We start from the raw sequence: 55,628 nt of genomic DNA, 5'->3' as shown, positions 1-55,628 counted from the left end.
GAGCGCGGCCCGAACGCCGGAATCGGCAGCACCCAGATCTCGAAGCCTTCATGCTCGGTGTGGTCCCACATGGCGAGTCTCCTGTCGACATGACGCCGACTATCGTCGCACGGCACCCCGCTCGCCTGCAAACCGCCCCTTTCCGCGACTTTGGCTAAACTATGCGGGCGTAGCAAAATCCCCCGACTCCCTAGCGATACCCAAAATCATGACGCCGGCCTCACTCACGCAGGAACCGCAGTCCGTCTCCAGCGCCGTCACGCGCAACGCCTTCTTCATCGTTGCCACCGTCAACGACGACGCCGCGAGCCGCGCCACCGTGCGCGCCTGGTGCGCCGATGTCGCCAATCTCGTGCGCGCCGTGGGCAAGCGCGTGCCGGCCGGCAATCTCTCGTGCGTGGTGGGCTTTTCGTCCGACGCGTGGGACAAGCTGTTCGGCGAGCCGCGCCCGGCCGCGCTGCACCCGTTCCGCGAATTCGGCGCGGGCGAGCGCAAAGCCGTCGCCACGCCCGGCGACATTTTGCTGCACATCCGCGCCGACGAAACCGACCTGTGCTTCGAACTCGCCACGCAGCTCATGAACCGCCTCGAAGGCGCGGTCAAGACCGTGGACGAAGTGCACGGCTTTCGCAACTTCGACATGCGCGCGATGATCGGCTTCGTGGACGGCACCGAGAATCCCACGGGCAACGAAGCGGTTCACTTCACCGTGATCGGCGAGGCCGAAGACCCCGAATTCTGCGGCGGCAGCTACGTGCTCGTGCAGAAGTACCTGCACGACATGAAAGGCTGGAACGCGCTTTCCGTGGAGGCGCAGGAGCACATCATCGGCCGCACCAAGCTCCAGGACATCGAACTGGAAGACGGCGTGAAACCGAGCTGGTCGCACAGCTCGCTCACGACGCTCGAAGACGACGCCGGCAACGAGATCAAGATCCTGCGCGACAACATGCCGTTCGGCCGGCCCGGTTCGGCCGAATTCGGGACCTACTTCATCGGCTACGCACGCACGCCCGCGCCGATCGAACAGATGCTCGAAAACATGTTCGTCGGCTCGCCGCCTGGCAACTACGACCGTCTGCTCGACTTCAGCCGCGCCGTCACCGGCGGCCTGTTCTTCGTGCCCTCGCAACCGCTGCTCGAAGCGCTCGCCGACGTCGAGCCGGGCACCGCGTCCACGATCGAAGTCGACGCCGCCACCCCATCAGAAACAGACACCGAGCCTGCCGCCGCGTCCTCCGCGGACGGCTCGCTCGCCATCGGATCCCTCAAAGGAGCACCCCGGTATGAATAACCTCCATCGCGAGCTGGCGCCCATTTCCACGGCCGCGTGGTCGCAAATCGAAGAAGAAGTCGCGCGCACCTTCAAGCGCTCGCTCGCGGGCCGCCGCGTCGTGGACGTCGAGGGCCCCGGCGGCGCGGCGCTCGCGGCCATCGGCACGGGCCACCAGAACGGCATCGAGGCGCCGCTGGAAGGCATCCGCGCGCGCCAGCGCGAAGTGAAGGCGCTCGTCGAGTTGCGCGTGCCGTTCGAGCTGTCGCGCGAAGCCATCGACGACGTCGAGCGCGGCGCCGAAGACTCCGACTGGCAGCCGGCCAAAGACGCGGCCACGCGCCTGGCGTTCGCGGAAGACCGCGCGATTTTCGACGGCTATACGGCCGCGCAGATCACGGGCATTCGCGAAGGCACGTCGAACCCCGTGCTGCCGCTGCCGGCCGACATCGCCGAATATCCGGAGATCATCGCCAAGGCGCTCGAACAGTTGCGCCTGCAAGGCGTGGACGGCCCCTATGCGGTCCTGCTCGGCTCCGACGCATACACGGCCGTGAGCGAAGCGAGCGATCAGGGCTACCCGATCCTTGAGCACATTCGCCGTCTCGTGAATGGCGAGATCATCTGGGCGCCGGCCATCGAAGGCGGTGCGATCGTGAGCACGCGCGGCGGCGACTTCGCGTTCCATATCGGTCAGGACGTGTCGATCGGCTATTCCTCGCACGACGAACTGAGCGTGCGCCTTTATCTGCAAGAGAGCTTCACGTTCATGCTGCTCACGGCCGAGGCCTCGGTGGCGGTGAAGCCCGAGTAAGTTCGCGTTGATGCGCGGGCAATGAAAAATGGGCGCTTCTTTCGAAGCGCCCCTTTTCTTTCATACCTTGCGTTCAGACATTACTGATAGAAGTTCACCGTCACGACCGCCGAGCGGCCCGGCGCCCAGGTCGCGTAGATCGGGTACGCAGACTGGTAGTACTCCTTGTCGAAGATGTTGTTCACGTTGAGCTGAACATCCACTTTCTTCGACACGCGCCACGTCGCCGAAGCATCGAAGCGCGCGTAGCCCGGCGTCCACTTGCGCGAAGTCGCCGCCACCGATGCGTAGGTCAGGCTCGACACCGTTGCGCCCGCACCCAGCGTCAGCTTCGGCAACACGTCGTAGCTCGTCCACAGCGTGAAGTTGTGCTTGGGCACCATCACCATCGGCAGGCCGGAGAGCGTGGGGCTCGCCGGGCCGGCATTGGTCGTGATGGCGTCGAGATACGAATAGCCGCCGAACACGGACCACTTGCTCGTCACGTTGCCCGCGAAACCGAATTCGAAGCCGCGCACGCGCTGCGAGCCCGCGTTGATCGTGCCGCCCAGGCCGTCGCTCACGCGCGCGTTGGTCTTGTCGGTCTGGAACAACGCCGTGGTGAGCGAGAGGCGCTGGTCGAGCACGTCCCACTTCGCGCCCACTTCGATGTTGCGCGCGCGCTCGGGGGCGAGATCCTGGTTGGTCACCGTGATCTGGTCGGTGCCGCCGCCCAGACCCGAGTTCGAGCCCGGCGGGTTCGCCGAGGTGCCGTACGACGCATAGAGGCTCACGTTCGGGATCGGCTTGAACACGAGGCCGAACTGGTAGCTGAAGAGGTTCGAGATGTTCGACAGATCGGCCACGCCCGCTTGCTGCGCGCTCACGTCATAGCGGTCGAAGCGCAGGCCCGCGTTGAAGATCCAGCGCTCGGAAAGCTGCACGCTGTCGAACAGATAGGCCGAGGCGATGTTCGTTTGCGTGTGCGTGGCGGGCCCCGGGAAGCTCTTGTCGCCGTTGAGCACGATGCTGCCCGTCCACGGGTTGTTCGGGTTCCAGCCGCCGTAGAGCGACGTGCAGTTGTACGCCACCGTGCACGGGCCGCCCGAGCGGATGTTGTTGCCCGCCGAATCGCTCACGAGATAGCCCTCGTAGCGGTCCTGCTCGTGGCTGAATTCCACGCCTGCCGTAAGCGTGTGGCGCATGCCGTAGAGATCGAACTTGCCGTTCGCCTCGGTCTGGTTCGCCACGCTGTTGGTCGCGTACTTACCGCTCTTGGCCTGGAGGCTGAGGATGTTCGAGGTCGCGCTCGTCAACTGCGGATTGGTCGCCACGTAGTCGAGCGTCGAGCGCCCGAACATCGTCGTGTTCTTGATCTTCCACGCGTCGTTGATGCGGTGCTCCACCTTCACTTCGCCGGTGTCGGTCTGGCCGTAGCGATAGTCGCGCGTGTTCAGGCCGAAGAACTGGCCGCGGCTCGTCGAAACCGGCGTGCCGCCCGTCGAGCGGAACGGCACGCTGAAGTCGGGCATGTCGTAGCTGTTCAGGTGGTAGTAGCTCACCGTGACCGTGGTCGGCGTGTTCAGGCCGAACGCGATCGAGGGCGCCACGCCCCAGCGCTTGCTGTACACGTCGGTGCGGCCGGCCTGGTCGGCGTCGTGGCCCATGGCGTTCAGGCGGAACGCCGTGGTGTCGTTGAGCTTCTGGTTCCAGTCGATGGTGGCGCGCTTGTAGCTGTCGGTGCCGAGACCCACGCTGCCGTTGATGAAGTTGTCGGCCTGCGGCGCCTTGGTCGTGATGTCGATGCTGCCGCCCACCGACCCGCGCCCGGCGTACACCGAGTCGGGGCCCTTGATGACGCTGATGTTCTCCACGTCGAAGGTTTCGCGGTTCTGCACGCCCGAGTCGCGCATGCCGTCCACGAAGATCGAGTTGCGCGACTCGAAACCGCGAATCACGGGGCGGTCCGCCGAGGGATTCGCCGCCGCGTCGCCGCCCAGGAAGGTAATGCCGGGCACCGTGCGCAGCGCGTCCTGGAACGTCGTGACGTTCTTTTCCTTGAGCACTTCCTCCGGGATCACCGTGACCGAGCGCGGCGTGTCGATGAGGGGCGCGGTGAACTTGTACGAGCTGAGCGCCTTCGTCTGCATCTCGGACGGCGCCGAAATGACCTTCACGGCAGGCAACGTGCTTTCCGCGGCCGTGGCGGCCGTGGCGGCGGCGTCAGGGGCGGCGGCCGATGCAGCCACAGGTGCGGCGGGCGCGGTCTGCGCGTGCGCGAGGGTCGAGGCGAAGAAACCGGAGCAATAGAGGGCTGCGACGGAGGCGATTGCGCGCATCCGCGTCGGAAATTGGGCGGGCATGGGTTGCGAGTTGGTCGGTGACGGGCGTTCTATCGTTGCGGCGAGCGTCACGCGCCCCGTACGCTACAAAGAATCCGGCGATTTATCGTATTTACGAATGCACATCATTCTCATTCGCCATAGCGATTGTAATGAAAGGTTATATTTGTGTAAACATTCAATACGCAAATCGTGAGCGCCGTGTGGCGCGAGGCGGGCTTTTGACGGGGCTGACTGACGGGGCTGACTGACGGGGCTTTTGACAGGACTGACTGACAGGACTGACTGCGCGGGATGACAGCCGGTATGATGGCGGGCTCGCTGCGGACGACGCCTCGTTCGCGCGCCCGTATCCATTCACGACGACTGAGGAAGACCGCCATGACGGCAGCATCGCAATTCGACCAGGTTTCCGTAATCAAACGCGCCAACGTCTACTTCGACGGCAAGTGCGTCTCGCACACCGTGCTGTTCGCCGACGGCACCCGCAAGACGCTCGGCGTGATCCTGCCGGGCACGCTGAATTTCGGCACCGACGCGCCCGAGCTGATGGAAGTGCAGGCCGGCCAGTGCCGCATCCGCCTTGCGGGCAGCGACGAATGGAAGACCTACAGCGCCGGCGAGTCGTTCTCGGTGCCGGGCAACAGCCGCTTCGACATCGACGTGGTCGAGACGCTCGACTACGTTTGCAGCTACCTGTAAGCCTCGCAGCGTCGCTGGAAAACGCCCGCCGCGTGGCTCGCGGCGGGCGTTTTCGTTTTCGTTTTCATTTTTGCGTTCGTTCCGGTTCGCGCGGCGCGCACGCCCGATGACGCGCTGGACGCGCCGCCCGAACGCCCTCGCTACAATGGGCGCCAGCCCTTCGCCCCATCATTTCCAGGCTTTCCGTCACGCCGTGTCGTCCCTCACGCCCCCCCTCACTCCACGCCCGCGCGCCAGCGCCGAGCGTCCGCCGGCGCGCAGCCCGCTCGTCACGCTCGCGGTCGTGACCGTGCTCACCGGCATCGGCGCGGGTCTGGGCGGCATGCTGCTCGCGCTGCTGCTGCACGCCATCCAGCACGTCGCGTATGGCTACGGCGCGGGGCACATCATCGGCAAGGAAAGTTTCCTGCAAGGCGTGACGGATACCGCACCGTGGCGGCGCGTGGCGGTGCTGGTGGTGTGCGGGTTGATCGGCGGCGGCGGCTGGTGGGCGCTCTATCGCTACGCCCGTCCGCTCGTGAGCATCAGTGCGGCGATCAAGCCGGGCGGCCCGCGCATTCCTCTCTTTTCGACCACCGTGCACGCGCTGCTACAGATCGTGACCGTGGCGATGGGTTCGCCGCTCGGGCGCGAAGTCGCCCCGCGCGAGATCGGCGCCGCGATCGCGAGCTGGCTCTCGCGGCGCACGGGCCTCACGGCCGCCGAACGCCGCGTGATGATCGCGTGCGGCGCGGGCGCGGGGCTCGCGGCGGTCTACAACGTGCCGCTGGGCGGCGCGATGTTCGTGCTCGAAGTGCTGCTCGGCACCTTCGGCTGGTCGGTGGCGGTGCCGGCGATCGCCACCTCGGCCATCGCGGCCGTGGTCGCGTGGATCGGCCTCGGCGACGAGCAGCAATACCACGTGCCCGCCTACGCCATCAACGCGCAGCTCGTGGTGTGGTCGGTGCTGTGCGGGCCGATCTTCGGCGCGGCGGCGCACGGCTTCTCGCGCGTGACGAGCCGCGCGCGCGACGCCTCGCCCAAGGACTGGCGGCTGCCGCTCTACGCCGTGATCAATTTCGCGGGTATCGGCGTGCTGGCCATCTGGTTTCCGCAGTTGCTCGGCAACGGCAAGGGCCCGGCGGGCCTGAGCTTCGACAACGATCTCGGCATCGGGCTCGCGGCCGTACTGCTCGTGCTGCGCGTGCTCATCACGACGACCACGCTGCGCGCGGGCGCGAAGGGCGGTCTGCTCACGCCGGGGCTCGCGAACGGCGCGCTGCTCGCCATCGTGATCGCGGGCCTCGCGAACCACGTGTGGCCCGGCCTTTCGGCGGGCACGTTCGCGATCATCGGCGCGGGTGCGTTTCTCGCCGCCTCGATGCAGATGCCCATCACCGCGACCGTGCTGATTCTGGAGTTCACGCACGTCAACCACGATCTCGCGATTCCGTTGCTGCTCGCCGTGGCCGGGTCGGTCTCCACGCTGCGCCTGCTGGCGCGCGCGCAGCGTCCTTCGCGCGGCGTGCCCGCCGCACCGGGCGAGCGCGAGCGGCGGCTCGCCGCGCTGCGCGAACCGACCGCGCGCGAAGCCTCGGACTGAAACGCCAACGGACGATCAGGCGCCGAGATCCGCCAGCGGATGCGCCTCGGCGCGCCACGGCGACGCAAGGAAATGCTGCACGCGCTCGGCCCGCACCTCGGGCAGCGTTGCGGGCGCCCAACGCGGCTTGCGGTCCTTGTCGACGAGATGCGCGCGCACGCCTTCGCAGAAGTCGCCCTCTTCGATCGAGCGGCCCACGATGCCAAGCTCCATGCGGAAGCACTCGGCAAGCGTCATCTGGCGGCCACGCAGCAGCGCTTCGCGCGTGACTTCGAGCATCGTCGGCGAATAGTGCGTGAGTGCTTCAAGCGTGGCTTCGAGCCAGGCGCGCTCGCTTTCCGTGTGCTCGCGTTCGAGGTCCGCATGCAGCGAAGCCACGATCTGCCCGACATTCGCGCGGCGCTCGAAGTGGCGCGCGATGAGCGGCGTGAATCCGGCAAGCTTGCCTTCATCCGCCTCGTGGCACGGCGCGACGAACACCTCGCGCAGCGCTGCCAGCACATGGCCCGCTTCATCCTTCCATTGCGCGGCCGCGAGGCGCGCTTCGTAACCGTCGAGCCATTCGCCGGGCACGCAGGCGTCGGCGAGATGGCAGTGAACCGCGTCGGCGCCGGTGAGCATCGCGCCGGTCAGGCCCACGTAAAGCGCCATCTCCGGCGGCATCTTCGAGAGGAAGTGCGTAGCGCCCACGTCGGGCAGCAGGCCGATACGCGTTTCCGGCATCGCGATCTTCGTGCGCGTGGTCGCGACGCGCAGCGCCGCCGCCTGGCCAAGCCCCATGCCGCCGCCCATCGTCACGCCGTCGAGCAGCGCGACGAGCGGCTTGGCGAACGTGTGGAGCGCGTAGTCGAGCCGATATTCATCGACGAAGAATTGCTGCCAGCCGTGCGCACCGTCGCGCTCGTTCGCGCGCGCGAGTTGATAAAGCGCGCGCACGTCGCCGCCCGCGCAAAAGCCCTTCGGGCCCGCGCCTTCCAGCACGAGTGCGACAATGGAGTCGTCCGAGCGCACGCGCTCCAGCAGCACGGCCAGCTCGCGCACCATGGCGTGCGAAAGCGCATTGAGCGCCGCAGGGCGATTGAGCGTGACGATCGCCACGCGGTTGACCACGCGAAACAGCACTTCCTGCGCGGTTTCCTGCGCAGTTGCGTGTTCACGCTGGGCGCAAGCGGGTGTTGCATTCATTGCTTAGTTCTCCATTTCAATGTGCCAGCGCGGCTTGCGTTTCTCCAGGAACGCGTTGACGCCCTCGCGCTGGTTCGGCGAATCGAACAAATCGACGAAGCTTTCGCGCTCGACCGCGAGCGCCGCGCCACGCGGCACGCCGTTGCGCGCCTGATGGATCAGCGACTTGCTGGCGCTCACCGCCTGCGGGCTCAGGGAGGCCACGCGCCCCGCCATGGCGAGCGCGGCCTCGCGTGCGCCGCCCGTCGCGACGACTTCCTCCACGAGACCGATGCGCAGCGCCGTTTGCGCATTGACGCGCTCGCCGGTGAGAATGATGCGCTTGGCCCAGCCTTCGCCCACGAGCCACGGCAAGGTTTGCGTGCCGCAGCCGCAAGGCAGCAGCCCCACGGCGGGCTCGGGCAGCGCGAGCTGCGCGTGTTCCTCGGCAATGCGGATATCGCAGGCGAGCGCGCACTCCAGGCCGCCGCCCATCGCATAGCCGTTGATGGCGGCGATCACCACGGGCCGCGCCTGCTGCACGGCTTCGAAGGCCGCGCCGAACGCGCTCGCCGCCGTGCGCGCGACCTCGCGCTCACCGCCCGCGAACGCATTGAGGTCGGCGCCCGCGCTGAAAAACTTCGGCCCGCTGCCGGTGATAACGACGGCGCGCACCTGCGGCTCGCGGTTGAACGCCTCGATCACCTGCTGAAGCTGGCGCAGGCCGTCGATCGTAAAGGCGTTGGCAGGCGGGCGCGAAAGCGTGAGCAGGACCACCGCGCCATCATGCGCGTATTCGAATTCGATCATTTCGGACTCCGTGTGGATATCAGCGCAGTTCGGGGAAATCCTCTTCCCAGTACTCGTCGGGCTGGCGCGCGGGCTCGGCGCTGCGCTCCATTTCGCGGCGGCGCAGCTCGACGCGGCGGATCTTGCCCGAGATGGTTTTCGGCAGATCGCTGAATTGCAGGCGGCGAATGCGCTTGTACGGCGCGAGCTTTTCGCGCGAGAAGCGGAACACCTCGCGCGCAAGATCGGGACCGGCCTCGTAGCCCTGGCGCACGATCACGAACGCTTTCGGCACCGAGAGACGCAGCTCGTCCGGGCTCGGCACGACGGCCGCCTCGGCAATCGCCTCGTGCTCGATCAGCACGCTTTCCAGTTCGAACGGACTCAGGCGGTAGTCCGACGACTTGAACACGTCGTCGGCGCGGCCCACGTACACGTAGTAGCCGTCGTCGCGGCGCAGCGCCACGTCGGAGGTGTGGTAGTAGCCGTTGCGCATGGCGTGCTCGGTCGCCTTCGCGTTGTTCGCGTAGCCGGTCATCAGGCCAAGCGGGCGCTCCGACGCATTCGGCCCGAGCGGCAGCGCGATTTCGCCTTCGCTCACGGGCTGGTCATCGGGGTCGACGAGCGCCACGCGGTAGCCCGGCAGCGGACGACCCATCGCGCCCGCCACCACGGGCTGTCCCGGCGAGTTGCCGATCTGGCAGGTCGTTTCCGTTTGCCCGTAACCGTCGCGGATCGTGATGTCCCAGGCGTTGCGCACGCGCTCGATGATCTCGGGATTGAGCGGCTCGCCCGCACCGACGATCTCGCGCAGCTTCACCGCATGCGAGGCGAGCGGCTCCTGCACGAGCATGCGCCACACCGTGGGCGGCGCGCACAGCGTGGTCACGCCGCACTGCACGAGCGCGGCGAGTGTGTCTTTCGGCACGAAGCGCGCGTAGTTGTAGACGAACACGCAGGCCTGCGCATTCCACGGCGCGAAAAAGCAGCTCCACGCGTGCTTGGCCCAGCCCGGCGAGCTGATGTTCCAGTGGATGTCGCCCGGCATGAGGCCGATCCAGTACATCGTCGAAAGGTGGCCTACCGGGTAGCTTTGGTGCGTGTGCTCGACGAGCTTGGGTTTGGAGGTCGTGCCCGAGGTGAAATAGAGCAACATCGGGTCGGTGGCGCGCGTGGGGCCGTCGGGCGTGAAGGCGGGGTTCGTTTCGTAGGCGCGGGAGAGATCGATCCAGCCTGCCTGTGGGCCGCCCACCGCGATGCGCTTCACGTCGGCATCGAGCGCGTCGAACTTGCCGAGTTCGGCGGCGTCGACCACGACGTAGCGCGCACCGCCCGTTTCCACGCGCTCCCGCACGTCGTCGGGCGAAAGCTGCGTCGTGGCGGGCAGCACCACCGCGCCGAGCTTCATCGCCGCGAGCATTACGTCCCACAGTTCGACGCGATTGGGCAGCATGAGCAGCAGACGGTCGCCGCGCGCGACGCCCTGCTCGCGCAGGAAGTTCGCCATGCGCGAGGAACGCTCGGACATCTGCGCGAACGAATAGCGCGTGCCGCCGTTCGCGAGATCGTCGACGATCCAGAGCGCCGGATTGTCGTTGCCGCGCGCCATCACGTCGAAGTAATCGAGCGCCCAATTGAAGGTGTCGAGCTTCGGCCAGGTGAATTCATCGTAGGCGCGCGCGTAGTCGGTGCGGTGACGCAGCAGCAGATCGCGTGCGTCGATGAAGGCCTGCGCGGAAGGGGTGAACCCGGTCATCGTCGTCTCCATAGATTGTATTTATCTGGTCATCCTCACGGCTTCTCAAAGCTGCCGCGCGATCACCATCCGCTGCACTTCGCTCGTGCCTTCGTAAATCTGCGTGATGCGCGCGTCGCGGTAGTGACGCTCCACCGGGTAATCGTTCAGGAAGCCATAGCCGCCATGAATCTGGATGGCGCGCGAGCACACTTCCTCGGCCATTTCCGAAGCATAGAGCTTCGCCTGCGACGCCTCGGAAAGACACGGCTTGCCGAGCGAGCGCAGCCGCGCGGCGTGATGCACGAGATGGCGCGCCGCATTGATGCGCGTGTGCATGTCGGCCAGCATGTTCGCCACGCTCTGATGCTTGATGATGGGCTCGCCGAACTGCACGCGTTCGTGCGCGTAGGCGCGCGCCGCTTCGAATGCCGCGCGCGCGATGCCGAGCGCCTGCGCCGCGATGCCGATGCGCCCGCCTTCCAGGTTCGCGAGCGCGATCTTCAGTCCCTCGCCGCGCTGGCCGAGCAGGTTCGCTTCGGGAATCGCGCAATCGACGAGCGAGATCGGGCAGGTGTCCGAAGCGCGAATGCCCATCTTCTTCTCGTGCGGGCCGACGTTGAACCCCGGCGTGTCGGTCGGCACGATAAAGGCCGAGATGCCGCGCTTGCCCGCGTCGGGATCGGTCACCGCGAACACGATGGCCACGCTCGCGCGCGCGCCGTTGGTCACGAACTGCTTGCTGCCGTTGAGCACCCACTTGCCGTCGCGCAGTTCGGCGCGCGTGCGCAGGTTGTTCGCCTCGGAGCCCGCCTGCGGCTCGGTCAGGCAAAACGCGCCGATCATCTCGCCGCTTGCGAGCTTGCCGAGCCAGCGGTCCTTTTGCGCGTCGGTGCCGAATTGCAGGATCGGTCCGCAGCCCACCGAGTTGTGCACGCTCACGAGCGTGGCGCACGAAGCGCAGCCCGCCGCGATCTCCTCCATGGCGAGCGCGTAGGCCACGTAGTCGGTGTACGAGCCGCCCTGCTCCGGCGGCACGATCATGCCGAGAAAGCCCAGCTCGCCCAGTTGCTTGACGACCTCGTCAGGCAGCTTGCCGTCGCGGTCCCATTGCGCCGCGTTCGGCGCAAGCTGCTCGCTCGCGAAGTCGCGCGCGGCGTCGCGAATCATGCGCTGGTCGTCGGTGTAGAACTCGTCCATATGTGTCCCCTTCCTGTGTCTCTTGCGCTTGCCATCCACTGTGGCGCGGTGCGGCCCCGGCTGCAAGGCTTGCGAAAAGTTTAGGCATGGCGGCAGCCGCATTCGATGCCCGCCACGCTCAATCTCACTGATCGGATTTACCATACTGGCTTCGACAACCCCACGGGAAGCGGATCTGTGCAGGCTGAGAAAACCGAAACACTGAGCGAAAAAGGCACGATCTCGATGAGCCTCGTCAACGAGACGCTGGCGCTCGCGCGCGCGGGCGGCCTCGACGCCGCGTCGCTCGCCGAGGCCGCCGGCATCGCGCCGGCCACGCTGCTCGCGCCGCGCGCCCGCGTGAGCGCGGCGCAATACGGCCACCTGTGGTCGGGCATCGCGCGCGCGCTCGACGACGAGTTTTTCGGCCAGGACTCGCACGCGATGAAAAGCGGCAGCTTCATCGCCATGACGCACTCGGCGCTCGGCGCGCACACGGGCCGCCAGGCGTTGCAGCGCGCGGTCCATTTCATGCGCCTCGTGCTCGACGACCTGGCGGCCGAAATCGACGTCGACGCCACGCGCGTGCGCGTGACGCTCGTGCACCGCGCGGGCAAGCCCACGCCGACGATGTTCGCCTACGCCACCTGGTTCATCCTCGTCTACGGGCTCGTGTGCTGGCTCGTGGGGCGGCGCATTCCGCTATTCGCCGCGCGTTTTCGCTGCCCGCCGCCGAGCGCCGCACACGAGTACCAGTTGATGTTCTGCGACGACATGGCTTTCGACCAGCCGGCCACCTGGTTCGAGCTCGCGCCCGCGTTTCTCGACCTGCCCGTGATCCAGACCGCCGGCTCGGCGCGCACCTTTTTGCGCAACGCGCCGGGCAACTTCGTGGTGAAGTACCGCAATCCGGGCGCATTTGCGGCGCGCGTGCGCCGCACGCTGCGCGCGCTGCCCGCCACGGCGTGGCCCGACGCCGACGCCATCGCGCAACGCCTGAACGTGGCCCCCGCCACGCTGCGGCGGCGGCTGCGCCAGGAGGGCCATAGCTGCCAGTCGATCAAGGACGGGTTGCGGTGCGACCTGGCGATCGAAGCGCTGCGGGACCCGGCGCTTTCAGTCGCGGACGTCGCGGCGGCCGTCGGCTTCGCGGAGCCGAGCGCATTTCACCGGGCGTTTCGCAAATGGACCGGCCAGCGCCCGACCGACTATCGCGCGGCGCACCTGCGCGCTCGCACGCACTAAAGCAGGTTTCGATCCGCCTTTCAGTTATTGAGATAGCGCCTATAATTTTTAGGGATATCGCTTAGACGAAAGGCCTTGCCATGACCCCCCTTCCGCGTGTAGCGCTCGGCATGCTTGCCGGGGCATGCTGTTTCGCGTCGGCTGCGGCGCTGGCCCAACCGTACGATCCCTCGCAGCCTCTGACTCGAGCCCAGGTCCGTGCGGATCTGGTCGAATGGCGTCAGGCCGGCTATGACCCGCTCGACTGGATCGACTACCCCGAAAACGCCCAGCGCGCGGGCGCCATCGTGGCGCAGCGGCGTGCGCAGCACGCCGGAACGCTGGCTCCCGCCGGTCAAACGACCCAGTAATCCCGGTGATCGCTTGATCGCTGCACGGCTGTAACCCGCGACGCCGGGAATCGCAACGCCCGGCGCGTGTTTGCAGTTGTGCGCATTGTTTCCCGCCACGAGCGCGCCCAGTGCGCTCGTCTCCCGCTTGTCGCCGCAGCGCGCGCTGTTGTACCCGTTCCACGTTCATGACGGCATTTCTGCGCTGGTCGGACAATTGTTTACAATCGCGCCCGTAGCCACACGCTACGGCATGCGCGCACGCCGCGTCGCGGGCCTGCCAACGCCGGCTGCACACAAGAACCACACAAACAAGCAACGAACAACCCGCTCGACTCTCAAGGGCCCGATCTTCATGGACGCCATCTCACGCTATTTCGGTTTCGAAGAAGCAGGCACCAACCTGCGCACCGAACTGCTCGCCGGTTTCACCACTTTCCTCACGATGGCTTACATCATCTTCGTGAATCCGGCCATTCTCGGCGACGCCGGCATGCCGAAGGAAAGTGTGTTCGTCGCCACCTGCCTCGTCGCGGCGCTCGCCTCAATCATCATGGGCCTGTACGCGAACTACCCCATCGCGCTCGCGCCCGGCATGGGCCTGAACGCGTATTTCGCCTATACGGTCGTGAAGGGCATGGGCTTCACATGGCAGGCCGCGCTCGGCGCCGTGTTCATCTCCGGGTGCCTGTTCTTCATCGTCACGCTGCTGCGCGTGCGCGAAGCCATCGTCAACGGCATTCCGCATTCGATCCGGGTGTCGATCACAGCGGGTATCGGCCTCTTTCTCGCGATCATCTCGCTCAAGACGTCGGGCGTCGTGGTCGGCAGCCCGGCCACGCTCGTCGAGCTTGGCAATCTGCACGATCCGCATACGATCCTCGCGATCATCGGCTTCTTCGCGATCGTCACGCTCGACGTGCTCAAGGTGCGCGGCGCGATCCTGATCGGCATCGTGGGCGTCACGGTGCTGTCGTTCTTCTTCGGCGGCAACCAGTTCCACGGCATCTTCTCCCCGCCGCCTTCGATCGTGCCGACGTTCGCGCAACTCGACATCAAGGCGGCGCTCTCCACGGGCGTGCTCAACGTGGTGCTCGTGTTCTTCCTCGTGGAGCTGTTCGACGCAACCGGCACGCTGATGGGCGTGGCCAACCGCGCGGGGCTGCTCGTGCACGGCAAGATGCACCGCCTGAACCGCGCGCTGCTCGCCGACAGCACGGCGATTCTCGCGGGCTCGGTGCTCGGCACCTCGTCGACCACGGCGTATATCGAAAGCGCCTCGGGCGTGCAGGCGGGCGGCCGCACCGGCATGACCGCGCTCACCGTGGCCGTGCTGTTCCTCGCGTGCCTGTTCGTCGCGCCGCTCGCGGGCGTGGTGCCGGGCTACGCCACGGCGCCCGCGCTGCTCTACGTGTCATGCCTGATGCTGCGCGAACTCGCCGACCTGCCCTGGGACGACGCCACCGAAGTCGTGCCGGCCGCCCTCACGGCGCTCGCCATGCCGTTCACCTACTCGATCGCCAATGGCGTGGCGTTCGGCTTCATCTCGTACGCGGGCCTGAAGCTGCTCACGGGCCGCGTGCGCGACGTGAAGCTGATCGTGTGGATCATCGCGGCCGTGTTCCTGTTCCGGTATTTCTATCTCGGCAACGCGTGACGGATTGAGGCGGGTTGATCCGATGGAGCGCCAATCGAGCGCTCCGTCGGGCGACGTCGCCTCGCATACGGCGCCGGCTAATGCACGCTGAATAACGTCTGCGGGCGCTTCATGGTAATTGCGGTCATTGCGGCGTCCCGACTACGGCGACAAATCAAACTTCACGGCCGTCTATCTGCACCGCCGCGGGCGTCATCCTTATCATAAGGAAACACTCTCCAGTCGCCCCGCACCAAGGAGTCGCCCCGTGGCAACCTATCCCGCCGCATCAGAACGCTATACGAAGCCCGCGATCTTCTTTCACTGGGCCATTTTCGTGCTCATCGCGCTCGCCTATCTCGCCATCGAGGTGCGCGGCCCCAAGGGCAGCGACAGCCGCGTGTTCTGGAGCAACGTCCACTTCTGGGCCGGCACGCTCGTGCTCACGCTCGCGGTGCCGCGGCTCTTGTGGCGACTCTGGCGCGGCGCGCCCGCGGACATCGACTCGAACCCGCTGCTCTCGTTTCTCTCGCGCCTCGTCCATCTCGCGCTTTATCTGTTTATCTTTGTCCAGCCGCTGCTCGGCATTCTGATGATCAACACAGGCGGCCATCCGGTCACGCTCGCGGGGATCGATCTCCAGATCACGCTCGTCGGCCCGGACCCGGCCGCGCGCAAGTTCATCAAGGAGGCGCACGAGCTGACTGGCAACCTGTTCTACTGGGTAATCGGGCTGCATGCGCTCGCCGCGATCGGGCACCATCTCGTGCTGCGCGACAACACGCTGCGCCGCATGATCTGAGCGCGGCGCGGACACAAACGAAAACCGCGCCCAGGGGCGCGGCTCGCTGCACTGCCATTGAAGGGGAAAGCGCCCGCGCGTCGCGAGCGCTCGAACGCTTACGACACGCTGGCGTGCGCCTGCACGAAGCGCACGTAGCCGCTACGCAGCACGAGACATTGCGCCCGCGTTTCGGAGAGCAGGCGGCGCGCGCAGGCTTCGATGCGGTCGCGATGATGGTCGAACGCGTTCAGCACGTCTTCGGCGCGAGGCGAGGCGGCGCCGAAGTGATCTTCGAGTGCCGCCGCCGTGATCGTACATTCCACCCTCTCGCCATCGATCAACGCCGGAAACACCAACGTCAGTTCGCGGCCCGAGTACTCGGGCGCCTCATTCGGAAACATGATCTGCATGGGAGCCGCCTTAGGTTGAGGGTGAACAGGCCGCGCTGCACGGGTCCAGTCTGCCCCGACATGGTGCGGGGGGACGCTCCGGCAAGGCGTGCGCGGAACAACATCAACCGCTGCGTGCAACGCGTTTGCCGCAGTTGATTTGATTCACTTTAGACGACTTCCTGCGGCCCGCAAGTTCCACGTTGTCACACGCGTGAAATAGCGATAGGGGGTCTTTTTCGCGGGTGCAGCATGCGCGCTTGCGGTTGCGCGCGCAAACAGACGTCTCCCCGGCCCCGCGCCTGCGCGCCGCGCCGGATGACGCATCGCAACACACGCGCCGCGACGGCGCTTCAGGATTCGCGATGCCGGTGCTGTTCGAAGTCCTCGAGGTCTTTGGGGTGCAGGGTCAGCATCACCACGAACGCGACGATCCCGAGGGCCACGGTCGCCAGTCCGGAAAGCACGACGTTGTTCTCGTCGAAGATCAATCCATCGATGGCATAGGCCAGGCCAAAGAGCGCAACGAACGTGGCGAGCACCGCCAGCACGATCCTCAATTCGCCATGCACCATGACGTACTCCGTAACGGAGCGGGCGGCGCACGGGCCGGGTCCGCCAGCCGGACCCGGCCACCACCGCCGGGGGGCGCGACGCACGTGCGCCCTCATCTTCATCCTGGCACCCGCGCGGAGAAACTCAAGGCGCAGATGCGGCTTCGTGCGGGAAATCGTCAACCGCGCGTTCCTGCATCAAACCCGGCTTCAACCCGGCTTCAACCCGGATTGGCAGCCTCCGCGTATCCTGTACCATGAACCGCGCCGGAGGCGACGCACGCGTTGCCGCCGTGTTGCGCCGCAGCGAGGCTGCCCGGCAGGGCGGTAATAGGCCCGCAGTTCGCCCATAACGACTGGAGACACGAGTGACCCGACGCACCGTCACGCCGCACGACGCGGCCCGCGCGGACTCGATCGCGCAGGCTCACGCGCGCTCGCGCGCACTCGGGCTGCGCGCCACCGAGGCACCGGAATTCGATGCGCTCGCCGCCACGGATCTGCGCGATCTCATCGACTCGAATCGCGCGCTCTGTCATCAGGCGCGCCCCGTGATGGACGCGCTGCACGCGCAGATCGTCGACACGCAGAGCATGGTGCTGCTCACCGACCGCAATGGCGTGATCCTGCACAGCCTCGGCGACACCGACTTCGTCGAGAAAGCGCAGCGCGTGGCGCTGCGCCCGGGCGTCTCGTGGGCCGAGCAGCATCGCGGCACGAACGCGATCGGCACGGCGCTCGTGGACGCCCAGCCGACCACGGTGCACGCCGGCGAGCACTTTCTGCGCGCCAATCACATCCTCACCTGCTCGTGCGCGCCGATCGCCGATCCCTACGGCCGCACGCTCGGCGCGCTCGACGTGAGCGGCGAGTCGCGCGGCTTTCACAAGCACACGCTGGCACTCGTGCGCATGTCGGCGCAGATGATCGAGAACCATCTGTTCGGCACCGAATTCGCCGAGGCCATCCGGCTCCAGTTTCATGCGCGCGCGGAGTTCATCGGTACGTTGTACGAAGGATTGGCCGCCTTCGCGGCCGACGGCACGCTGCTCTGCGCGAACCGCAGCGCGTTGTTCCAGTTCGGCGCGCCGCTCGCGCAACTCCAGCAGCGCGAGTTCGCCGCGCTGTTCGGCCAGCCGTTTGCGGCGTTCATGCAGCAGCTCATGCGCGCGCCCGGCGAGGCGCTCACGCTCACGCTGCCAAGCGGCGTGCGGGTGATCGCGCGCGCCTCGCCCGGCGCGGCGGCGCTCGCGCGCACCACGCCTTCCGAAGCCTCCCGCGCGCCGGCCGCTCCGGCTGCGCCACGAGCGAGCGCCGCCGCCGATGCGCAAGCGCCGCTCACGCTCGCCGAACTCGACACCGGCGACGCGCGCCTCGCCAGCGCCCTGCAACGTGTGGCGCGCGTGCGCGGCCGCGACATTCCCGTGCTCGTGCTCGGCCGCACCGGCACCGGCAAGGAATGGCTCGCGCGGGCGCTGCATCACGATTCGCCGCGCCGTGACGGGCCGTTCGTCGCGCTCAATTGCGCGGCGCTGCCCGATACGCTGATCGAAGCCGAACTCTTCGGCTACGAGGATGGCGCGTTCACGGGCGCGAGGCGTCGCGGCAGCGCGGGCAAGATCGTGCAGGCGCATGGCGGCACGCTCTTTCTCGACGAGATCGGCGACATGCCGCTCGCGCAGCAGGTGCGCCTCATCCGCGTGCTCCAGGAGCGCGCCGTCGTGCCGCTCGGCGGCACGCGCGCGGTGCCGGTGGACCTGCGCATCGTCTGCGCGACGCACCGCGACCTGCGCGCGATGATCGCCGAAGGCACGTTCCGCGAGGACCTCTACTACCGCATCAACGGCCTCGTCGTCACGCTGCCCGCGCTGGCCGAACGCACCGATCTCGGCGCGCTCGTCGCTCGCATGCTCGAGATCGTGCGGCGCGAGGCGCCGGGCGCGCCCACGCGCCTCACGCCGGCCGTGGAGGCATGCTTGGCGCGTTGCCGCTGGCCCGGCAATCTGCGCCAGCTTGCGAGCGTGCTGCGCACGGCGGCGATCATGGCCGAGGGCGAGGACGCCATCGACATCGAGCATCTGCCCGAAGACCTCATGCACGACTGTGATCCCGCAGGCGAACCGGACGCCGCGCTCGCTGCGAGCCGACCGGCAAGCGCCCCGGCGGAGGGGCCTTGCGAGGATCGGGAACGCGAACCGGCGCGCCTCGCCGAATGGCAATCGCGCCTCATCGAAGACACGCTCGCGCGCCATAGCGGCAACGTTTCGGCGGCGGCGCGCGAGCTGGGTCTCGCGCGCAACACGGTCTACCGGCACCTGCGCCAGCGCCGCTGAGCGCGCCTGGCGGCGCGGGGCCAGGGTAAGCTTCGAGGATTGCCTCAAGCCCATGCGCGCCATGGCCTCCGCCCAGGAAATCAAACGCTTCCGGCGCAATCTCGCCGACGAACTCGACAGCGCCGCTGTCTACGACACGCTATCGGCCGTCGAAAAGGACGAAGAACGCCGCCGCATCTTCGCCGAACTCGCCGCCTCCGAGCGCGAGCACGCGCTCGTGTGGCGCGACAAGCTCGCGGCCAACGGCGTCGAGGCGCGGCCGCACCACCGCAGCGCGAAAACGCGCCTGCTGCAAACGCTCACGCGTACCTTCGGGCCTTCGCTCGTGCTGCCCACCGTCGCCGCCGCCGAATACGCCGACCGCGACCGCTACGCGCGCGAGCCCGGCGCGGAAACGCTCTCCGCGCAGGAGCAGCAGCATGCGGCCATCGTGCAGGCCATCGTCGCGAAGAAGCGCGAGGCCGACACGCGGCGCGGCGAGCAGATCGCCGCGGCCGAGTCGTGGCACAAGAGCGCGACCTCGGGCAACGACCTGCGAGCGGCCGTGCTCGGCGCGAACGACGGGCTCGTCTCGAACTTCTGCCTCATCATGGGCGTGGCGGGCGCGGGCAGCGCCAATCGCACGATCCTGCTCACCGGGCTGGCCGGCCTCGTGGCGGGCGCGTGTTCGATGGCGCTCGGCGAGTGGCTTTCGGTCACCAACGCGCGCGAACTCGCGCGCACGCAGCTCGCGAAAGAAGCCGACGAGCTCGAACACACGCCTGACGCCGAACGCCACGAACTCGCGCTCATCTACCAGGCCAAGGGCATCGACGCCGAGGAAGCGCGCCGCATCGCCGCGCAGATCATGCGCGACAAGAACGAGGCGCTCGACACGCTCGCGCGCGAGGAACTCGGCATCGACCCGAAGGAGCTGGGCGGCAATCCGTGGTCGGCCGCCGCGGTGTCGTTCTGCCTGTTCTCGCTCGGCGCGGCGTTTCCCACGGCGGCGTTCCTGTGGGCGACCGGCGTGTCGGCGATCGTGCAGTCGGTCGCCTTGAGCGCGTTCGGGCTCGCACTCGTCGGCGTGTTCACGTCGCTCTTCAACGGGCGCAGTGCGACGTTTTCGGCGCTCCGGCAAATCGTTATCGGTCTTGTCGCCGCCGCGTTCACGGCGGGCGCGGGGCGGCTGCTCGGAGTATCGATTTCATGAGCGAGCGCTTGGAGGAACACAGCGGGGAGCCGCGCGTGCCGCGCGTTCGGGTCGAGCCGCTCGGGCGCAGCTTCGAAGCGCCGCCCGAGCTGACCTTGCTCGAAGCGGCGGCCTTCGAAGGCATCCGTTTGCCGCGCATGTGCCGCAACGGCACCTGCCGCGCCTGCCTGTGCCGCGTGGTGAGCGGCGAAGTGAGCTTTACGATCGAATGGCCGGGATTGAGCCGCGAGGAAAAAGCCGAGGGCTATGTGCTGACCTGCGTGGCCGTCGCGCGCACGGATCTCCTGCTCGACGTGCCGAACGCGGAAGACATGTAAAACGGCCCGCGACTGTGACGTCGCGGGCCGTTCTGCGTTTTACGACCTCAGAGGCTTACTGGCCGCCGAAGTACACCGATTGCGGGCCGGTGCGAGCCGCTTCGGACACATAGCGGCCACCGGCCGCCGACGACGTGCTGTTCACGCCGCCGAACGAGCTGTCGCCCTGGGTCACGGGCGCAGCCACTTGCGCGCCGCCGGCAGCCTGGTTGCGGCTCGTTTGCTGGAATTCGACGAGTTGCTCGCGCACCTGCGCGCGGGTCAGGCCCTGGTCGGCCTGGGCGAACGCGGCCAGCGGGGCGGCCAGAGCAACGGTAAGGGCAACAGCCTTGAGAAGCGACTTCATGGTGACAACCTCCGGAATTATTCAATTTGAATGCGCAATGACGGTGCACATCCTTTTGTGCTCGGCCCGCTCGCTGCGACTCGCCGCAACGGCTGGCTGTGAGTGGATTCTAGGCAAGCGGCCCAGCCGGATACAGGCTGATTCGAGCGAATTGGAATTACAGATTTCGCAATAATCCATTGTCGATTTAGGGCCGGACTGCGCGGTGGCGTCCTGGCTCACTCCCGGTACATGCCGCAATACTTCAGACGAATCTCATTCGATTGTTGTCGCAAAGAGAACACTGAATTCGCGATCTAAGTATTTACCCTGACCCCGGAACCACATAAATTGTCGACATGGGCCACGCCAAAGCGATGGCTCCTTACAAAAGATACCGGAGGTCAATGTCATGAAGTCGATTCTCAAGGCAGCCGTGCTGGCCGCCATCATCGCCGTACCGGCCGTTTCGTTCGCGCAGGTTCAAACCCAGCAACAACCCGTGACGCGCGCCCAGGTTCGCGCCGAGCTCGCCCAACTGCGCGCCGCCGGCTACGATCCGAACGACTGGATGCACTACCCGGAAAACATTCAGGCTGCCGAAGCGAAGGTCGAAGCACAGCGCGGCGCCACGGGCTACGGCCCGTCGACGAGCGGCACTTCGCAGTCGAGCCAGTAAGTTTCGCGCCTCACCCCGGCATCGACGCCGGGTTCCCGCGCACAGCATCAGGCCCGCCCTCGTATGAGAGGCGGGCCTGATCCGTTTTCAGGCTTCGAATTTGTGATGTGGCTCGCGCCGCCCAGGCGGCGCGAGCGGGCCGCTCACATCAGCGGCCGCCGCGACCTCCGCCGCCGTGGCCTCCGCCGCCACCACCACCATGCCCGCCGCCGCCATGGCCCCCGCCGGGTCCACCGCCATGTCCGCCGCCAGGCGGGCCCCACGGGCCGCCGTGACCGCCGCCATGACCTCCACCGTACCCGCCGCCGTGGCCGCCAGGACCGCCAGGACCGCCGGGTCCGCCCGGGCCGCCGTGCCAGCCGCCTCCGCCTCCGCCTCCATGCCAGCCGCCGCCGTGGTAATCGCGGCCGCCGCCTCCGCCCCAGATGCCGATGTTCACCGCCCCATAGGCCGGCGCGTAGGCGGGATCGTAGCCGCCGTAATAACCGGTGGAGTACGGCTGACCATAACCGCCATAGCCGTAGTCGTAGCCGGGGGCGACCGCACACCCGGCAAGGAGCGCGAAGGCGCCCGCCGCGAGAATGATCCTGAACATTGCAAACTCTCCTTTCTATATGTAAGAAAGAAGAATTGGCGTTAAGTTCTTATTGAATTGTGAGCCGGGGTTACGTCTGTAACCGTAAAACACACACTTCGGCACGTCCGCGCGCTTTAGCCGCGGCGGCCCATGGCCTCTTCGATTTTGCGGTCGGTTTTGTACTGGCTCAGCGAATAGACGGCCCAGATCGCGGCCGGAATCCAGCCGATCAGCGTGACTTGCAGAATCAGGCAGACGATGCCCGCAATGGGCCGCCCGATGGTGAAGAACAGCAGCCAGGGCAGGATGATCGCAATCAGTAAACGCATCTTCGGCAAGACCTCTAAAGCGTGGAAAAAACGGTGGAGAGGGATTCAGTTGACGGGCGCGAAACGCGGCACGAGCGCGCCTTCGTGCTCCACGAGTTCGAAGAACACCGTTGAAGGCCGGGTCCAGATCGTGCCGTTCGCCGCGCGATACACAATCATCGTGACCGAGGGGTCCGACTCGAGCGTCGCCTCGCACACCAGTTCGTAAATGCCACCCTTGTAGTGCCGATAGCGCACCATCGCGTTCCCCTCTTCGAGTGCGCAAGCATGCCTTGCGCGACTGCGTCAGTGTAACAAGGGATAGGCGCGATGTGACCCGCTCAGCCGTGGAGCGCGTTTTACATGGCGTCGTGCCTCACTTCGCGCGCCGTGGCTTCGCGCGCGGTTTCGTCTCAGGCGGCGCTTCGCCGCAAATCAGCGCAATGCCCGCCACCGCCATCGCGCGCAGCGAAGCCCGCGAATCGCCGGCGCGCGCGCGCAGCGCCATGCTGTGCAACAACGCGGAGCTCAGACGCGCCAGCATCGCCGCGTTCGCATGCGCAGGCAGTTCGCCCTGCGCGACAGCCAGGCGCAAGCGCCGCTCGAACGCCTTGTCGAACGTGCGCAGCCCCGTGGCGAGACGCTCCCGCACGGCCTCGTCGTTCACGGCCTCCACCGCCGCCGTGCCGATGAGCAGGCAGCCGCGCGCCGTGTCGCCGGGCGGCAGATACCAGCCGAGCGCGCCGTCGAACACGCGCAGCAACGCGTCGCGCAGCGGCAGCGCGCCGTCGAGCGCGGCGTCCATCGCGTTGCGCCCCGCCTCCACGTAACGCTCCACGGTTTGCAGATACAGCGCGTGCTTGTCGCCGAACGCGCCATACAGGCTTGGCCGGTTCATGCCGGTCGCCTCGCTCAGGTCGTCGAGCGACGTGCCCGTATAACCGTTGCGCCAGAACGTGTCGCGCGCGCGGGCCAGCGCCTCTTGCGGATCGTAGGCGCGCGGGCGCCCACGCGGGCGGCTATCCTTTTTTGTACTGGATTGCATAGAAATATTGGAACGCTGATTTTTGTTCACTATAGTACAAAAATCAGAAAACCCGGACACGGAGGATGACAATGGATGGCTCGCTCGATCTTTATTTCGCGCCGCTGGCGTGCTCGCTCGCCACGCGCATCGCGCTCTACGAGGCGAACGCAAAGGCTCGCTACATCCAGGTCGATACGCTCACGAAGCAGTTGGCCGACGGCGGCGACTTCTTCGCGGTGAACGCGCTCGGCCAGGTCCCCGTGCTGCGCGAGGGCGATGGATGGACGCTCACGGAAAACACCGCCGTGCTGCCGTATGTGGCCGACCGCTTTCCCGAGGCGCATCTCGCGCCGCCGCCCGGCACGCGCGAGCGCGCGCGCCTGCACCAATGGCTCGGCTTCATCGGCACCGAGTTGCACAAGGCGGTGTTCGTGCCGCTGCTCGGCAAGGAAACCGACGAGGCCGTCAAAGCGTACGCACGCGCCAAGGTCGCGCGCCGCTTCGATCTGCTCGCGCGGCACCTCGAAAGGCACGCGTATCTGCTCGACGCGTACAGCGTGGCGGACGCGTATCTCGTGACCGTGCTGAACTGGGCGCCGTATGTGGGCATCGATGTCTCGCAATGGCCGACGCTCGCCACCTATGCGCAGCGCGTGCGCGAGCGGCCCGCGGTCGCAAGGGCCATTGCCGACGAATACGAAATCTTCAGGCGCACGCCGCACTGATCCGCTTGGCTCGTATTTTTGCTCGCGTGGCAGGCGCTTTTTTGTCGTGCGATAACCGCATGATCGCCACATTCGCCGGAGCCACGCAATGGCCACGCTCGAAGCCTTGCGCATCGTCCTCGACGACCCGCAAACGCCCGAAATCATCCGCAATCACGTCATCGATTCGTTGCAGTACGCGCTGCGCAATCACGGCCAGGTGTTCGCGTCGAAAGAAATAGAATGGCTCGCCACGTGGGACGACGCGCGCATTCCGCTCGCGGCCTCGAAGGAATTGCGCCGGCGCGTCGAGCGAAGCTAAAGCCCCGGTTCAGCCGTTCGCGAGATCCGCGAACACCGCCTTGAGATCGCGGCCCGCGCGAGCGCGCGCCTGCCGCACCACCCGCTCCTCCAGTTCGGCGAGATGCGCGCGCATCGTGGCGAGCGCCGCCGGCAGGTCGCCCGCCTCCAGTGCATCGATGATCTGCGCGTGCTCGTCAGGCGCGCACATCGAAGCCTTCGACGGATCGAACAACGCCTTGTAGAGCTCCGTTTTCGCAACCAGTTGCGCGAGCGCCTCCACGAGCGCGGCGCCGCCCGCCTGCTCGGTGAGCAGCAAATGGAACCGTCCCGCGAGGCGCACCGCCTCGTCCACGCGTCCTTCGCGCAACGCCTTCTTCTCGCTGCGCACGTGAGCCGCGAACTTGCGCCGCATCGTGGCGTCGAGCGCGCCGCACAGGCTCACCATCACCCCCGCCTCCGCCACCTGGCGCGCGCGATACACCGCGCGTATGTCGTCCTCCGAGGGCGACGGCACGAACGCGCCGCGATTGGGCTCTAGCACGAGCTTGCCCTCGAAGCCTAGCCGCGCCAGCACCTTGCGCAGCGCACCGCGCGTGCAGCCGAACGCCGCCGCCAGTTCGCGCTCGACGAGCTGCTGGCCCGGCGCGAGCTTGCCCTCCAGCAGCGCGGTGGAAATCGATGCATAGACATGCGCTTCGACGTCGGACGGTTCGTCGGTGTCGCGAGGCGGGGCGAGACGGGAGGATTGAGCCATGAGAAGGCGCGCTAGCTGGGTCAGGCTCGCATTGTAGCGAGCCGCCCGGCGAGACGAAATAAAGGCGCGCACATACCCGGCCCCTCATGTCCGCCATAGCGGCATTAGCCAGATTGTTGACAATTATTTTGTATAATGGTCAACCATACGAGCATGAAAAGGTTGACCGAATTGAGCCCCAATACCTCGACTCCCCGCCCTCCGAACCCCGCCAGCGAGACGGCCGGCGAGCTCGCGTGGTACGCGGCCATCGTCGCGATCGGCCTGAATCTGCGGCCGCTGCTCACGTCGATCAGCCCGCTCATGACGACCATTCGCGACGCCACCGGCCTCAGCTTCTATGGCGCATCGCTCCTCACCAGCCTGCCCGTCGTCGCGATGGGTCTCGGCGCGTTCGGCACTGGCATGCTCGTGCGCCGCCTTGGCGAGACGCGCGGCGTGGCGCTCGGCCTTGCTGCAATCGCCGTTGCCTGCGCGGCCCGCCTGTTCGCTACGAGCGGCGGCGCGCTCATGCTCACGGCCACCGCGGCGGGCGCAGGCGTCGCGGCCATCCAGGCGCTGCTGCCCGCAGTCATGAAGCAACGCTTCGCCGCGCGCGTGCCGCTCGCGATGGGACTGTTCTCGGCATCGATCATGGGCGGCGGCGGCCTTGGCGCGAGCCTGAGCCCGTGGGTCGCGCGCATCGGCGGCTCGTGGCATGCGGGGCTCGCCGTGTGGGCGTTGCCCGCGCTCGGCGCGCTCGCGGTGTGGGGCGCCTTGAACGGGGGATTCAACGGCGCGCGGCGCGCCACGCCGGCAGAAGCCGCCTTACCGACCGCGCCGAACGCACCCGCCAGCCAGCGCCCAGCCGTGCCGGTCTGGCGCAAGCGCCGGGCGTGGACGCTCGGCTTGCATTTCGGACTCGTCAACGGCGGCTATACGAGCCTTGTTGCGTGGCTACCCGCCTACTACCAGCAGCACGGCGCGAGCGTCGCGGCAAGCGGCTCGCTGCTCGCCGCGATGACCGTGTTCCAGGCCGCCGCCGCCCTGCTCCTGCCGCTCGCGGCGGCGGCGTTCACCGACCGGCGGCCGTGGCTCGTGCTGGGTCTTTGCGCGCAGCTCGCGGGCGTGGTCGGTCTCGCCGCCTGGCCCGAAGCCGCGCCGCTCCTGTGGGTCGCGGCGGCGGGCGCGGGACTTGGCGGCACGTTTTCGGTCTCGCTCGTCACGGCGCTCGACCATTCGGCGGACCATCGCGTGGCCGCGCGCCTTGTCGCCTTTGTGCAGGGGCTGGGCTTCGTGATCGCTGCGATCGCGCCCATCGTGGCCGGGCGCGTGCGCGACCTCACCGGCGGCTTCACCGGCGCGTGGGTCATGCTCGCCGTCTCGATCAGCGCGATGATCGCGCTCACGCTCGCGTTCTCGCCGCGCAGCTACGGGCGCTGGCTTGGCGCACACGGCCCGGGCCCGCACGCGAAGGCCGTGGAAGGCCGCGTCGCGCTCGATGCATAAGGGCCCGACGTAGGGCAACCCTGGGCGGCGCGCCCGCGCAACAGATCACCCGCCGCAGGTCGTGAAACGTTTGCATAAGCGCCTGTATGAATGTACAGTGCGTGCAGCCGGCCATCCGTGCCGCCCGGTCGCCGCACCGGGCTACGCCGCCGTTCAGGCGTGCCAGCCGGCCTCGCGCCCCGCAGCATGGCGCGGTCCGGGCCTGTACATCGAAACGGAGAACACGACGTGCGATTCTTCATCACGGGGACCTTGCTGTGCGTCCTCGCGTCCACCGCGCTCGCCGGGGAACACTACATCGAGATCTGGAATCCGCCCGAGGCCCGCAGTCCGGGCGCCCACGCGAACACCACCGCAAAGAAGGCGCAGCCGCATCGCGGCACGAAGCACAAGCTCGCGTCCGCCGACCGGCTCACACCGCGCAAGATCGCCGAACCCGCCATGCGCGCGCCCGCGCCCACGCTGCCGGTCACGCCCGGCGCGCCGGTGCGCACGGCGCCCGGCAACGACCGCACACCCGCCATCCCGCCGCAAATCGGCCCGGACGGCAATATCCTCACGGTGAGCTACCGCGCGCCGCTCAAGCGCACGCAAACGCCGCTGCGCGCCCAGTAAGCGCCGCTCGGGCCACACGCAAGGCACACGCAAGCCACGCCCAAGTCGCACACAAGCCAGTTCGAGCGGCGCCCTTCGCCGCCTCGCCTGCGCTTCCCGTCTCCGGAAAAAAAATAGCCCCGTCACCGGAGTGTGCGGGGCCGAATCCCATGTCAAGGAGATGTCATGGAGGAGACAGGTTCATCTTAGCCACGGCCCGTCGGGGGGCCAACCAATGGTTACGCATATGCATATCGGCCCGCGCCGCGCCACGTAACAAGGCGTCCCCGGTATATGGTTAGAACAAAAAGTCGTTTCGCGGCGCGCGGCGCGCTCTCTAAGATGGCGGTTCCAGGCTTCGTTTATCGAGGACGCGCGAGGCGCGTTCCACCGCAATTCCGGGAGCACCTCTTGAGCATTTCCGACTCGCAACGCCGCCCGCTCGTGGTCGGCATCGGCGGCACCACGCGCGCCGCCTCGTCGACCGAACGCGCGCTCAGTTTCGCGCTGCGCGGCGCCGAAGAAGCGGGCGCACGCACGCAGCTGTTCGGCGGCACGTTCCTGCACACGCTGCCGCACTACGCCCCCGAAGATCCCACGCGCACCGACGCACAGCTCGAACTGATCGAAGCCGTGCGCGCCGCCGACGCCATGATCATCGCAACGCCCGGCTATCACGGCGGCGTTTCCGGCCTCGTGAAGAACGCGCTAGATACGCTCGAAGAACTCCGCGCCGACGATCGCCCGTATCTGGACGGCCGTGCCGTGGGCTGCATCGTCACGGCCTACGGCTGGCAGGCCGCAGGTTCGGTGCTGACCTCGCTGCGCTCGATCGTGCATGCCTTGCGCGGCTGGCCCACGCCGTTCGGCGCGGGCATCAACACGCTCGAAACGCGCTTCGAGAGCGCGCATCAGTGCTCCGACGCCAAGGTCGCCGAGCAGCTCGCCACAGTGGGCCGGCAGGCGGCGCAATTCGCGCTCGCGTTCGGCGGCCAGCATGCGGCGCCGCTTGCGAACACCGGGCACGGCGCGCATGCGGCCAACGCGCCGCGCAGCGAAAAGCGCCTGAGCCTCGCGGTCTGATCCTCGCTGCGCCGGTCAGTACCGGCGCACCGCGTACTCGCCGGAAACCCGGCAGGCCGCCACCCCACCCCGCATGCGCGCTGCCGCCCGCGCGCGGGCGCGAACGTTCCCTAACCCACATTGCAGGCGTTGCACGGCGCGCACCGCGTGCGCCATCCCACAGACGCCCGCCGTGCGCCAGTCCACATTGGAGCCGCATCCGGAGTTCGCCTCGACGCCCATCGTCGAGAGGCGGCCGGAGACGTCGGAATGCAGCAGGAAGCGCGGCCATGCACACACCATTACGCTACAAAGGCTACGTCGTAGCCCCCAGCGCGCAGCAGCTCCCCAACGGGCTGTTCGCAGCCAATCTCATCATCGGCACACAGCCGGGCGCCCAGCATTCGTTCGACGCCCTCGACTACTTTTTCGATGAAAGACATGCACTCGCCTACGCGTGCCGATGGGCACGCATGTGGATCGACGACCAGCGCCGCTGCGCGTGACGCCGCCTGCTTCCTTACGAATGTGACAGAATAGGAGTCATACCCTCCTTCATTTTGATGCTCCATGTCCGAAACCCTGACGCATCCGGACGAAGGCGCGGCCTTCGTCTCTGACCAGGACGCAGCGCTGCGGCGCTGGACTCACGACACGGCAGGGCCCATCACGATCGGATCGGATGAACACCGCAGGATGTTCTGCCGGATGCTGCTCGACACCCACGATCCCTACCGCCCCGCCGTGCTCGACTGGCCGAGGCTCGAACCCGACGCGCTCAGGCGTCTCACGTCCCTGCCGATCTGGGACATCGCGGTGCAGACCGAAGGCCGCGCGTCGATCCGCGTGCAGACCTACGCGCAAACCGTGAACCATCCGCTGCTGCGCGAAGCGATCGAAATGGACGCCGCCGAGGAAGCGCGCCACAAGGTCGTGCTCTCGCACCTCGTGCGCGCCTACGGCATCGAACTTGCGCCTGAACCCGCATACCCGCCGCCCAAAAAGGCCGAGTGGGCGTGGATGTTCACGGGCTACAGCGAGTGCATCGACAGCTTCTTCGCGTTCGGCCTCTTTCGCTCGGCACAGCGCTCGGGCTTCTTTCCGGCGGACCTCGTCGAAACCTTCGAGCCCGTGATCCAGGAAGAGGCGCGCCACATCCTCTTCTTCGTGAACTGGGTGGCCTGGTATCGCAAGACCATGCCGTGGTGGCGCAGGCCGTGGCACTCGGTGCGCGTGGCCGGCATCTGGTTCATGCTGGTGTGGGAGCGCCTTGCGATCGCGCGCGGCATCGACGCCAACGGCGTCGCGCACGACTCGAACTTCCTGCCCGCGAACCGCGAGGTGCTGGGCGACGCGCTCAAGCCGCACGAGATGATCGAGCTGTGCCTGAAGGAAAACGACGAGCGCATGAGCGGCTACGATCCGCGCCTGCTGCGCCCAACGCTGGTGCCCGCGCTCGCGCGCTTCGCGCTACGCTTCATCAAGAAATAGTCCGCTCTCCGTACGATTTTCACGACCGGGCGGACGCACCAGGAGGACGTTTGCATGAGCTTGACCGCATGGACTGTCGACCGGCAACTCGAACTGAGCGCAAGCCAGGCTGTCGAGGCGATCCGCTCGGGGCAGCTCAAGGCCGCCGACTATGTCGCCACGCTGATCGCCCGCGCCCAGGCGCTCGCGAATCTCAACGCGCTCACCGTGCTCGACGTGGAAGGCGCGCTCGCGGCCGCGCAGCGCATCGACGCGCTCGGGCCCAACGAGCGCGCGCATCTGCCGCTCGCGGGCCTGCCCGTGGTCGTGAAGGACAACATCAATACGCGCGCGCTGCAAACCTCGGCGGGCACGCCCGCGCTCGAAGGCTTCCTGCCCGCGCGCCATGCGCCTTCGGTGCAGCGGCTCGTCGACGCCGGCGCGATCCTGCTCGGCAAGGCCAACATGCACGAACTCGCGTTCGGCATCACGAGCACGAATCTCGCGCCGCACGCGGGCCCGGTGCGCAACCCGTACGACCCCGAGCGCATTCCCGGCGGCTCCTCGGGCGGCACGGCGGCGGCCATCGCCGCGCGCATCGCGCCCGCGGGACTCGGCACCGACACGGGCGGCTCCACGCGCATTCCCGCCGCGCTGTGCGGCATCGTCGGCTTGCGCCCGAGCGTGGGCGACGGCGCCACGCAGCGCCGCTATCACGACCCGCTGGCCGTCGTGCCGATCAGCCATACGCGCGACACCGTCGGCCCGATGGCGCGCACCGTCGCGGACGTGGCGATGCTCGACGCGGTGATCACGGGACACGGGCCGCTCGCGCAGGCGGCCGTGACCAACCTGCGCATCGGCCTGCCCGCGCCGCTTTGGGAAGGGCTCGAAACCGCGCTCGAAGACGTGGCGCGCGAGGCGCTCGCGAAGCTCGAAGCGGCCGGTGTCTGCATCGTGCCCGTCGAGATGGGCGAGCTGCTCGCGCTCAACGACCGGGTGAGCTACGCAATCGCGCTGCATGAGCCGATCGATGACCTCGCGGCGTGGCTCGCTGCGAACCACGCGCCCGCGCGCAGCGTGGCCGAGGTCGCGGCGCGCATCGCAAGCCCCGACGTGCGCGCGGCCTACGACGCCGTGCTCGCCGACGCGCGCGGCGGCGACTACCAGAGCGCGATGACGGTGTGGCGCCCGCGCCTTCAGCAGCTCTACGCGCAAACCTTCTCGGCAAACGGGCTCGACGCGCTGCTCTTTCCCACCACGCGGCTCGCCGCCGCGCCGCTCGACGAGTTGAACGGGTCGTCGCGCGTCTCGATCGACGGCGGGTCGCCGATCGACGAGATGGAGGCCTACCTGCGCAACACCGACCCGGCCAGCAACGCCGGTATTCCGGGCCTCGCGCTGCCCGCGGGCCTCACCGCCGCGCGCCTGCCCGTCGGGCTCGAACTCGACGGGCCGCTTGGCAGCGACCGCAGGCTGCTCGCCATCGGACTGGCCTTCGAGCAAATCCTCGGCAGCTTGCCGGGGCCGACGATCTGAGCCGGTTGCGCAACGTGAGCGCCTCGACGCGCGGCCGCTCAAATACGCTCCGAATGGTCGACCGGCTCGACACCTATTGATACGCATTACTTATCAACAGGACTTTCGAGACCGGCCGATCGTGCCGCATGTTTCCGTAGCGCCTGGATCGAGCGACGTTTGCATCACAGGCTTCTCCGCGACAAATGCGCGCACTTGCGACCGCATCCCCGCATGGACGGCCGCTTTGCGCCCCGCGCCATCTCGCCGATGGCGCATTTGTCGCCACACGCGCCGTGCTGCCGCTACAATGAGAACAGTTCTCATTTGTTGTAAGCAGGCAAGTCCCCATGCGTCTGACCGATCTGTCCAAAGGAGCGACCGCCCTCGTGGAGCGCGTCGAGGATATCCATGCGCCCGACCCGATCGCGCAGCGCCTGCGCGATCTCGGCTTCGTGCCCGGCGAGCCCGTGCGCGTGGTGGCGCGCGCCCCCTGGGGCGCCGACCCGCTGCTCGTGCAGATCGGCTCGACCCGCTTCGCCCTGCGCCGCGCGGAAGCGCAGCGCGTGAGCGTGACGCTGCCCGCAAGCGAGGAGTCCGCCCGATGAGCCAGGCCCCCGTTACACCGCTGCGCGTTGCACTCGTCGGCAATCCCAATTGCGGCAAGACTGCCCTCTTCAATCTGCTGACCGGCGCGCGCCAGAAGGTGGCCAACTATGCGGGCGTGACCGTCGAGCGCAAGGAAGGCCGTTTCGCCACGCCCTCGGGCCGCAAGGTGCAACTGCTCGATCTGCCGGGCGCCTACAGTCTCGCATCGACGAGCCCCGACGAACGCGTCACGCATGACGTGCTGCTCGGCCGCTATCCGGGCGAAGCCGCGCCGGACCTGATCGTCTGCGTGGCCGACGCGACGAATCTGCGCCTGCACCTGCGCTTCGTGCTCGAAGTGCAGCGCATGGGCCGCCCGATCGTGCTCGCGCTCAACATGATGGACGCCGCGAAGCGCCGCGGCATCGAAGTGAACGTGGCCGAACTCGCGCGGCGGCTCGGCATGCCCGTGGTCGAAACCGTGGCCGTGCGGCGCAACGGCGCGCAGGCGCTGATCGAACTGATCGACCGCACGGGCGCGCCAGCGCCGCACACGGCCGCCACGCCCGCCACGCCCGCTGCCGCCGGCGACGATCTGCACGCCACCGTGCGCGAAATCCTCGCGGGCGCGGTGACGATGCCGCGCGCCACCGACGTGCGCGACGACGCCATCGATCGCTTCGCGCTGCATCCCGTGCTCGGCCCGCTGATTCTCGCGTTCGTGATGTTTCTCGTGTTCCAGGCGGTGTACTCGCTCGGCAAGCCGCTCACCGACGCCATCGGCGACGGCTTCTCCTGGCTCGGCGCGCTGGCGGGCGCGGCGCTGCCCGACGGGCCGCTGCGCAGCCTCGTGACCGACGCGCTGTTCGGCGGCGTGGGCACGGTGCTGGGCTTTTTGCCCGAAATTCTGGTGCTGTTCTTCTTCATCCTCGTGCTGGAGGAGTCGGGCTATCTGCCGCGCGCGGCCTTTCTGCTCGACCGCATGATGGTGGCCGTGGGCCTCACGGGGCGCTCGTTCATTCCGCTGCTCTCCAGCTTCGCGTGCGCGATTCCCGGCGTGATGGGCACGCGCAGCATCTCCGACCCGCGCGACCGGCTCGCCACAATTCTCGTCGCGCCGCTCATGACCTGCTCGGCGCGGTTGCCGGTTTATGCGCTGCTGATCGGCGCGTTCATTCCGCACCGCCTGATCTTCGGCGTGTTCAACCTGCAAGGGCTCGTGCTGTTCGCGCTCTATGCGGCGGGCATCGCGGGCGCGATGATGGTGGGCTGGGTCATGAAGAAACTGCGCCGCGACCGCCGCGAGCACGCCCTGCTCATGGAACTGCCCTCATACCGGCTGCCGCGCGCACGCGACGTCGCCATCGGCCTGTGGGAGCGCGGCGCGATCTTCCTCAAACGCCTCACGGGCATCATCCTCGCGCTCACGGTGCTGATGTGGTTCATCTCCACGTTCCCCTCGCCGCCCGAAGGCGCGACGCTGCCCGCCATCGACTACTCGATCGCCGGCTATCTGGGCCGTGCGCTGCAATGGCCGTTCGCGCCGCTCGGCTTCAACTGGCAGATGAGCCTTTCGCTGATCCCCGCGTTCGCCGCGCGCGAAACGGCGGTGGCCGCGCTCGCCACCGTCTACGCGGTGGCCGGCGGCGACGGCGATATCGTCACGCTGGGCCAGACGCTCGCGCATAACTTCTCGCTGGCGAGCGCACTCTCGCTGATGGTGTGGTTCGCGTTCGCGCCGCAATGCATGTCCACGCTCGCCGTGATCCGCCGCGAAACGCGCTCGTGGCGCGCGGTCGTGGTCTCGTTCGGCTACATGTTCGTCGTGGCTTACGCGGCGTCCTTCGTCACCTATCAGATCGCGAGGCACTTCGTATGAGCGCCGGACTCGTTGCGCAATATGCGGTAATCGCGCTGCTCGTTGCCGCGAGCCTACTCTACACGGCACGCAAGCTCGCGCCCAAAACGGCCACGCGCGCGCAGGCCGCGCTCGCCGCCGCGCTGCTGCGCCCGCAACGCGGCGCGCTCGCGCAGCGGCTCGGACGCTTCGTGCAGCCCAAAGGCGCGACCGGCGATTGCGGCGACGGTTGTGGCACGTGCGGAACCTGCGGACCGTCGCCGACCTCCGACGAAGCTTCCGGCGCGCAACCCGTCACGTTTCATCCGCGACGCAAGTAACGCGCGGGCATCGGGCGCACGAGACTGTCACGCGCCTTGCGCTACACTGCGGCGAGCGCCGTGCCCCGGCGCACCCGACAGCACACACGAACGAACCCGAACCCCTCGCACCGATGCACACCTTGCGTCTTTCTCCTCTCATGCGGTTGTCCCGGCTCACCGTAGCCGCCGCGGCGCTCGTTGCGCTCGCCACCACCGGCGCCTGCGTGCGCCTCTCCGCAGTCGACTCCGGCGGCCTGTGGAAAGTCGTGGGCGGTCAGTGCGTGCCCAACATGCGCGACAAGGGCCAGCCCGGCCCCTGCACCACCGTCGACTTCCAGAAGCGCTATGCCGTGCTCAAGGACATTGCGGGCCGCGCGCAATATCTCGTGATTCCGACCGACCGCGTGGCGGGCATCGAGAGCCCCGATATTCTCTACGGCGGCGCGCCCGAATACTGGGTCGGCGCGTGGGCGGCAGGACGCCATGTGGAGGCGAAGCTCGGCGTGCCGCTCGCGGGCAACCAGCTCGGCCTCGAAATCAACTCCTCGCAGCAACGCACGCAAAATCAGCTACACATTCACGTCGATTGCATGCGCACCGATATCACCCAGGCGCTCGCGCCGTACGGCACGATCGCGCCGGGCATCTGGCGCTGGACCACGCTCGACGGCTCACGCTACCGCGTGACGCGCGTGACGAGCCTCTCCGAGCGCAACAATCCGTTTCGCGTGGTCCAGCGCGATCTGGACCCGAAGCAGAGCATGGCCGTGCAGACGATACTCGTGACGGGCGCAGGCCCCGACGCGCAGCGCGACGGCTGGCTCATCGTCAACAGCGGCCTGGACGTGGAAGGCGGCACGGGCACGGCGGAAGGCCTGCTCGACCATTCGTGCAGCCTCGCGAAAGCAACAAGTGCATCGCAGTAAGGACCCACGCGAGACTCAAGCCTCGCCGCCCTCGCGCGCCACGCTCACGAGCCAGCGGCGTATCACCTGCTCCTCTTCAGGCGTGAAGCCTTCGGCCATACGCGCTTCGAGCTTCTTCACGCGCGCGCGGCACTGCTTGAGGAGCGCCTGGCCCTCCTGCGTGACGTCGATCTGCTGAATGCGTCCGTGCACCGCGTGCGGCCGCCGCTCGATCGCGCCGCCGCGTTCGAGATTCGCGACGATCACGCTCACGGTTTGCGGCGTGAGCGCCGCGAGCCGCGCGAGATCAGCGCCCGAGATGCCGGGGTATGCCGCCAGCAGGGTCAGCACCACGAATTGCGGCGGCGTGATGCCGAGGTCGGCAAGCGCGCGCTCCATGCGCAGGCGGTGCGCCGCGCCCGCCTGACGCAGCAGATAGCCGAAGTAACCGGCCTCGCCGCGCTTGCCTTCGCCAACGTCAGGGATGACCGGCGCGCGATCATCCCCACTGCCGGTCGTGTCTTGCTTCGCCGTCTTGCGCATATTGTCAGAGTTCGAATATGATGTTCGTGCTCTGATATTACCGCCCAAACCTCGCGAGGTCCAGCCATGTCCAGCACTTCCCCCCGCATTGCCTATGAAACGTTCGTGCGCGACGCAGCGCCCGTCGTCGCCGCGCTCTCCGCCATGAGCCAGGCCGTCGACGCCTCCGGGCTCGAAAAGCCGCTTACCGAACTGCTGAAAATTCGCGCGTCGCAAATCAACGGCTGTGCGTTCTGCATCCAGTATCACCTCAACATCGCACGCGACAAGGCCGTGCCGCGCACGAAGCTCGATCTCGTGGCCGCGTGGCACGAGGCGCCGGCGTTCTTCAGCGAGCGCGAACGCGCGGCGCTGGCTTACACGGAAGCGCTGAGTGCGAAGCTCCACGAAGGCGTGAGCGATGCCCTCTATCAACAGGTGGCGCAGCAATTCCCCGGCGAACAGATGGCGTTCCTTACCGCCGCCGTGGCGAACATCAATGCGTGGAACCGTATTGCAGTGGCGCTGCGTTTCGCGCCGCCGGTGCGCGACGAGGCAAGTTGAGGAAAGGAAAGAAAAGCAATGGAAAGGATTCGGACCATTTTCTCTCCGATTCTTGCCTGAACCCTTTCCGCCAATTACAAAGCCACCACCCGGTGCGGGAGACGGCATAGGATTGCGCCGACTGAGGGGTCCGACCAGCCGCCTCGGTCGGAAATCGACCATATCGCACATTCACCGGGGGGTTTTTACATGTCGATAAGCGCGTTATCCAATTCGAATTCACTTTATTCCACCTGGGCGGCTTACCAGGCGAACAGCCAGAATTCGGGCAGCAACCTGATGTCCACGCCGCTGGCGTCGGATTCCTCATCGAACCAGGACAGCGTCAACCCGCTGGCCGCCGCTATTGCCTCTGCGCTCTCGTCGCTCGGCCTGAGCACGGACAGCAGCACGAGCACCGCAACGAGCACCACCGGCACGGACTCTACAGCGAGCAGCAGCGATTCGACGTCGAGCACGTCATCCACGTCGAGCGATACGCTGGCCGCCGCGCTTCAGCAATTCCTCGGTGCGCTGTTCCAGGCGGCCGCGCAGCAAAGCGGTTTCGCGGCAACGGGCACGACCGACAGCAGCGATAGCGGCACGGTGTCGGCGGCCACGTCCACGGCAGCCACCGCAGCCACGACGGCAAGCACCGCCAGCACTTCGTCATCCTCATCATCGAGCGATTCGAGCGACACGACCGACGCAAGCAGCACGGACAACACAGCAGCGATGATGCCGCCGCCTCCGCCGCCCATGCCGCCTTCGGCGGGCGGTTACGGCAACGATCTGGCATCGGCGATCTCGAACCTCGCGCAGTCGCTCACGTCGTCTTCGAGCAGCACGTCCTCCGATTCGAGCACGACGAGCAGCACGTCCAGCGGCAGCAGCACGGACAGCGAGCTGACCTCGGACTTCCAGAATCTGTTGACGGCCATGGGCGGATCGTCGAGCAGTTCGACGAGCGACACGAACACCGAGCTACAGCAGTTCCTCACGACGCTCGCGAGCAACCTGCAACAGCAAGGACACGGCGCCGCGAGCGGCCTGTTCGTGAGCACGACGGCCTGAACACGATCAGGTCTGCAAGCGCACGTTTCTCTAAGCGTTGGCCCGTTGGCTTCCTGGCCAATTTGCGCGCCAGCCTGCAAAGGCCAGGCGCGCTTTTTTTGCGTCAGCGCGTATCAGGCGTGCGTGGCAGGAAAGGTCAGGCGCACGATCAGGCCGCCTTCAGGATGATTCTCGACATCACAGACGCCGCCGTTGTCGCGCGCAAGCCGGGCGACGATGGCAAGGCCAAGCCCGCAATGGCCTTCGCCGCCGCGCGCCGCGTTCAGTCGCACGAACGGCCGCATGGCGGCGGCGATGCGGTCCGCTTCGATGCCCGCGCCATGATCGCGCACGCGGATCACACACGCGCCATCTTCGATGGCGGTCGCGATCTCGACCGGCGGCGCGCCATATTCGAGCGCGTTTTCGACCAGGTTCGTCACGAGCCGGTCCAGCGCCACCTGCGGCAGCCTGAATGGCGAACCCGCGCGCAGATCGAGCACGAACAGCGGGCCGCCGCCGTCTTCGATTTCGTCGGGATTGCCGAACTGGCGCTGCAAGAAGGCATCGACTTCGATCAGGCGGTCCGCGTCGGGCGCCTGCTGCGCGAATTCCAGAAACTGCTGGACGATATGCGCGAGCGAATCGACGTCGCGCAACATGCCCTTGCGTTCAGTCTCGTCGTCCATGAGGCTCGCGCGCAGTTTGAGCCGCGTGAGCGGTGTGCGCAAATCGTGCGCGATGCCGCTCAGCATGACCACGCGATCGTCCTCGGCCTCGTTCACGCAGCGCATCATGTCGTTGAACGACGCGCTCACCTCGCGCAACTCGCGCGGGCCTTCGCCCACGAGCGGCGCGATGCGCTCGCCGGTGCCGAAGCGCCGCGCCGCCTGCGCAAGGCTCGCGAGTGGCTTCTGGATCTGCCATGCCGCAAGAAACGAGAGCGTGAGCGCCGCGACGAGCATCGAGATCGCCTCGATGACGAAACGCGGCGGCGGCGGAATGTCGACGGGCACGACGACCCACGAGGCGCTGCCCGGAAAGCGCACCCAGAGCTGCGGCGGTCGCGCGTCGTCGACGGCGAACTGCGTGCCGGGCGGCAAGTGTTCACGCAGATGGTGCGTCAATTCGACGAGCGGCCGGCGCGTGGGCTCGTGCAGATGCACGTCCTTAGGCAGGTTCCACGCGGGCACGCGGCGCACGCGCAGCACTTCGCTCAGGTCGCCGTCCCTGGGCGGTTCGAGCGACTTGCCGAGATGCACGGCGGGCGGCAGGCCCACGCTGTCCGCCGGGTCCGTGTGGTCCTCGCTGGCCGCGCGCAGCGCGAGCAGGATGCCGCGCGCGAAGCCATCCACTTCATGATGCGGGGGCTGCCGCGCGAGCAGCACGAACCAGCCCAGTTGCACGGCCATCAAGACGGCCGCCGAGAGCAGCGCCATGCGCCCGAACAGCGTATTCAGCGGACTCCTCACTGCACTGGCGCGCCGTGCGCCTCCGTGTAGGTGGCCGGGTCCGGCACGAACACATAGCCCTTGCCGCGCACCGTCTGGATATGCAGCGGGTTCGACGGGTCGGCCTCGATCACGCGGCGCAGCCGCCAGATCGGCACGTCGAGGCTGCGCTCGTGGAAGGCCCGCTCGTCGCGATGGACGAGGTCGTGAATCAGCGTGCGTGAAAGCACCTTGTAGGGATGCGTGGCGAACACCTTCAGCAGCGCGAATTCGCTTTCGCGCAGGGCGATATTCGTGTCGCCGCACGACAGCGTGCGCATCGTGAAGTCGAGTTCGAATTCGCCGAACCGGTAGCGCCGGCGCGCCTCGGGCGCGCTCGCCGTCGAGGGCCCGCGCCGCCGCAGGATGTTCTGGATGCGTACGAGCAGCTCGTGCGGGTCGAAGGGCTTGGGCAAATAATCGTCCGCACCCAGCGAAAGCCCGCGAATGCGGTCGCTCACCGAACCGCGCGCGGTGACGAAAATCACGGGAATGTCGTCGCCCGCCGCGCGCAAGGCGGCGATGGCCTCGAGACCGTCGGTCTCCGGCATCATGATGTCGAGCACCACGATGGACGGTCGTTCACGCTCCAGGCGGCGCTGGAGGTGGACGCCGTCGTGCAGCACGGCCGTATCGAAATTGTGCGAGCGCAGGAAGCGGCTCAGCAGGTCGCGCACGACGGGATCGTCGTCGACGATGAGGACGCTGGGATTCATGCCGGAATTTTAAAGCAGCGCGGCACCCGGAATCTTGCGCCTATTCTTACCATTCCTTTCCTGCGCCGCCACGAAAAAAGGGGAGAATCAGGGGGCCGTCTATGCGTAGTTGAGTTGCCACGACACGCCGAAGCGGTCGCTCACCCACGTGAAAAGCGTGCTAAAGCCGTAATTGCCGACCGGCATCAATTCGGCTCCGCCCTGCTTCAGGATCTCGCCGAGTCGCCTGACGTCGTCCTGCGAGTCGCATTCTACGAAAAACGAGAACGATGGCGTGAACGTGAAGGCGTGTTTCACGGGACTGTCGGTGCACATCACCGTTTGCTCGCCGATGCGAAAGCGCGCGAGCTTGATGGACCCTGCCGGGGCGTTGCCGCCTTCGCCGTAGCGCTCGATCTGCTCGATCGCAGCGCCTGGGAAAACGGAAAGATAGAACTCCAGCGCTTCGGCGCCGTCGCCCTGGAACATCAGGAACGGCAGTACGGTTGCGGGCATCGCGATAGTCTCCTGTGCAGAGGTCGAGTCGTCGCCGTACTGTATCCTGGTGCGAATGCGCTGCGCGGTTTCAACGACGCTTCGACCCGTTCACATCAATCGTTCACCTCAATCACGCGCGTTAATGCGCGAGCCCGCGCGTTGCTTGCTCCGGTTGGTCGAGCAACGCACCGCACGCCCAGACGCCCAGTTGCGCACCCGCCACGCGCTCGCGCAGCCACGCGTCGAATGTGTCTCGCAGTTCGGCATGGCGCAGCGCGAAGTCCACCGTCGCCTGCACATAACCGAGCTTGGTGCCGCAGTCGTAGCGCTTGCCCACGAACTCATAGGCCAGCACCTGCTCCTCCTTGCGCATGCAATGAATCGCGGGCGTCAGTTGAATCTCGCCATTCGCGTCGGGCTTCAGCTCGCGCAAATAATGGAAGATGCTCGGCATGAGCACGTAGCGCCCCGCCACGCCGAAGCTGGAGGGAGCGAGCTCGGGCGACGGCTTTTCGATGATGCGGCTCACGCTGATGACTCTCTCGTCCCAGCGCCGTCCGTCGATCACGCCGTGGCTCAACGCGTCATATGATTCGAATTCCTCAACAGCCAGAACCGACGAATCGTAGTGGCTGAAGATATGCACCATTTGCGCGAGAACCGGCGGCTGTCCGTCGAGCAGATCGTCGGCGAGCACCACGGCAAACGGCTCGTCGCCAATCAGTTTCTCCGCGCACAGCACGGCATGGCCAAGCCCGAGCGGCTCGGCCTGCCGCACATAGACGCATTCGACCTCGGGCGGCTTGATGCCCTGCACAAGCTCGACAAGACTTTGCTTGCCTCTTGCCTTGAGCACGTGCTCGACCTCGTAGGACTTGTCGAAATGATCTTCGATCACGCGCTTGCCTCGGCCCGTGACGAAGATCAGTTCGGTAATGCCCGCGGCTATGGCTTCTTCAACAGCATATTGAATGAGCGGCTTGTCGATGACCGGCAGCATTTCCTTAGGGCTAGCCTTGGTTGCCGGCAGAAAATTCGTATCGATTCCCGCCACCGGGAACACAGCTTTACGAACACCAAGCATGATGACCTCACCTGTCGGGTAGAGGGGCGGTGCGATCAGGGAGCGATCGGGATCGGCATGGGCATGGGAATTGGCATTGGGATTTGCGTTCGTACCCCGCATCGTCCCCATGTGGTACGTGGGAATTCAGACCGTCGGCAGGGTTGCAGGTTTCGCCTAAACGTCTGCCAAATCGCCTGGCTACATGATGGCACTGTTTCTTCGTCGCGTGCGCGATTCGACGCCGCGCCGTGATTACATGGCATGTAATTGCCGGCCCGCGCGCTCGCGCCTAGGGTTGGCCTGTCGCGTCGCCAGGCGAGCGGCGCTCAACGCCCAGGAGTCAGCATGTCCGCCTATCCCGCTCACACGATCGAATCCGCACCGGCCCAGTCGCAACCCGTGCTCCGGCAACTGCAACAGACGTTCGGCATGATTCCGAACATCGCGGCCAATCACGAACTACACCGGCAGCGTGACGCATCCGGCGCTCGAAGCCCAGTTCGAGACATTCGCCTGGCGCGCACGCGCGGCCTGAATCCGCTATCGTCACGCGCCTCAACGAGGAAAAACCGATGAACGCCACCCGTCCCGACCCAAAGGTGCCGCCAGGCGAGCTCGGCAGCTTGTTGCGCTACTGGCGCGACGTGCGTAGCGTGAGTCAGCTCGACCTGTCGCTCGAAGCCGGGATTTCGCAGCGGCAGATCAGCTTCATCGAAAGCGGGCGCAGCGTGCCGGGCCGCGATACGCTGCTCACGCTCGCCCAGGCGCTCGACGTGCCGCTGCGCGAGCGCAACGCGCTATTGCTCGCCGCGGGCTACGCGCCTGTGTATTCGGAAGTGCCGTGGAACGCGCAGGAAATGCACAGCGTCGTGCGCGCGCTCGAACGCGTGATCCGCCAGCACGAACCATTTCCCGCGATCGTGATGGACCGCCACTGGAACGTGCTGATGACCAACGATGCGGCGCCGCGCTTGTTCGGCCACTTCGTCGACATGGCCGCGCGCGAGGGCAGGCGCAACATGCTGCACCTCATGTTCGATCCGCAGGGCATGCGCCCTTTCCTCGCCGACTGGGAAAGCGTGGCGCGTAGCCTGCTGCAACGCGTGTATCGCGAATCGGTCGGCGGCGTGATCGACGACGGCACCCGCTCGCTGCTCGACGAACTGCTTGCCTACCCCGGCGTGCCGCGCGACTGGAGAGTCCACCACGGGCCGGGCGCTACGCCAACGATGCCCGTCATCCCGCTTGGCTTCGTTCACGAAGGCCAGGTGCTTCGCTATTTTTCAATGGTGACGAGCATCGGCACGCCGCAACATGTCGCCGCGCAGGAGTTGCGCCTCGAAAGCATGTTTCCCGCCGACGACGCGACCGAAGCACGCCATCAGGCCTTGATGGCCGCGCACGCAAAGGCGCGCTGAGTCACGAAAAAAAAGCGCTCCGCCGAAACGGAGCGCCACAGGGTACGACTCTCACATCGTTCGCCGGCCACAGGGAGGCCGGTGAGAACTCATTGGGCCGCGCGATACAAGCGATACAAGCAATCGAAGCGATACAAGCGCGCCAGGCGGATCAAGCCGCTTCGAGCACCAGCAACTGTGCGCCGTCCGCCACCTGGTCGCCCACGCCGTACAGCACTTCGGTGACCTTGCCGGCCGTCGGCGCGCCGATCGTGTGCTCCATCTTCATCGCCTCCATGACGATGAGCGGCGCGCCCTTCTCCACCACCGCACCCGGCTCCACCAGCACGGCGATCACCTTGCCGGGCATGGGCGCAGTCAGACGGCCTTCGCCATGTTCCGCGTCGGCGGCGTGTGCGAGCAGGTTCTGCCATTCGAATGCCAGCGTGCTGCCAAGGCAAAATACATGGAACACGTCGCCGTCGATGAACACCCGGCCGGTCACCCGCGTGTCGCCAATGGTCGCGCCGTACGCGTCCGCACCCTGGCCGCGCCACCACGAGTAGCGCTCCGTGCGTCCGGCGCAGGCCAGCGTCTCGTTGCCGCCGTCGTGCGTGTGCGCGACCGCGAACGCGGTGTCGCTTTCCACGTCGCGCCACGCGAGCGACTGCGCGAAGCCGCTGTTCAACCGCCAGTGCGCAAGCGACTGCCACGGCGACGCACCTGTACCCTTGCCGCCTTCGCGGCCGAGCAACGCCGCGCAAGCCAGCGCCAGGGCTTCGCGCACCGGCTTGTGCTTCGGCGCGAACAGCGCGTCGTGATGTCGCTCGATCAGGCCCGTATCGAGATCGGCGCTCGCAAACGGCTCGCAGGTCACGAGCCGGTGCAGGAACTCAACGTTCGTATGCGGCCCGACCACCTCGCATCCTTCGAGCGCGCGCTCCATGCGCGCGAGCGCTTCTTCGCGCGTCGCGCCGTGCACGATCAGCTTCGCGATCATGGGATCGTAGAACGGCGTGATGGTGTCGCCCTCGCGCACGCCGCTGTCGATGCGCACGCCCGCGCGCCGGCCCGCGTCGCCAAGGCTGAACTCGACACCCTCAGGCATGCGCAGATGCTTGAGCGTGCCCGTGGAGGGCAGGAAGCCGCGCGCCGGATTCTCCGCGTAGATGCGTGCTTCGAGCGCGTGCCCCGTGATCGCAAGCTGCGACTGTTCGAGGGGCAGCGGCTCACCCGCGGCCACGCGCAACTGCCACTCGACGAGATCGAGGCCCGTGACCATTTCCGTCACCGGGTGTTCGACCTGAAGGCGCGTGTTCATCTCCATGAAGTAGAAGTCCGCGCCCGTCATGATGAATTCGACGGTGCCCGCGCCCACGTATTGCACCGCGCGCGCGGCGGCCACCGCCGCCTCGCCCATGGCACGGCGCACGTGGTCTTCGAGCCCCGGCGCGGGCGCTTCTTCCAGCACCTTCTGGTGACGGCGCTGCACCGAGCAGTCGCGGTCGAACAGGTAGACCGCGCCGCCGTGCTTGTCGGCGAACACCTGCACTTCCACGTGGCGCGGCCGCGTGAGGTACTTCTCGATCAGCACGCGGTCGTTGCCGAAGCTGCTGGCCGCCTCGCGCTTGCACGAGGCGAGTGCGGCCGCGAAATCCTCACTGCGCTCGACCACGCGCATGCCCTTGCCGCCGCCGCCCGCGCTCGCCTTGAGCAGCACGGGGTAGCCCATCGCGTCGGCTTCGCGCTGCAACAGCGCCGCGTCCTGGTCGTCGCCGTGGTAGCCCGGCACGAGCGGCACGGCCGCCGCGTGCATCAGCGCCTTGGCTGCCGCCTTCGAACCCATCGCCGCGATGGCGTCGACCGGCGGCCCGATAAACACGATACCGGCCGCTTCACAGGCATCGGCGAAGTCTTCGTTCTCCGAAAGAAAGCCGTAGCCGGGGTGAATGGCCTGTGCGCCCGTGGCGAGCGCAGCCTCGATGATGCGCTCGATGCGCAGATAACTTTGCGCGGCGGCCGCCTCGCCGATATGCACGGCTTCGTCGCAGGCGGCGACGTGCTTGGCGTTGGCGTCGGCGTCCGAATACACAGCCACACTCTTCACGCCGAGCCGGCGGCAGGTGGCCGCGACCCGGCATGCAATTTCGCCCCGGTTGGCGATCAGGATCTTGTTGAACATGTGATGTCCTCGCTATATCGCTGCGGCGGCCTTATTCGGCGCGCCAGCGCGGCGTGCGCTTTTCAAGGAACGACGACACGCCGTCGCGGCCCTCTTCGCTCGCGCGAATCCGCGCGATGCGAACAGCGGTGTCTTCGATCAATGCGTCGTCTATCGTTTCGCCCGCCACGTCCTGCACGAGCTGCTTGCATTCGCGCACGGCGTTCGGGCTGTTCGCGCACAGCGTGGCGGCGATGCGCTGCACGGTGACGTCGAGCGCGTCGGCGCTCACGGCCTCGCTCACGAGACCGAGCCGCAGCGCCGTCGCGCAGTCGAAGGCCTCGGCCGTGACGAAGTAACGTCGCGACGCCTGTTCGCCGAGCGCGCGGATCACATACGGCGCGATCGTGGCGGGCATGAGGCCGAGGCGCGCTTCGGACAGGCAGAAGTTCGCGGTTTCCACCGCCACCACGATGTCGGCGGCGCACACGAGCCCCATGCCGCCCGCGTAGGCGTCGCCATGCACGCGCGCGACCACGGGCTTCGCGCAGCGATACACGGCCGAGAGCATGTGCGCGAGGCGCAGCGCGTCCGCGCGATTCTCCTCGTCGGAATAGCCCGCCATCTTGCGCATCCAGTTCAGGTCGGCGCCCGCGCAAAAAGCCTTGCCGTTGCCGGCGAGCACGATCGCGCGCGCATCGTCGCGCGTGCCGAGCGCGGTGAAGGCCGCCGTTACCTCGGCGATCATCGTCTCGTTGAACGCGTTGCGCACGTCGGGGCGATTGAGCGTGACGGTCGCCACATGCCCGGCGACTTCCACGGTGAGCGTTTCGTATTGCATCGTCTGGTCCTCAATGCATCACATGCGGAACACGCCGAAGCGCGTGTCCTCGATCGGCGCGTTCATCGTCGCCGACAGGCCGAGACCGAGCACGTCGCGCGTTTGCGCCGGGTCGATCACGCCGTCGTCCCACAGGCGCGCGCTGGCGTAATACGGATGGCCCTGAAGTTCGTATTGGTCGCGAATCGGCTGCTTGAACGCCTCTTCTTCGTCGGCGCTCCACGTGCCGCCCTTCGCCTCGATGCCGTCGCGGCGCACCGTGGCGAGCACGGATGCGGCCTGCTCGCCGCCCATCACCGAAATGCGCGCGTTCGGCCACATCCAGAGAAAGCGCGGCGAATACGCGCGGCCGCACATGCCGTAATTGCCCGCGCCGAACGAGCCGCCGATGATGACCGTAAACTTCGGCACCTTCGCCGTGGCCACCGCCGTCACCATCTTCGCGCCATTGCGCGCAATGCCTTCGTTCTCGTACTTGCGGCCCACCATGAAGCCCGTGATGTTTTGCAGGAATACGAGCGGGATCTTGCGCTGGCAGCACAGCTCGATAAAGTGCGTGCCCTTCAACGCCGATTCGGAGAACAAGATACCGTTGTTCGCGACGATGCCCACCGGGTGGCCCCAGATGTGCGCGAAGCCGGTCACGAGCGTGGTGCCGTAGCGCGCCTTGAATTCGTCGAAGGCGGAGTCGTCCACGATGCGCGCGATCACCTCGCGCACGTCGAAGGGCTTGCGCGTGTCCACGGGAATCACGCCGTACAGGCTCTTTGCGTCGTAGCGCGGCGGCAGCGGCTCGCGCAGCACCACGGGGGGCGTTTTCGTGCGGTTCAGATTGCCGACGATCGAACGGGCGATCGCCAGCGCGTGCGGGTCGTTCTGCGCGAGATGATCGACCACGCCGGACAGACGCGTGTGCACGTCGCCGCCGCCCAGGTCCTCGGCGCTCACTTCCTCGCCCGTCGCAGCTTTCACGAGCGGCGGGCCGCCGAGAAAAATCGTGCCCTGGTTCTTCACGATGATCGACTCGTCGCTCATGGCCGGCACATACGCGCCGCCGGCCGTGCACGAGCCCATCACCACCGCGATTTGCGGAATGCCCTGCGAGGAAAGATTCGCCTGGTTGAAGAAAATGCGGCCGAAGTGATCGCGGTCGGGAAAGACTTCGTCCTGGTTAGGCAGGTTCGCGCCGCCCGAGTCGACGAGATACACGCAAGGCAGATTGTTTTCCTGCGCGATTTCCTGTGCGCGCACGTGCTTCTTCACGGTCACCGGATAATACGTGCCGCCCTTGACCGTGGCGTCGTTGCAGACGATCACGCACTCCTGGCCCGCAATGCGGCCAATGCCCGTGATGATGCCCGCGCCCGGCGCGTCGTCGTTGTACATGCCGTAGGCCGCGAGTTGCGAGAACTCCAGAAACGGCGTGCCCGGATCGAGCAGTTGCGCGATGCGGTCGCGCGGCAGCAGCTTGCCGCGCGCGAGGTGCTTGTCGCGCGCGGCCTCGCCGCCGCCAAACGATAGCTTCTGGATCTTCTCACGCAGGTCCGCAACCACCGCCTCAAGCGCCGCCGTATTGGCCTTGAAGTCTTCCGAGCGCGGATTGAGCTTCGATTCGATAACCGGCATCCTGTCCTCCCTCAATCATTCAGGATTACATCGTTTCCGCGAACAGCTCGCGGCCGATCAGCATGCGGCGAATCTCGCTCGTGCCCGCGCCGATTTCGTAGAGCTTCGCGTCGCGCCAGAGACGCCCCACCGGATACTCGTTGATATAGCCGTTGCCGCCCAGGATCTGGATCGCCTCGCCCGCCATCCACGTCGCCTTTTCGGCCGTGTAGAGAATCACGCCCGCGCAGTCCTTGCGCACCTGGCGCACGTGGTCCTTGCCGAGCGTGTCGAGCTGGCGGCCCACGGCATAGAGATACGCGCGGCACGCCTGGTACGTGGTGTAGAGGTCGGCGACCTTGCCCTGAATGAGCTGGAATTCGCCGATAGCCTGACCGAACTGCTTGCGGTCGTGGATGTACGGCACGACGGCGTCCATGACCGCGGCCATGATGCCCGTGGGGCCGCCCGCGAGCACCGCGCGCTCGTAGTCGAGACCGCTCATCAGCACCTTCACGCCGCCGTTGAGCTGGCCGAGGATATTTTCCTCAGGCACTTCCACGTCCTGGAACACGAGTTCGCCCGTATGCGAGCCGCGCATGCCGAGCTTGTCGAGCTTCTGGGCAACCGAAAAGCCCTTCATGCCCTTTTCGACGATGAACGCCGTCATGCCGCGCGAGCCCGCTTCGGGGTCGGTTTTCGCGTACACGACCAGCGTGTCGCAGTCCGGGCCGTTGGTGATCCACATCTTCGTGCCGTTGAGCACGTAGCGGTCGCCCTTCTTTTCCGCGCGCAGCTTCATGCTCACGACGTCCGAGCCCGCATTCGGCTCGCTCATGGCGAGCGCGCCGATATGTTCGCCCGAGACGAGCTTGGGCAGGTACTTGCGCTTTTGCGCCTCGGTGCCGTTGCGGTGGATCTGGTTCACGCACAGGTTCGAATGTGCGCCGTACGAGAGGCCGACCGAGGCCGATGCGCGCGAGATTTCCTCCATCGCGACCATGTGGGCGGTGTAGCCCATGTTCGCGCCGCCGTACTCCTCCGAGACGGTCATGCCGAGCACGCCCAGGTCGCCGAACTTGCGCCAGAGGTCCATCGGGAACTGGTCGGTGCGGTCGATTTCCCCCGCGCGCGGCGCGATTTCCTTCGCCGCGAAGCCTGCAATGCTGTCGCGCAGCATTTCGACTTCTTCGCCAAGCGGGAACTGCAAACCGGGTACGTTGCTCATGAAAGTCTCCTCGGATTCGTCGGTACGGGCCTATCTCGCCCCATGGACGCACATTTCACGCCACATTTACGTTAACGTCAATAGGTATTTTTGAGCGTCGCTCAACTTCTTGAAAAGACGAAATTTCCTTGTCTGCACGCGATTATTTCACCGATAATGGATTTCATCCCAGACGTAAACTGAATCGAACTCAACATGCAAGTCGACGCCCAGAAAGCCGTCCTGCCCGCGTCGCGCCGCCAGCCGGCGGGCCGCAAGTCGCAGCAGCGCGTGCGCGAAATCCTCCAGGCGGGGCGCGATGTGTTCTCCGAAAAGGGCTACGCACGCGCCACCACGGCCGAGATCGCCCAGCGGCTCGGGGTGTCCGAGGCGACTGTGTTCAGCTACTTTCGGGGCAAACGGGAGTTGTGTGCGCGCGTGATCGGCGACTGGTATGACGAATCGATCGCGGCGATCGAAGGCGGACTGCCGCGCGACGGCACCGTGCGCCAGCAGTTTGCTTTCATCGTGCGCATGCATTTGCAGTTGATGCTGGAAAGCGGCACCGGCATTTGCGAGCTGGTGCTCTCGGAAGGCCGTACGCGCCACCACGACCTGAGCGAGGCGCTCACCGAGATGCAGCGCCGCTACACGGCGCCGCTCATGCGTGTGCTCGCGCGCGGCCAGGAGAACGGCCAGATCCGCACCGACCTGCCGCTGCGCCTGTTGCGTTCCCTGGTGTTCGGGCCGATGGAGCACGTGCTGTGGGATGCGACGCTCGCCAACCGCCGCACCGATATCGACGCCACCGCCGACCGGCTCGTGGACGCCCTCTGGTCGGCTCTCCAGCCGCCCAACCTGGAGCTCGCCGCGCTCGCGCAGTTCAGCCAGGACGTGGGCGAGGCGCTGCACCGGCTGGAGCGCGAGCGCGCGGCGCGCAAGACTCCCGCGGCATAACGCGCCGCGCCCGCCTCTTCAGACCGCCGCCGCCGCTTGCGCCACGCGAGCGCAAAGGCAAGCGGGATCGAGCAGCATCAGCGTGCCCTTCCCCGGCAGTTCCACGGCTTCGTGCATGTCGTTATGCACGCGCGTGTTCTCGCCGCGCGTGAAGGCCGACGGCATGTCAAGCTGCGCCGCGCCATTGAGCGTGACGATGTCCTCCACCGCATCGACAAGCAGTCCGTACTTTTCCCGCTCGTATTCGACGATAAGCACTTTCGCGCGCGAGAGATCCTCATAGGGCGGCATGCCGTACATCGCGCGCACGTCGATCACGGTCACGAGCACGCTGCGCAGGTTGAGCACGCCGCGCACGAATTCGGGCAGCCCCGGCGTGCTCACGATATCGTCTCGATAGTCGATCACCTCGCGCAATTGCGCAATGCGCACGCCGATCAACTGGCCGATGCGAAACGTGACGAGCGTTTGCCGCGTGCCCGCGCCGCGCTTTTGCGCGGCCTGCGCCAGCGCGTTGCGGTACAGATCGCGATGCCCAACGGCCAGCGCAACGATGCGTTCGTTGTCGAATAGCGCGGTCGCGTTCATGAGCAGCACGCCCGCGCGTCCTTCTGCGGCCAGATAGCCCGCGAACAGCGCGCGTTGCGCGTTGCCGCCGTAGGTCGGCATGGCGAGCAGTTCCTCGTCGTGGTACGCCACGATGCTCGCGACTTCGTCCACCAGCAAGCCAAAGTGCAGATCGTTGCGATGAAGCACGACGATGCGCCGTTCGTCCACGCGCGCATCATCGGCGCGCTCGCGCGCGAAGCCGAGGAACGCGCCGAAATCGAGCACCGGAATGGTCGCGCCACGCAGATTCAGCATGCCGATGCACACCTCGTCGGCGAGCGGCGAATGCTGCAACGGCGGCACGCGAATAATTTCCTGAATCGCGTCCATCGGCAGCGCGAGCGCCGTGCCCCCCACCTTGAACGACACGTTCTGGCGCCGCTGCCCCTGGTGCGCGCGCCGTTCGCTCACACGCGGCGCCGTTTGCGCGAGATGCGGCACGTCGCGCAAGCCGAGCAGCACGGCGGGCGCCAACACTTGCAAAATGCGTTCGCCGCCGTCGAGCTTGAGCACCGCGCCGATCGCGGCGGGCGTGCCGCCCTCGGGCGTGGCGAGCGCGATGACCTGATCGCGCGGCACGCGCAGGATCTCGCCCGTGGCATCGAACTGGAGCCCCACGCGCACGCCGCCGGTCTCGACGATGGCCACCTTGCGCGTCGCGCTCGTGCTTTGCGCGTGCAAGTTCAGCAACTGCCGCAGATCGACCACGGGAATCAGCGTGCCGCGCAGGTTGAACAGCCCGAGCAGGTACGGCGGCGCGAGCGGCACCGGCGTGAGCGTCTCGGGATGGTTGACCACTTCCTGCAACGCCGCAACCGGCAAGGCCAATTCGGCGCCCGCGAGATAAAACGAGCCGTAAAGCTCGATATTCGGCCCCGCTGCAAGCGAACGTAGACTCATCGCGTGACTCCGTATCCAATCGAAGGCGAGGTCGAAGGCGAGGTCGAAGGCGCCGACGACGGCGGCTGCGGCAAGGCGGTGCGCGAGAAATGGCGCACGGCGTAGTGATGCTGCTCGCAGTCGATGGTCAACTGGCGTCCGCACTCGCCGCCCACGTCGACGTGCACGACTTTCAGGCGCGTATTGGCGAGCATCTGGCGCGCCATGCGCACGTTCAGTTCTCCGATGGGTTCGTGTATCGTCGTGCGATGGTGCATCATGTTCGCGCCGCCCGCGAGCACGGCCTCGATTTCCCCCTCGGCGGCGCCATCCGCGTGCATCATGGCCAGCAGCTTCGGCAACGCTTCGATCACGTATTTCGCGCCGTTGCCCGCTTGTGGAGCGGCAGGCGCCGCGCCGCGCGCGACGCCCATCGGCTCGGGCAAGAGGCAATGCGCGAGCCCGTAGGTTCCGCGCGAGCGCCACAGCAAGCCAATGCCTACGCACGAGCCCAGCGTCGCGCGCAGGATCTTCGCATCTTCGCCGCTGCTCACGGCGATCTCGCACATTCTCACCTGCACGTCATGCGGGTTGCTCATGCTCACGCTCCTCGTTGCGATAGATGAGCGGCTGCTCGAAGGCGAATCCGGTCGCGACGCGGCTGAGCGACTCGGACTCGCCCACGATCAGCACCGCGCCCGGCCGCATCGCGCGACGCACGTTTGCGAGCACCGCCTTCTGGCCTTCGAGATCGAAATAGATCAGCACGTTGCGCAACAACACCAGGTCGAACGCGCCGAGATCGCGCGGCGCGTCGTAGAGGTTGTGCCGGCGGAACGTCACCTGCGCACGCAGGGTGTCGTTGACGGTAATGCCGGTGGCGTCGCTGCGAAAATACTTCTGCACGAGTTCTGGCCGCTGCTGGCGCAAGCCCTCCATGCTGCGGCCGCCGTAGTGACCGGCGCGCGCGTTCGCGAGAATGCCGTCCGAGATATCGGTGCCGACAATCGCGTAGCGCAACGCGGGATGCTGCGCGCGGCGCTCCTCGCAGAGCATGGCCGTCGTCCATGCTTCCTCGCCGCTCGAAGCCGCCGCCGACCAGATGCGCAAGCTCTCGCCGGGCCGCGCCGCGCTCCACCGCGGCAGGAATTCGCGCGCCAGATACTCCCAGATGCGCGGCGTGCGAAAGAACGACGTTTCGTTCGTCGTGACCAGATCGATAAAGTCACGCACCTCGTCCGCGCTCGTGTCGAGCACGCGCAGGTAGTCGCCATAGTCGGGCAGGCCGAGCGTCATGATGCGGCGGCGCAAGCGGCCCTTGAGCATGGTCCACTTGCGCTCGTTCATCGCAATGCCCGTATGACGGCGCACCTGCTCGAACAGCGCGCGGCGCACCGCCGGTTCGGCATCCTGATCGATATCCACTGCCACCTCCGGGCTTCACACCACGAAGCGCGCCACCGTAGTGTCGAGCCCTTCCGCGCCGCCCCTGAGCGAGGCCGCCGCGCGCGCGATCGTGTCGCACGCGCCCGCCGACTTCTCGGTTTCCTCCGCCACCTGCTGGATCGCGGCGCTCACTTCACGCGCGGCGATGAGTTGCTCGTCGGCGCCGCAGGAGATTTCCGAAATGGCTTGCGTCGTGCGGCTCACGCCGGCCACGATCTTCTCGAACGCCTCGCCCGCCTGCTTCGAAATCTCGCTGCCCTGCGCCACGCGCTTGACCGACTCGTTGATGAGCTTCGAGATTTCCTTGGTGGCCTGCGAGGAACGTTCCGCCAGCTTGCGCACCTCGTCGGCGACCACGGAGAAGCCCAAGCCGTGCTCGCCCGCGCGCGCCGCCTCGATCGCGGCGTTGAACGCGAGCAGATTGGTCTGGCTCGCGATCTCGCCGATCACCTTGATGATCTCGGCAATGTCCTCCGACGAGCGGTTGATGAGCTCCATCGCCTCGATCGAACGGGTCACGGCTTTCGCGCCGCGTTCGGCTTCCTGCTGGGTGTCCTTGGCAAGCTGATCGGCGCCGCGCGAATTGTCGGCAATCGAATTGATCGACGCGGTCAGCTCCTCGATCGACGCGTTCATTTCCTCCACGGTCGCGCCGAGCAACTGCGCGCCGCTCGCCACGGTGTCCGCGCGCGCCGCGATATCCTGCGACGAGCCCTTGAACGTGCCGGCCGATTCGACCACCTTGCCGATCACGCCCGCAAGATCGGTCATCATCCCCTTGATCCCGGCGGCAAGCTGGTCGATCGGCTGCTCGCCGCTCACCTCGACCGCGCCCGTCAGGTCGCCGGCCGCCGCGCGGCTCACGACCGCGAGCAGTTTCTCGACCTTGCGCTGATCGTCCTGCGCGCGCAGCTTCACGCTCTCTTCCAGTTCGACCTGGGCGCTCACGTCGTTGGCGAACTTGATGACCTTGTAGAGGCGGCCGTTCACGTCGAAGATCGGGTTGTAGGTCGCCTGGATCCACACCACGCGCCCGCCCTTGGCAATGCGCTTGTAGCGCCCCGAGTCGAATTCGCCGCGATTGAGCTTGGCCCAGAACTCGCGATAATCGGGGCTGCCCGCGTACGCCTCTTCGCAGAACAAGCGGTGATGCTTGCCGAGAATTTCCTCCAGGCGGTAGCCGAGCGTGTCGAGGAAATTCTGGTTCGCATGGAGCACGATGCCGCCCGTGTCGAACTCGATTACGGCCTGTGCCTTGTCGATGGCGCGCAAGCGCCCCTCGTATTCGGCATGCTGCTGCTTGACCGCGGTGATGTCCGTGGCGAACTTGATGACCTTGTAAGGCCGCCCGTCGTCGCCGATCACCGGGTTGTACGAGGCGTTGATCCAGATTTCCCGGCCGCCGCGCCCAAAACGCCGGTACTCGCCGCGATCGTACTCGCCGCGGCCCAGGCGTTCCCAGAACTGGCGGTAGGCCTCGGTTCGAGCATAGTCAGGATCACAAAAAATGCGGTGATGCTTGCCGCGCACTTCCTCGAGCGTATAGCCGAGCGTGGCGAGAAAATTGTCGTTGGCGTGGAGAATGTTGCCTTGAAGATCGAATTCGATTACGGCCTGCACGCGATGCAAAGCGGCATTGACCGCGCTCAATTCGAGAAATTCGAGCTGCCGGTCCGGCGTCGATTGTTCCATGGTCTTCCCTCGCTTTGGTTTTGCTTTCGAATCGCTTCGGATTCCGGCGAGCCTCCCGCACTGTGCGGTCGGTTTCTCTCAGATTATTTTGTGTGCTTCTCACACGCGAACGTGCCCTCTCTTACCGGTGCTATAACGGCGCTTCCACAGTCAACTTGACCAGGGGTTCTTCCAGGGCAAACGTTTTCTTCGCCCCCGGAAAAGCGCACGAATGGTTGATTTGTCCACGGATGCGGGCGCCGCATTGCAGCCTCTCATTCAATGAACGATTCGTAATATAAATATCATTTTGCATAATTAATATTCGAAACTCATTAAGCGGTATGTTTCCAGTCCTTCATAAAGAAAAAAGCGCACTTTTCAGTGCGCTTTCAGTGCTGGGGATGAGCCGTGCGGTTAGCGGGTCATGTAGGCCACATAGGGACCGGTCCCGCCGCCTGCCGAACGCGAACCCTCGATGCCGTAGTAGACCTTGCGGCCCAGAAAGAACGGGAAGCCGAGATCGACCGTCTGCGCCATGTAGGCGGTGAGGTTGTTGAAGGCGAAGTTGGGCGAGGCAAGCAGCGCGATCGCGTTGCCAATATTCACCGTCACGCTTTCGCTTGCGCCCGTGGCGTCGTTCAGCACGACGTTGCGCGTCCATTCGCCCGGCGGCGCGAAGAATCCGTTGAACTGCATGATCGAGGTGTCGTCAAAAAATATCACGTTCGACCCCGAATCGATGAACCCCGGCACCGGGCTCGTGCCGCTGTACTTCGCGACGAAATTGCCGTAGCTGTCCGTCGCCAGCACCGTGGCGCCTACGCCGCTCAGTGCGTTGTTCGCCTGGGTATCGACGCCGAACGTGAGCGTGCCGCTTACCGAACTCGCGCCGCGCGACGCGACCGCGGGCATTTCGACGATCACGCCGTTGTTGTCGAGCGGAAACAGCGCGACGGGATTGATGATCTGGCGGGCGAGCGGTATCGCAACGGGTTTGGCCGGATTGGCATCGGCATAGTAGTAGCCCGCGAGCGGCGAAGCGGCGCATGCGGGGCCGCAGTCGTAGCGCGCCGTGCCGATGCCGAGAATGCCGTTCGCGCCCAGCACGGCCGGCGAGCTCAGCGCCGTGTTCCACACGCAGGCGTCCGGCGTCGCGGAAACAATGGCCGGGTCGCTCATCACCTGGATCGGCACGGCGGCCGCGATTTCCTGCGAGAGCTTGACGTCGGCGTTGCGCAGGCTGCCCCACGTATGACCGGAGCCGAACGCCGCACACACGCCTACGCGGTTCCCGCCAGCGGCATCGGTTTGCACCGGAAGCGCGGCCAGGGTCGCGGGCGGGATGGTCGACGCAAAGAGGCGCAGGCCGAACGACCCGGTGTCGAGCAACACGTTGTCGATCGTGGCGCAGTTGGTGCGCGCGCTGCTGTTCGGCTGGCAGATCGTCACGCTCACGAGCGGGAAGTTGCGCACGCCCGTTGCCGAGGAAACCAGCACGGGAACCGTGTTGCCCGGATCGGCGGTTGCGCCGCCAGGGTCGGTGGCGGTGCCGGAAGCGGCGGCGTCGGGCGCGCCCGAGCCGGAATCGCCCGTGCCGGAGCCGCCCGATGGCGTACTTCCCGATGCGGTGCTTCCCGATGCGCCACCCGCCGATGCCGCGCCCGATGCGTTATCCGATCCTGAAGCGCCGCTGCCGTTACCCGCTGCCGAGGCCCCCGAAGGCGCGGATGCCGCGGCCCCGGAGCTGCCATCGGCCTGCCCGGCTGCGTTCTTGCCGCCGGTTGTGCCCGCACCCGTTGTCGCCGGTGCGCCGCTGTCCCCGCCACCGCCGCATGCGGCCAGCGCGACGCTCAGCATGAGCGCCGAAATCACTGCGATTCGTTTCATTGCGTTCCCCGTTGCATTACTGGATCTGGTCGGCTGTGACGCCCTGCGGCAGCGCCTTCGGTAGCCACGCGCGGCCGGTCAGCGCGCCCATATGACCGCCCGACTCGACGACGAGATCGTCCTCACGCACCGCGACGGGTCCATAGCCGCCGCCGCGTGCGGCCTGTGCGCTGGCGAGTCCTTTCTGCCAGGCCGGGAAATATCCGCCGAGCAGCGTTTCGAGCGATCCGATGCGAGGGCCGCGCCACGACACCGCGAAAACAACGCCCTTCGCGTCGAGGTATTCGCGGATCGTCGT

The 55,628-nt window shown here is 66.8% G+C and carries 57 protein-coding genes and 1 pseudogene (2 of these 58 cut by a window edge); 29 read left to right on the top strand and 29 right to left on the bottom strand.

The window, feature by feature from the left end; genetic code table 11:
* Positions 1-71, bottom strand: the start of a protein-coding gene (locus C7401_RS08995; RefSeq protein WP_112171020.1) for a hypothetical protein. Its footprint begins 202 nt before the window's first position; only the first 71 of its 273 coding nucleotides appear in the window; it begins with the start codon at positions 69-71; its stop codon lies off the left edge, out of view.
* 137 nt (positions 72-208) lie between these two features.
* Between C7401_RS08995 and C7401_RS08990 the strand changes: the two genes are divergently transcribed.
* A complete protein-coding gene (locus C7401_RS08990) occupies positions 209-1,294 on the top strand; it encodes a Dyp-type peroxidase (protein ID WP_112171019.1) in 1,086 nt (361 codons plus the stop codon).
* Entirely contained in the window at positions 1,287-2,087 is an 801-nt protein-coding gene (locus C7401_RS08985) for a family 1 encapsulin nanocompartment shell protein (protein WP_112171018.1), read from the top strand. Before C7401_RS08990 ends, C7401_RS08985 begins: the two co-directional genes overlap by 8 nt.
* An 80-nt stretch (positions 2,088-2,167) precedes the next feature.
* Here the strand turns inward: C7401_RS08985 and C7401_RS08980 are convergent, their stop codons facing one another.
* On the bottom strand, positions 2,168-4,429 hold the full coding sequence (locus tag C7401_RS08980; protein ID WP_112171017.1) for a TonB-dependent receptor: 2,262 nt from the start codon (positions 4,427-4,429) through the stop codon (positions 2,168-2,170).
* Between the two features lie 360 nt (positions 4,430-4,789).
* Between C7401_RS08980 and ppnP the strand changes: the two genes are divergently transcribed.
* Together ppnP and C7401_RS08970 are read left to right on the top strand one after the other, a co-directional pair.
* Positions 4,790-5,110, top strand: coding sequence for a pyrimidine/purine nucleoside phosphorylase (gene ppnP, locus C7401_RS08975; RefSeq protein ID WP_112171016.1), 321 nt, complete (start codon positions 4,790-4,792; stop codon positions 5,108-5,110).
* Between the two features lie 193 nt (positions 5,111-5,303).
* Entirely contained in the window at positions 5,304-6,692 is a 1,389-nt protein-coding gene (locus C7401_RS08970) for a chloride channel protein (RefSeq protein ID WP_373864428.1), read from the top strand.
* A gap of 15 nt (positions 6,693-6,707) precedes the next feature.
* Here the strand turns inward: C7401_RS08970 and C7401_RS08965 are convergent, their stop codons facing one another.
* From C7401_RS08965 to C7401_RS08950, 4 genes are read right to left on the bottom strand one after another with little or no spacing between them, the layout of a single operon-like run.
* Positions 6,708-7,877, bottom strand: coding sequence for an enoyl-CoA hydratase/isomerase family protein (locus C7401_RS08965; protein ID WP_112171014.1), 1,170 nt, complete (start codon positions 7,875-7,877; stop codon positions 6,708-6,710).
* Between the two features lie 3 nt (positions 7,878-7,880).
* Positions 7,881-8,666: an enoyl-CoA hydratase gene (locus C7401_RS08960; RefSeq protein ID WP_112171013.1), complete on the bottom strand. Its 786-nt coding sequence runs from the start codon at positions 8,664-8,666 to the stop codon at positions 7,881-7,883.
* Between the two features lie 19 nt (positions 8,667-8,685).
* Positions 8,686-10,401, bottom strand: coding sequence for an AMP-binding protein (locus C7401_RS08955; RefSeq protein WP_112171012.1), 1,716 nt, complete (start codon positions 10,399-10,401; stop codon positions 8,686-8,688).
* Between the two features lie 45 nt (positions 10,402-10,446).
* Positions 10,447-11,580 carry an acyl-CoA dehydrogenase family protein gene (locus C7401_RS08950; RefSeq protein ID WP_112171011.1) on the bottom strand — a complete coding sequence of 378 codons (1,134 nt, stop codon included), beginning with the start codon at positions 11,578-11,580 and terminating at the stop codon, positions 10,447-10,449.
* Between the two features lie 105 nt (positions 11,581-11,685).
* Here C7401_RS08950 and C7401_RS08945 point away from each other — a divergent pair, with 105 nt between their 5' ends.
* The 4 genes from C7401_RS08945 to C7401_RS08930 all read left to right on the top strand — a co-directional run bounded on the left by C7401_RS08945 (position 11,686) and on the right by C7401_RS08930 (position 15,571).
* Positions 11,686-12,804, top strand: a complete 1,119-nt coding sequence (locus C7401_RS08945; RefSeq protein ID WP_112171010.1) for an AraC family transcriptional regulator — start codon at positions 11,686-11,688, stop codon at positions 12,802-12,804.
* Between the two features lie 80 nt (positions 12,805-12,884).
* Positions 12,885-13,154, top strand: coding sequence for a DUF4148 domain-containing protein (locus tag C7401_RS08940; RefSeq protein WP_112171009.1), 270 nt, complete (start codon positions 12,885-12,887; stop codon positions 13,152-13,154).
* Positions 13,155-13,488: 334 nt separating this feature from the next.
* The gene (locus C7401_RS08935; RefSeq protein WP_112171008.1) at positions 13,489-14,790 is read left to right on the top strand and encodes an NCS2 family permease; all 1,302 of its coding nucleotides are present in this window, start codon (positions 13,489-13,491) and stop codon (positions 14,788-14,790) included.
* Positions 14,791-15,037: 247 nt separating this feature from the next.
* Entirely contained in the window at positions 15,038-15,571 is a 534-nt protein-coding gene (locus C7401_RS08930; protein ID WP_112171007.1) for a cytochrome b, read from the top strand.
* A gap of 98 nt (positions 15,572-15,669) precedes the next feature.
* On the opposite strand, the gene C7401_RS08925 is transcribed toward C7401_RS08930, so the two are convergent.
* Both C7401_RS08925 and C7401_RS08920 read right to left on the bottom strand, forming a co-directional pair.
* Entirely contained in the window at positions 15,670-15,963 is a 294-nt protein-coding gene (locus C7401_RS08925; protein WP_112171006.1) for a DUF1488 family protein, read from the bottom strand.
* A 332-nt stretch (positions 15,964-16,295) separates the two neighbouring features.
* Complete coding sequence (locus tag C7401_RS08920; protein ID WP_112171005.1) at positions 16,296-16,517, bottom strand: DUF2964 family protein; 222 nt, start codon at positions 16,515-16,517, stop codon at positions 16,296-16,298.
* A gap of 347 nt (positions 16,518-16,864) precedes the next feature.
* On the opposite strand from C7401_RS08920, the gene C7401_RS08915 reads away from it, so the two are divergent.
* The 3 genes from C7401_RS08915 (at position 16,865) to C7401_RS08905 (ending at position 20,338) form a co-directional block, all read left to right on the top strand.
* Positions 16,865-18,829, top strand: a complete 1,965-nt coding sequence (locus C7401_RS08915; RefSeq protein WP_112171004.1) for a sigma-54-dependent Fis family transcriptional regulator — start codon at positions 16,865-16,867, stop codon at positions 18,827-18,829.
* A gap of 61 nt (positions 18,830-18,890) precedes the next feature.
* Complete coding sequence (locus tag C7401_RS08910) at positions 18,891-20,021, top strand: VIT1/CCC1 transporter family protein (protein WP_112171125.1); 1,131 nt, start codon at positions 18,891-18,893, stop codon at positions 20,019-20,021.
* Positions 20,018-20,338: a 2Fe-2S iron-sulfur cluster-binding protein gene (locus C7401_RS08905; RefSeq protein ID WP_112171003.1), complete on the top strand. Its 321-nt coding sequence runs from the start codon at positions 20,018-20,020 to the stop codon at positions 20,336-20,338. The genes C7401_RS08910 and C7401_RS08905 overlap by 4 nt, the downstream gene beginning before the upstream one ends.
* Before the next feature lie 55 nt (positions 20,339-20,393).
* Here C7401_RS08905 and C7401_RS08900 read toward each other — a convergent pair whose 3' ends face one another.
* Positions 20,394-20,684, bottom strand: a complete 291-nt coding sequence (locus tag C7401_RS08900; RefSeq protein WP_112171002.1) for a DUF4148 domain-containing protein — start codon at positions 20,682-20,684, stop codon at positions 20,394-20,396.
* Positions 20,685-21,075: 391 nt separating this feature from the next.
* Between C7401_RS08900 and C7401_RS08895 the strand changes: the two genes are divergently transcribed.
* Positions 21,076-21,342, top strand: coding sequence for a DUF4148 domain-containing protein (locus C7401_RS08895; RefSeq protein ID WP_112171001.1), 267 nt, complete (start codon positions 21,076-21,078; stop codon positions 21,340-21,342).
* An 87-nt stretch (positions 21,343-21,429) separates the two neighbouring features.
* Here C7401_RS08895 and C7401_RS46075 read toward each other — a convergent pair whose 3' ends face one another.
* From C7401_RS46075 to C7401_RS08880, 4 genes are all read right to left on the bottom strand, one after another.
* A complete protein-coding gene (locus tag C7401_RS46075; RefSeq protein WP_181565528.1) occupies positions 21,430-21,582 on the bottom strand; it encodes a hypothetical protein in 153 nt (50 codons plus the stop codon).
* Between the two features lie 471 nt (positions 21,583-22,053).
* Positions 22,054-22,248 carry a YqaE/Pmp3 family membrane protein gene (locus C7401_RS08890; RefSeq protein WP_112171124.1) on the bottom strand — a complete coding sequence of 65 codons (195 nt, stop codon included), beginning with the start codon at positions 22,246-22,248 and terminating at the stop codon, positions 22,054-22,056.
* 45 nt (positions 22,249-22,293) lie between these two features.
* A complete protein-coding gene (locus C7401_RS08885; protein ID WP_112171000.1) occupies positions 22,294-22,488 on the bottom strand; it encodes a DUF1653 domain-containing protein in 195 nt (64 codons plus the stop codon).
* A gap of 115 nt (positions 22,489-22,603) precedes the next feature.
* Positions 22,604-23,272, bottom strand: coding sequence for a TetR/AcrR family transcriptional regulator (locus C7401_RS08880; RefSeq protein ID WP_112170999.1), 669 nt, complete (start codon positions 23,270-23,272; stop codon positions 22,604-22,606).
* Positions 23,273-23,343: 71 nt separating this feature from the next.
* On the opposite strand from C7401_RS08880, the gene C7401_RS08875 reads away from it, so the two are divergent.
* On the top strand, positions 23,344-23,979 hold the full coding sequence (locus tag C7401_RS08875) for a glutathione binding-like protein (protein WP_112170998.1): 636 nt from the start codon (positions 23,344-23,346) through the stop codon (positions 23,977-23,979).
* Between the two features lie 88 nt (positions 23,980-24,067).
* Positions 24,068-24,280: a hypothetical protein gene (locus C7401_RS08870; RefSeq protein ID WP_112170997.1), complete on the top strand. Its 213-nt coding sequence runs from the start codon at positions 24,068-24,070 to the stop codon at positions 24,278-24,280.
* A 9-nt stretch (positions 24,281-24,289) separates the two neighbouring features.
* Here the strand turns inward: C7401_RS08870 and C7401_RS08865 are convergent, their stop codons facing one another.
* Complete coding sequence (locus C7401_RS08865; RefSeq protein ID WP_112170996.1) at positions 24,290-25,015, bottom strand: GntR family transcriptional regulator; 726 nt, start codon at positions 25,013-25,015, stop codon at positions 24,290-24,292.
* Positions 25,016-25,168: 153 nt separating this feature from the next.
* On the opposite strand from C7401_RS08865, the gene C7401_RS08860 reads away from it, so the two are divergent.
* From C7401_RS08860 to C7401_RS08815, 10 genes are all read left to right on the top strand, one after another.
* On the top strand, positions 25,169-26,503 hold the full coding sequence (locus tag C7401_RS08860) for a cyanate transporter (RefSeq protein ID WP_112171123.1): 1,335 nt from the start codon (positions 25,169-25,171) through the stop codon (positions 26,501-26,503).
* Between the two features lie 228 nt (positions 26,504-26,731).
* Positions 26,732-27,118 carry a hypothetical protein gene (locus tag C7401_RS08855; protein WP_112170995.1) on the top strand — a complete coding sequence of 129 codons (387 nt, stop codon included), beginning with the start codon at positions 26,732-26,734 and terminating at the stop codon, positions 27,116-27,118.
* Between the two features lie 390 nt (positions 27,119-27,508).
* Entirely contained in the window at positions 27,509-28,180 is a 672-nt protein-coding gene (locus C7401_RS08850) for an NADPH-dependent FMN reductase (RefSeq protein WP_258396941.1), read from the top strand.
* A 269-nt stretch (positions 28,181-28,449) separates the two neighbouring features.
* Positions 28,450-28,665, top strand: coding sequence for a transcriptional regulator (locus tag C7401_RS08845; protein WP_112170993.1), 216 nt, complete (start codon positions 28,450-28,452; stop codon positions 28,663-28,665).
* 64 nt (positions 28,666-28,729) lie between these two features.
* A complete protein-coding gene (locus C7401_RS08840; RefSeq protein ID WP_112170992.1) occupies positions 28,730-29,650 on the top strand; it encodes a ferritin-like domain-containing protein in 921 nt (306 codons plus the stop codon).
* Positions 29,651-29,704: 54 nt separating this feature from the next.
* Positions 29,705-31,168, top strand: coding sequence for an indoleacetamide hydrolase (gene iaaH, locus C7401_RS08835; protein WP_112170991.1), 1,464 nt, complete (start codon positions 29,705-29,707; stop codon positions 31,166-31,168).
* A gap of 329 nt (positions 31,169-31,497) precedes the next feature.
* Complete coding sequence (locus tag C7401_RS08830) at positions 31,498-31,755, top strand: FeoA family protein (RefSeq protein ID WP_112170990.1); 258 nt, start codon at positions 31,498-31,500, stop codon at positions 31,753-31,755.
* Entirely contained in the window at positions 31,752-33,614 is a 1,863-nt protein-coding gene (feoB, locus tag C7401_RS08825; RefSeq protein WP_112170989.1) for a ferrous iron transporter B, read from the top strand. The genes C7401_RS08830 and feoB overlap by 4 nt, the downstream gene beginning before the upstream one ends.
* Entirely contained in the window at positions 33,611-33,913 is a 303-nt protein-coding gene (locus tag C7401_RS08820) for a DUF6587 family protein (RefSeq protein ID WP_112170988.1), read from the top strand. The genes feoB and C7401_RS08820 overlap by 4 nt, the downstream gene beginning before the upstream one ends.
* A gap of 113 nt (positions 33,914-34,026) precedes the next feature.
* Positions 34,027-34,821, top strand: a complete 795-nt coding sequence (locus C7401_RS08815; RefSeq protein WP_112170987.1) for a CDP-diacylglycerol diphosphatase — start codon at positions 34,027-34,029, stop codon at positions 34,819-34,821.
* A 15-nt stretch (positions 34,822-34,836) separates the two neighbouring features.
* Here the strand turns inward: C7401_RS08815 and C7401_RS08810 are convergent, their stop codons facing one another.
* Positions 34,837-35,343, bottom strand: coding sequence for a MarR family winged helix-turn-helix transcriptional regulator (locus C7401_RS08810; RefSeq protein WP_112170986.1), 507 nt, complete (start codon positions 35,341-35,343; stop codon positions 34,837-34,839).
* A gap of 66 nt (positions 35,344-35,409) precedes the next feature.
* Here C7401_RS08810 and C7401_RS08800 point away from each other — a divergent pair, with 66 nt between their 5' ends.
* Together C7401_RS08800 and C7401_RS44295 are read left to right on the top strand one after the other, a co-directional pair.
* Positions 35,410-35,886 (top strand): carboxymuconolactone decarboxylase family protein, encoded by a 477-nt coding sequence (locus C7401_RS08800; RefSeq protein WP_112170985.1) that lies wholly within the window; start codon positions 35,410-35,412, stop codon positions 35,884-35,886.
* 279 nt (positions 35,887-36,165) lie between these two features.
* The gene (locus tag C7401_RS44295) at positions 36,166-36,939 is read left to right on the top strand and encodes a hypothetical protein (RefSeq protein WP_146757894.1); all 774 of its coding nucleotides are present in this window, start codon (positions 36,166-36,168) and stop codon (positions 36,937-36,939) included.
* Positions 36,940-37,052: 113 nt separating this feature from the next.
* Here the strand turns inward: C7401_RS44295 and C7401_RS08785 are convergent, their stop codons facing one another.
* The 4 genes from C7401_RS08785 to galU all read right to left on the bottom strand — a co-directional run bounded on the left by C7401_RS08785 (position 37,053) and on the right by galU (position 40,685).
* Positions 37,053-38,390, bottom strand: a complete 1,338-nt coding sequence (locus C7401_RS08785) for an ATP-binding protein (RefSeq protein WP_112170982.1) — start codon at positions 38,388-38,390, stop codon at positions 37,053-37,055.
* Positions 38,387-39,124 (bottom strand): response regulator, encoded by a 738-nt coding sequence (locus C7401_RS08780; protein ID WP_112170981.1) that lies wholly within the window; start codon positions 39,122-39,124, stop codon positions 38,387-38,389. Before C7401_RS08780 ends, C7401_RS08785 begins: the two co-directional genes overlap by 4 nt.
* Before the next feature lie 99 nt (positions 39,125-39,223).
* Positions 39,224-39,619: a VOC family protein gene (locus C7401_RS08775; RefSeq protein WP_112170980.1), complete on the bottom strand. Its 396-nt coding sequence runs from the start codon at positions 39,617-39,619 to the stop codon at positions 39,224-39,226.
* A gap of 121 nt (positions 39,620-39,740) precedes the next feature.
* Positions 39,741-40,685, bottom strand: a complete 945-nt coding sequence (gene galU, locus C7401_RS08770) for a UTP--glucose-1-phosphate uridylyltransferase GalU (RefSeq protein ID WP_112170979.1) — start codon at positions 40,683-40,685, stop codon at positions 39,741-39,743.
* A gap of 327 nt (positions 40,686-41,012) precedes the next feature.
* Here galU and C7401_RS08765 point away from each other — a divergent pair.
* Positions 41,013-41,117: pseudogene (locus tag C7401_RS08765) on the top strand (carboxymuconolactone decarboxylase family protein); the annotation flags it as partial.
* 122 nt (positions 41,118-41,239) lie between these two features.
* A complete protein-coding gene (locus C7401_RS08760; RefSeq protein ID WP_112170978.1) occupies positions 41,240-42,085 on the top strand; it encodes a helix-turn-helix domain-containing protein in 846 nt (281 codons plus the stop codon).
* 151 nt (positions 42,086-42,236) lie between these two features.
* Here C7401_RS08760 and C7401_RS08755 read toward each other — a convergent pair whose 3' ends face one another.
* Genes C7401_RS08755 through C7401_RS08740 form a run of 4 tightly spaced genes read right to left on the bottom strand, consistent with a single transcriptional unit; the run spans position 42,237 to position 47,899 of the window.
* Positions 42,237-44,246, bottom strand: coding sequence for an acetyl/propionyl/methylcrotonyl-CoA carboxylase subunit alpha (locus tag C7401_RS08755; protein ID WP_112170977.1), 2,010 nt, complete (start codon positions 44,244-44,246; stop codon positions 42,237-42,239).
* A 31-nt stretch (positions 44,247-44,277) separates the two neighbouring features.
* On the bottom strand, positions 44,278-45,066 hold the full coding sequence (locus C7401_RS08750; RefSeq protein WP_112170976.1) for an enoyl-CoA hydratase/isomerase family protein: 789 nt from the start codon (positions 45,064-45,066) through the stop codon (positions 44,278-44,280).
* 18 nt (positions 45,067-45,084) lie between these two features.
* Positions 45,085-46,692 (bottom strand): carboxyl transferase domain-containing protein, encoded by a 1,608-nt coding sequence (locus C7401_RS08745; RefSeq protein ID WP_112170975.1) that lies wholly within the window; start codon positions 46,690-46,692, stop codon positions 45,085-45,087.
* 25 nt (positions 46,693-46,717) lie between these two features.
* Complete coding sequence (locus C7401_RS08740) at positions 46,718-47,899, bottom strand: isovaleryl-CoA dehydrogenase (RefSeq protein ID WP_112170974.1); 1,182 nt, start codon at positions 47,897-47,899, stop codon at positions 46,718-46,720.
* Positions 47,900-48,094: 195 nt separating this feature from the next.
* On the opposite strand from C7401_RS08740, the gene C7401_RS08735 reads away from it, so the two are divergent.
* Positions 48,095-48,835 (top strand): TetR/AcrR family transcriptional regulator, encoded by a 741-nt coding sequence (locus C7401_RS08735; RefSeq protein WP_112170973.1) that lies wholly within the window; start codon positions 48,095-48,097, stop codon positions 48,833-48,835.
* 18 nt (positions 48,836-48,853) lie between these two features.
* Here C7401_RS08735 and C7401_RS08730 read toward each other — a convergent pair whose 3' ends face one another.
* The 6 genes from C7401_RS08730 to C7401_RS08705 all read right to left on the bottom strand — a co-directional run.
* Positions 48,854-50,344 carry a chemotaxis protein CheW gene (locus C7401_RS08730; RefSeq protein ID WP_112170972.1) on the bottom strand — a complete coding sequence of 497 codons (1,491 nt, stop codon included), beginning with the start codon at positions 50,342-50,344 and terminating at the stop codon, positions 48,854-48,856.
* Positions 50,341-50,922: a chemotaxis protein CheD gene (locus tag C7401_RS08725; protein ID WP_112170971.1), complete on the bottom strand. Its 582-nt coding sequence runs from the start codon at positions 50,920-50,922 to the stop codon at positions 50,341-50,343. The genes C7401_RS08730 and C7401_RS08725 overlap by 4 nt, the downstream gene beginning before the upstream one ends.
* Positions 50,906-51,748, bottom strand: a complete 843-nt coding sequence (locus tag C7401_RS08720) for a CheR family methyltransferase (protein ID WP_112170970.1) — start codon at positions 51,746-51,748, stop codon at positions 50,906-50,908. Before C7401_RS08720 ends, C7401_RS08725 begins: the two co-directional genes overlap by 17 nt.
* Positions 51,749-51,763: 15 nt before the next feature.
* Positions 51,764-53,461, bottom strand: a complete 1,698-nt coding sequence (locus tag C7401_RS08715; protein ID WP_112170969.1) for a methyl-accepting chemotaxis protein — start codon at positions 53,459-53,461, stop codon at positions 51,764-51,766.
* 396 nt (positions 53,462-53,857) lie between these two features.
* Positions 53,858-55,330, bottom strand: a complete 1,473-nt coding sequence (locus C7401_RS08710) for a DUF3443 family protein (protein WP_112170968.1) — start codon at positions 55,328-55,330, stop codon at positions 53,858-53,860.
* A 16-nt stretch (positions 55,331-55,346) separates the two neighbouring features.
* On the bottom strand, positions 55,347-55,628 hold the 3' portion of the coding sequence (locus C7401_RS08705) for a DUF2844 domain-containing protein (RefSeq protein ID WP_112170967.1). 183 nt of this gene lie beyond the right edge of the window; only the last 282 of its 465 coding nucleotides appear in the window; its start codon lies off the right edge, out of view; the stop codon is at positions 55,347-55,349.

Source organism: Paraburkholderia unamae (genome assembly GCF_003268775.1).
GTDB classification, from domain to species: Bacteria; Pseudomonadota; Gammaproteobacteria; order Burkholderiales; family Burkholderiaceae; genus Paraburkholderia; species Paraburkholderia unamae.
This window is presented reverse-complemented; position numbering and strand designations above follow the sequence as displayed.

Coding starts and splice junctions, on each gene's coding strand:
- C7401_RS08925 (WP_112171006.1), bottom strand. CDS start 15,963: ATGCAGATCATGTTTCCGAATGAGGCGCCCGAGTACTCGGGCCGCGAA.
- C7401_RS08920 (WP_112171005.1), bottom strand. CDS start 16,517: ATGGTGCATGGCGAATTGAGGATCGTGCTGGCGGTGCTCGCCACGTTC.
- ppnP (WP_112171016.1), top strand. CDS start 4,790: ATGACGGCAGCATCGCAATTCGACCAGGTTTCCGTAATCAAACGCGCC.
- C7401_RS08755 (WP_112170977.1), bottom strand. CDS start 44,246: ATGTTCAACAAGATCCTGATCGCCAACCGGGGCGAAATTGCATGCCGG.
- C7401_RS08710 (WP_112170968.1), bottom strand. CDS start 55,330: ATGAAACGAATCGCAGTGATTTCGGCGCTCATGCTGAGCGTCGCGCTG.
- C7401_RS08865 (WP_112170996.1), bottom strand. CDS start 25,015: ATGGCTCAATCCTCCCGTCTCGCCCCGCCTCGCGACACCGACGAACCG.
- feoB (WP_112170989.1), top strand. CDS start 31,752: ATGAGCCAGGCCCCCGTTACACCGCTGCGCGTTGCACTCGTCGGCAAT.
- C7401_RS08745 (WP_112170975.1), bottom strand. CDS start 46,692: ATGCCGGTTATCGAATCGAAGCTCAATCCGCGCTCGGAAGACTTCAAG.
- C7401_RS08840 (WP_112170992.1), top strand. CDS start 28,730: ATGTCCGAAACCCTGACGCATCCGGACGAAGGCGCGGCCTTCGTCTCT.
- C7401_RS08860 (WP_112171123.1), top strand. CDS start 25,169: ATGAAAAGGTTGACCGAATTGAGCCCCAATACCTCGACTCCCCGCCCT.
- C7401_RS08875 (WP_112170998.1), top strand. CDS start 23,344: ATGGATGGCTCGCTCGATCTTTATTTCGCGCCGCTGGCGTGCTCGCTC.
- C7401_RS08760 (WP_112170978.1), top strand. CDS start 41,240: ATGAACGCCACCCGTCCCGACCCAAAGGTGCCGCCAGGCGAGCTCGGC.
- C7401_RS08985 (WP_112171018.1), top strand. CDS start 1,287: ATGAATAACCTCCATCGCGAGCTGGCGCCCATTTCCACGGCCGCGTGG.
- C7401_RS08740 (WP_112170974.1), bottom strand. CDS start 47,899: ATGAGCAACGTACCCGGTTTGCAGTTCCCGCTTGGCGAAGAAGTCGAA.
- C7401_RS46075 (WP_181565528.1), bottom strand. CDS start 21,582: ATGGCGGTGGACCCGGCGGGGGCCATGGCGGCGGCGGGCATGGTGGTG.
- C7401_RS08900 (WP_112171002.1), bottom strand. CDS start 20,684: ATGAAGTCGCTTCTCAAGGCTGTTGCCCTTACCGTTGCTCTGGCCGCC.
- C7401_RS08990 (WP_112171019.1), top strand. CDS start 209: ATGACGCCGGCCTCACTCACGCAGGAACCGCAGTCCGTCTCCAGCGCC.
- C7401_RS08715 (WP_112170969.1), bottom strand. CDS start 53,461: ATGGAACAATCGACGCCGGACCGGCAGCTCGAATTTCTCGAATTGAGC.
- C7401_RS08945 (WP_112171010.1), top strand. CDS start 11,686: ATGCCCGCCACGCTCAATCTCACTGATCGGATTTACCATACTGGCTTC.
- C7401_RS44295 (WP_146757894.1), top strand. CDS start 36,166: ATGTCCACGCCGCTGGCGTCGGATTCCTCATCGAACCAGGACAGCGTC.
- C7401_RS08880 (WP_112170999.1), bottom strand. CDS start 23,272: ATGCAATCCAGTACAAAAAAGGATAGCCGCCCGCGTGGGCGCCCGCGC.
- C7401_RS08815 (WP_112170987.1), top strand. CDS start 34,027: ATGCACACCTTGCGTCTTTCTCCTCTCATGCGGTTGTCCCGGCTCACC.
- C7401_RS08730 (WP_112170972.1), bottom strand. CDS start 50,344: ATGAGTCTACGTTCGCTTGCAGCGGGGCCGAATATCGAGCTTTACGGC.
- iaaH (WP_112170991.1), top strand. CDS start 29,705: ATGAGCTTGACCGCATGGACTGTCGACCGGCAACTCGAACTGAGCGCA.
- C7401_RS08890 (WP_112171124.1), bottom strand. CDS start 22,248: ATGCGTTTACTGATTGCGATCATCCTGCCCTGGCTGCTGTTCTTCACC.
- C7401_RS08820 (WP_112170988.1), top strand. CDS start 33,611: ATGAGCGCCGGACTCGTTGCGCAATATGCGGTAATCGCGCTGCTCGTT.
- C7401_RS08830 (WP_112170990.1), top strand. CDS start 31,498: ATGCGTCTGACCGATCTGTCCAAAGGAGCGACCGCCCTCGTGGAGCGC.
- C7401_RS08750 (WP_112170976.1), bottom strand. CDS start 45,066: ATGCAATACGAAACGCTCACCGTGGAAGTCGCCGGGCATGTGGCGACC.
- galU (WP_112170979.1), bottom strand. CDS start 40,685: ATGCTTGGTGTTCGTAAAGCTGTGTTCCCGGTGGCGGGAATCGATACG.
- C7401_RS08980 (WP_112171017.1), bottom strand. CDS start 4,429: ATGCCCGCCCAATTTCCGACGCGGATGCGCGCAATCGCCTCCGTCGCA.
- C7401_RS08725 (WP_112170971.1), bottom strand. CDS start 50,922: ATGAGCAACCCGCATGACGTGCAGGTGAGAATGTGCGAGATCGCCGTG.
- C7401_RS08800 (WP_112170985.1), top strand. CDS start 35,410: ATGTCCAGCACTTCCCCCCGCATTGCCTATGAAACGTTCGTGCGCGAC.
- C7401_RS08870 (WP_112170997.1), top strand. CDS start 24,068: ATGGCCACGCTCGAAGCCTTGCGCATCGTCCTCGACGACCCGCAAACG.
- C7401_RS08905 (WP_112171003.1), top strand. CDS start 20,018: ATGAGCGAGCGCTTGGAGGAACACAGCGGGGAGCCGCGCGTGCCGCGC.
- C7401_RS08940 (WP_112171009.1), top strand. CDS start 12,885: ATGACCCCCCTTCCGCGTGTAGCGCTCGGCATGCTTGCCGGGGCATGC.
- C7401_RS08780 (WP_112170981.1), bottom strand. CDS start 39,124: ATGAATCCCAGCGTCCTCATCGTCGACGACGATCCCGTCGTGCGCGAC.
- C7401_RS08845 (WP_112170993.1), top strand. CDS start 28,450: ATGCACACACCATTACGCTACAAAGGCTACGTCGTAGCCCCCAGCGCG.
- C7401_RS08965 (WP_112171014.1), bottom strand. CDS start 7,877: ATGAATGCAACACCCGCTTGCGCCCAGCGTGAACACGCAACTGCGCAG.
- C7401_RS08935 (WP_112171008.1), top strand. CDS start 13,489: ATGGACGCCATCTCACGCTATTTCGGTTTCGAAGAAGCAGGCACCAAC.
- C7401_RS08775 (WP_112170980.1), bottom strand. CDS start 39,619: ATGCCCGCAACCGTACTGCCGTTCCTGATGTTCCAGGGCGACGGCGCC.
- C7401_RS08960 (WP_112171013.1), bottom strand. CDS start 8,666: ATGATCGAATTCGAATACGCGCATGATGGCGCGGTGGTCCTGCTCACG.
- C7401_RS08810 (WP_112170986.1), bottom strand. CDS start 35,343: ATGCGCAAGACGGCGAAGCAAGACACGACCGGCAGTGGGGATGATCGC.
- C7401_RS08910 (WP_112171125.1), top strand. CDS start 18,891: ATGGCCTCCGCCCAGGAAATCAAACGCTTCCGGCGCAATCTCGCCGAC.
- C7401_RS08895 (WP_112171001.1), top strand. CDS start 21,076: ATGAAGTCGATTCTCAAGGCAGCCGTGCTGGCCGCCATCATCGCCGTA.
- C7401_RS08735 (WP_112170973.1), top strand. CDS start 48,095: ATGCAAGTCGACGCCCAGAAAGCCGTCCTGCCCGCGTCGCGCCGCCAG.
- C7401_RS08955 (WP_112171012.1), bottom strand. CDS start 10,401: ATGACCGGGTTCACCCCTTCCGCGCAGGCCTTCATCGACGCACGCGAT.
- C7401_RS08950 (WP_112171011.1), bottom strand. CDS start 11,580: ATGGACGAGTTCTACACCGACGACCAGCGCATGATTCGCGACGCCGCG.
- C7401_RS08885 (WP_112171000.1), bottom strand. CDS start 22,488: ATGGTGCGCTATCGGCACTACAAGGGTGGCATTTACGAACTGGTGTGC.